This window comes from Catellatospora chokoriensis, from assembly GCF_011297315.1.
GTDB lineage: Bacteria > Actinomycetota > Actinomycetes > Mycobacteriales > Micromonosporaceae > Catellatospora > Catellatospora citrea.
Window position 1 is genome coordinate 1 of sequence record NZ_JAAOTI010000003.1, and the last position, 56,305, is coordinate 56,305.

53 protein-coding genes (1 of these 53 cut by a window edge) are annotated in these 56,305 nt (G+C 71.8%); 26 read left to right on the forward strand and 27 right to left on the reverse strand.

Annotated elements, in window-relative coordinates; all coding sequences use genetic code 11:
* Nucleotides 1-120 precede the first annotated feature (120 nt).
* Entirely contained in the window at nt 121-1,200 is a 1,080-nt protein-coding gene (locus HAV39_RS04990) for a calcium:cation antiporter (protein WP_191838003.1), read from the reverse strand.
* A gap of 99 nt (nt 1,201-1,299) precedes the next feature.
* Here HAV39_RS04990 and HAV39_RS04995 point away from each other — a divergent pair, with 99 nt between their 5' ends.
* Nucleotides 1,300-2,373 carry a hypothetical protein gene (locus HAV39_RS04995; RefSeq protein WP_203736417.1) on the forward strand — a complete coding sequence of 358 codons (1,074 nt, stop codon included), beginning with the start codon at nt 1,300-1,302 and terminating at the stop codon, nt 2,371-2,373.
* A 17-nt stretch (nt 2,374-2,390) separates the two neighbouring features.
* Here the strand turns inward: HAV39_RS04995 and HAV39_RS05000 are convergent, their stop codons facing one another.
* Together HAV39_RS05000 and HAV39_RS05005 are read right to left on the reverse strand one after the other, a co-directional pair.
* On the reverse strand, nt 2,391-3,479 hold the full coding sequence (locus tag HAV39_RS05000; protein ID WP_191838004.1) for a winged helix DNA-binding domain-containing protein: 1,089 nt from the start codon (nt 3,477-3,479) through the stop codon (nt 2,391-2,393).
* A gap of 10 nt (nt 3,480-3,489) precedes the next feature.
* Complete coding sequence (locus HAV39_RS05005; protein WP_191838005.1) at nt 3,490-4,194, reverse strand: MOSC domain-containing protein; 705 nt, start codon at nt 4,192-4,194, stop codon at nt 3,490-3,492.
* A gap of 55 nt (nt 4,195-4,249) precedes the next feature.
* Between HAV39_RS05005 and HAV39_RS05010 the strand changes: the two genes are divergently transcribed.
* The 3 genes from HAV39_RS05010 to HAV39_RS05020 all read left to right on the forward strand — a co-directional run bounded on the left by HAV39_RS05010 (nt 4,250) and on the right by HAV39_RS05020 (nt 6,446).
* Complete coding sequence (locus HAV39_RS05010; protein WP_239120764.1) at nt 4,250-5,347, forward strand: M20 family metallopeptidase; 1,098 nt, start codon at nt 4,250-4,252, stop codon at nt 5,345-5,347.
* A gap of 110 nt (nt 5,348-5,457) precedes the next feature.
* Complete coding sequence (locus tag HAV39_RS05015; protein WP_191838007.1) at nt 5,458-6,174, forward strand: SDR family NAD(P)-dependent oxidoreductase; 717 nt, start codon at nt 5,458-5,460, stop codon at nt 6,172-6,174.
* Between the two features lie 65 nt (nt 6,175-6,239).
* Nucleotides 6,240-6,446, forward strand: coding sequence for an RNA-binding S4 domain-containing protein (locus tag HAV39_RS05020; protein ID WP_280528736.1), 207 nt, complete (start codon nt 6,240-6,242; stop codon nt 6,444-6,446).
* Between the two features lie 17 nt (nt 6,447-6,463).
* On the opposite strand, the gene HAV39_RS05025 is transcribed toward HAV39_RS05020, so the two are convergent.
* Entirely contained in the window at nt 6,464-7,180 is a 717-nt protein-coding gene (locus HAV39_RS05025) for a DUF4184 family protein (RefSeq protein ID WP_191838009.1), read from the reverse strand.
* A gap of 82 nt (nt 7,181-7,262) precedes the next feature.
* Between HAV39_RS05025 and HAV39_RS05030 the strand changes: the two genes are divergently transcribed.
* Nucleotides 7,263-8,171, forward strand: coding sequence for a GNAT family N-acetyltransferase (locus tag HAV39_RS05030; protein WP_191838010.1), 909 nt, complete (start codon nt 7,263-7,265; stop codon nt 8,169-8,171).
* 104 nt (nt 8,172-8,275) lie between these two features.
* Here the strand turns inward: HAV39_RS05030 and HAV39_RS05035 are convergent, their stop codons facing one another.
* The 6 genes from HAV39_RS05035 to HAV39_RS05060 all read right to left on the reverse strand — a co-directional run bounded on the left by HAV39_RS05035 (nt 8,276) and on the right by HAV39_RS05060 (nt 12,192).
* Nucleotides 8,276-9,043 (reverse strand): DUF899 domain-containing protein, encoded by a 768-nt coding sequence (locus HAV39_RS05035; RefSeq protein ID WP_191838011.1) that lies wholly within the window; start codon nt 9,041-9,043, stop codon nt 8,276-8,278.
* A 21-nt stretch (nt 9,044-9,064) separates the two neighbouring features.
* Entirely contained in the window at nt 9,065-9,739 is a 675-nt protein-coding gene (locus HAV39_RS05040) for a DUF2182 domain-containing protein (RefSeq protein ID WP_191838012.1), read from the reverse strand.
* 17 nt (nt 9,740-9,756) lie between these two features.
* The gene (locus HAV39_RS05045; protein ID WP_191838013.1) at nt 9,757-10,137 is read right to left on the reverse strand and encodes an ArsR/SmtB family transcription factor; all 381 of its coding nucleotides are present in this window, start codon (nt 10,135-10,137) and stop codon (nt 9,757-9,759) included.
* Nucleotides 10,134-10,580, reverse strand: a complete 447-nt coding sequence (locus HAV39_RS05050; protein WP_191838014.1) for an SRPBCC family protein — start codon at nt 10,578-10,580, stop codon at nt 10,134-10,136. The genes HAV39_RS05045 and HAV39_RS05050 overlap by 4 nt, the downstream gene beginning before the upstream one ends.
* A gap of 118 nt (nt 10,581-10,698) precedes the next feature.
* On the reverse strand, nt 10,699-11,412 hold the full coding sequence (locus HAV39_RS05055) for an NRDE family protein (RefSeq protein ID WP_191838015.1): 714 nt from the start codon (nt 11,410-11,412) through the stop codon (nt 10,699-10,701).
* Nucleotides 11,413-11,541: 129 nt separating this feature from the next.
* Nucleotides 11,542-12,192 (reverse strand): dienelactone hydrolase family protein, encoded by a 651-nt coding sequence (locus HAV39_RS05060; RefSeq protein ID WP_203736418.1) that lies wholly within the window; start codon nt 12,190-12,192, stop codon nt 11,542-11,544.
* Between the two features lie 167 nt (nt 12,193-12,359).
* Here HAV39_RS05060 and HAV39_RS05065 point away from each other — a divergent pair, with 167 nt between their 5' ends.
* On the forward strand, nt 12,360-14,660 hold the full coding sequence (locus HAV39_RS05065; protein ID WP_191838017.1) for a glycogen debranching protein: 2,301 nt from the start codon (nt 12,360-12,362) through the stop codon (nt 14,658-14,660).
* 39 nt (nt 14,661-14,699) lie between these two features.
* Here the strand turns inward: HAV39_RS05065 and HAV39_RS05070 are convergent, their stop codons facing one another.
* Nucleotides 14,700-15,653, reverse strand: a complete 954-nt coding sequence (locus tag HAV39_RS05070; protein ID WP_239120765.1) for an endonuclease/exonuclease/phosphatase family protein — start codon at nt 15,651-15,653, stop codon at nt 14,700-14,702.
* 264 nt (nt 15,654-15,917) lie between these two features.
* Between HAV39_RS05070 and HAV39_RS05075 the strand changes: the two genes are divergently transcribed.
* The 8 genes from HAV39_RS05075 (at nt 15,918) to HAV39_RS05110 (ending at nt 24,509) form a co-directional block, all read left to right on the forward strand.
* Nucleotides 15,918-16,919, forward strand: a complete 1,002-nt coding sequence (locus HAV39_RS05075) for an MFS transporter (RefSeq protein ID WP_191838018.1) — start codon at nt 15,918-15,920, stop codon at nt 16,917-16,919.
* A gap of 1 nt (nt 16,920) precedes the next feature.
* Nucleotides 16,921-19,206, forward strand: coding sequence for a molybdopterin oxidoreductase family protein (locus HAV39_RS05080; protein WP_191838019.1), 2,286 nt, complete (start codon nt 16,921-16,923; stop codon nt 19,204-19,206).
* Nucleotides 19,203-19,856: a 4Fe-4S dicluster domain-containing protein gene (locus tag HAV39_RS05085; RefSeq protein ID WP_120322191.1), complete on the forward strand. Its 654-nt coding sequence runs from the start codon at nt 19,203-19,205 to the stop codon at nt 19,854-19,856. The genes HAV39_RS05080 and HAV39_RS05085 overlap by 4 nt, the downstream gene beginning before the upstream one ends.
* Entirely contained in the window at nt 19,853-20,371 is a 519-nt protein-coding gene (locus HAV39_RS05090) for a QcrA and Rieske domain-containing protein (RefSeq protein ID WP_191838020.1), read from the forward strand. The genes HAV39_RS05085 and HAV39_RS05090 overlap by 4 nt, the downstream gene beginning before the upstream one ends.
* Nucleotides 20,368-20,670 carry a DUF6755 family protein gene (locus HAV39_RS05095; protein WP_191838021.1) on the forward strand — a complete coding sequence of 101 codons (303 nt, stop codon included), beginning with the start codon at nt 20,368-20,370 and terminating at the stop codon, nt 20,668-20,670. Before HAV39_RS05090 ends, HAV39_RS05095 begins: the two co-directional genes overlap by 4 nt.
* Nucleotides 20,667-21,902: an MFS transporter gene (locus HAV39_RS05100; RefSeq protein WP_191838022.1), complete on the forward strand. Its 1,236-nt coding sequence runs from the start codon at nt 20,667-20,669 to the stop codon at nt 21,900-21,902. Before HAV39_RS05095 ends, HAV39_RS05100 begins: the two co-directional genes overlap by 4 nt.
* Nucleotides 21,903-22,054: 152 nt before the next feature.
* Complete coding sequence (locus tag HAV39_RS05105; RefSeq protein ID WP_191838023.1) at nt 22,055-22,417, forward strand: SCP2 sterol-binding domain-containing protein; 363 nt, start codon at nt 22,055-22,057, stop codon at nt 22,415-22,417.
* Nucleotides 22,410-24,509 carry an amylo-alpha-1,6-glucosidase gene (locus HAV39_RS05110; RefSeq protein WP_191838024.1) on the forward strand — a complete coding sequence of 700 codons (2,100 nt, stop codon included), beginning with the start codon at nt 22,410-22,412 and terminating at the stop codon, nt 24,507-24,509. The genes HAV39_RS05105 and HAV39_RS05110 overlap by 8 nt, the downstream gene beginning before the upstream one ends.
* Nucleotides 24,510-24,533: 24 nt before the next feature.
* Here the strand turns inward: HAV39_RS05110 and HAV39_RS05115 are convergent, their stop codons facing one another.
* The 4 genes from HAV39_RS05115 to HAV39_RS05130 all read right to left on the reverse strand — a co-directional run bounded on the left by HAV39_RS05115 (nt 24,534) and on the right by HAV39_RS05130 (nt 31,063).
* Complete coding sequence (locus tag HAV39_RS05115; RefSeq protein WP_191838025.1) at nt 24,534-26,321, reverse strand: copper resistance CopC/CopD family protein; 1,788 nt, start codon at nt 26,319-26,321, stop codon at nt 24,534-24,536.
* Entirely contained in the window at nt 26,321-27,046 is a 726-nt protein-coding gene (locus tag HAV39_RS05120; RefSeq protein ID WP_191838026.1) for a YcnI family copper-binding membrane protein, read from the reverse strand. The genes HAV39_RS05115 and HAV39_RS05120 overlap by 1 nt, the downstream gene beginning before the upstream one ends.
* 138 nt (nt 27,047-27,184) lie before the next feature.
* A complete protein-coding gene (locus HAV39_RS05125) occupies nt 27,185-28,591 on the reverse strand; it encodes a multicopper oxidase domain-containing protein (RefSeq protein ID WP_191838027.1) in 1,407 nt (468 codons plus the stop codon).
* Nucleotides 28,592-28,747: 156 nt separating this feature from the next.
* On the reverse strand, nt 28,748-31,063 hold the full coding sequence (locus HAV39_RS05130) for a copper oxidase (RefSeq protein WP_203736419.1): 2,316 nt from the start codon (nt 31,061-31,063) through the stop codon (nt 28,748-28,750).
* 576 nt (nt 31,064-31,639) lie between these two features.
* On the opposite strand from HAV39_RS05130, the gene HAV39_RS05135 reads away from it, so the two are divergent.
* The 3 genes from HAV39_RS05135 to HAV39_RS05145 are packed head-to-tail and all read left to right on the forward strand — an operon-like array spanning nt 31,640 to nt 35,264.
* Nucleotides 31,640-32,053: a DUF6325 family protein gene (locus HAV39_RS05135; protein WP_191838028.1), complete on the forward strand. Its 414-nt coding sequence runs from the start codon at nt 31,640-31,642 to the stop codon at nt 32,051-32,053.
* Between the two features lie 31 nt (nt 32,054-32,084).
* Nucleotides 32,085-32,438, forward strand: a complete 354-nt coding sequence (locus HAV39_RS05140) for an SHOCT domain-containing protein (RefSeq protein ID WP_191838029.1) — start codon at nt 32,085-32,087, stop codon at nt 32,436-32,438.
* Between the two features lie 54 nt (nt 32,439-32,492).
* Entirely contained in the window at nt 32,493-35,264 is a 2,772-nt protein-coding gene (locus HAV39_RS05145) for a cation-translocating P-type ATPase (RefSeq protein ID WP_239120766.1), read from the forward strand.
* Here the strand turns inward: HAV39_RS05145 and HAV39_RS05150 are convergent.
* The 3 genes from HAV39_RS05150 to HAV39_RS05160 all read right to left on the reverse strand — a co-directional run bounded on the left by HAV39_RS05150 (nt 35,173) and on the right by HAV39_RS05160 (nt 37,602).
* Nucleotides 35,173-36,369, reverse strand: a complete 1,197-nt coding sequence (locus HAV39_RS05150) for a cation:proton antiporter domain-containing protein (protein ID WP_191838030.1) — start codon at nt 36,367-36,369, stop codon at nt 35,173-35,175. The genes HAV39_RS05145 and HAV39_RS05150 overlap by 92 nt on opposite strands.
* A 157-nt stretch (nt 36,370-36,526) precedes the next feature.
* Nucleotides 36,527-37,156 carry a DUF899 domain-containing protein gene (locus HAV39_RS05155; protein ID WP_191838031.1) on the reverse strand — a complete coding sequence of 210 codons (630 nt, stop codon included), beginning with the start codon at nt 37,154-37,156 and terminating at the stop codon, nt 36,527-36,529.
* 47 nt (nt 37,157-37,203) lie between these two features.
* Nucleotides 37,204-37,602: a nuclear transport factor 2 family protein gene (locus HAV39_RS05160; protein ID WP_191838032.1), complete on the reverse strand. Its 399-nt coding sequence runs from the start codon at nt 37,600-37,602 to the stop codon at nt 37,204-37,206.
* 98 nt (nt 37,603-37,700) lie between these two features.
* Between HAV39_RS05160 and HAV39_RS05165 the strand changes: the two genes are divergently transcribed.
* Nucleotides 37,701-38,270 carry a TetR/AcrR family transcriptional regulator gene (locus HAV39_RS05165; protein WP_191838033.1) on the forward strand — a complete coding sequence of 190 codons (570 nt, stop codon included), beginning with the start codon at nt 37,701-37,703 and terminating at the stop codon, nt 38,268-38,270.
* 83 nt (nt 38,271-38,353) lie between these two features.
* Here HAV39_RS05165 and HAV39_RS05170 read toward each other — a convergent pair whose 3' ends face one another.
* From HAV39_RS05170 to HAV39_RS05185, 4 genes are all read right to left on the reverse strand, one after another.
* Nucleotides 38,354-38,818, reverse strand: a complete 465-nt coding sequence (locus HAV39_RS05170) for a universal stress protein (RefSeq protein WP_191838034.1) — start codon at nt 38,816-38,818, stop codon at nt 38,354-38,356.
* 49 nt (nt 38,819-38,867) lie between these two features.
* A complete protein-coding gene (locus HAV39_RS05175) occupies nt 38,868-39,140 on the reverse strand; it encodes a DUF1876 domain-containing protein (RefSeq protein WP_120322181.1) in 273 nt (90 codons plus the stop codon).
* Nucleotides 39,137-39,793, reverse strand: coding sequence for a phosphoribosyltransferase (locus tag HAV39_RS05180; protein WP_191838035.1), 657 nt, complete (start codon nt 39,791-39,793; stop codon nt 39,137-39,139). The genes HAV39_RS05175 and HAV39_RS05180 overlap by 4 nt, the downstream gene beginning before the upstream one ends.
* 62 nt (nt 39,794-39,855) lie before the next feature.
* Nucleotides 39,856-41,547, reverse strand: coding sequence for a SulP family inorganic anion transporter (locus tag HAV39_RS05185; protein ID WP_191838036.1), 1,692 nt, complete (start codon nt 41,545-41,547; stop codon nt 39,856-39,858).
* 101 nt (nt 41,548-41,648) lie between these two features.
* Between HAV39_RS05185 and HAV39_RS05190 the strand changes: the two genes are divergently transcribed.
* On the forward strand, nt 41,649-42,293 hold the full coding sequence (locus HAV39_RS05190; protein ID WP_191838037.1) for a hypothetical protein: 645 nt from the start codon (nt 41,649-41,651) through the stop codon (nt 42,291-42,293).
* Nucleotides 42,294-42,424: 131 nt separating this feature from the next.
* Here HAV39_RS05190 and HAV39_RS05195 read toward each other — a convergent pair whose 3' ends face one another.
* The gene (locus HAV39_RS05195) at nt 42,425-43,348 is read right to left on the reverse strand and encodes a universal stress protein (protein WP_239120767.1); all 924 of its coding nucleotides are present in this window, start codon (nt 43,346-43,348) and stop codon (nt 42,425-42,427) included.
* On the reverse strand, nt 43,345-45,750 hold the full coding sequence (locus tag HAV39_RS05200; RefSeq protein WP_191838038.1) for a phosphoketolase family protein: 2,406 nt from the start codon (nt 45,748-45,750) through the stop codon (nt 43,345-43,347). Before HAV39_RS05200 ends, HAV39_RS05195 begins: the two co-directional genes overlap by 4 nt.
* Nucleotides 45,751-45,939: 189 nt before the next feature.
* Here HAV39_RS05200 and HAV39_RS05205 point away from each other — a divergent pair, with 189 nt between their 5' ends.
* From HAV39_RS05205 to HAV39_RS05230, 6 genes are all read left to right on the forward strand, one after another.
* Nucleotides 45,940-46,464, forward strand: coding sequence for a (2Fe-2S)-binding protein (locus tag HAV39_RS05205; protein ID WP_373311812.1), 525 nt, complete (start codon nt 45,940-45,942; stop codon nt 46,462-46,464).
* On the forward strand, nt 46,451-47,446 hold the full coding sequence (locus HAV39_RS05210) for an FAD binding domain-containing protein (protein WP_191838040.1): 996 nt from the start codon (nt 46,451-46,453) through the stop codon (nt 47,444-47,446). The genes HAV39_RS05205 and HAV39_RS05210 overlap by 14 nt, the downstream gene beginning before the upstream one ends.
* A complete protein-coding gene (locus HAV39_RS05215) occupies nt 47,443-49,674 on the forward strand; it encodes a xanthine dehydrogenase family protein molybdopterin-binding subunit (protein ID WP_191838041.1) in 2,232 nt (743 codons plus the stop codon). Before HAV39_RS05210 ends, HAV39_RS05215 begins: the two co-directional genes overlap by 4 nt.
* 14 nt (nt 49,675-49,688) lie before the next feature.
* Nucleotides 49,689-50,270, forward strand: coding sequence for an antibiotic biosynthesis monooxygenase (locus tag HAV39_RS05220; RefSeq protein WP_191838042.1), 582 nt, complete (start codon nt 49,689-49,691; stop codon nt 50,268-50,270).
* Nucleotides 50,271-50,435: 165 nt separating this feature from the next.
* Nucleotides 50,436-51,383 (forward strand): TolB family protein, encoded by a 948-nt coding sequence (locus HAV39_RS05225; RefSeq protein ID WP_191838043.1) that lies wholly within the window; start codon nt 50,436-50,438, stop codon nt 51,381-51,383.
* A gap of 107 nt (nt 51,384-51,490) precedes the next feature.
* Nucleotides 51,491-51,727, forward strand: coding sequence for a hypothetical protein (locus HAV39_RS05230; protein ID WP_191838044.1), 237 nt, complete (start codon nt 51,491-51,493; stop codon nt 51,725-51,727).
* Between the two features lie 95 nt (nt 51,728-51,822).
* Here HAV39_RS05230 and HAV39_RS05235 read toward each other — a convergent pair whose 3' ends face one another.
* Nucleotides 51,823-53,013, reverse strand: coding sequence for an FAD-dependent monooxygenase (locus HAV39_RS05235; RefSeq protein WP_191838045.1), 1,191 nt, complete (start codon nt 53,011-53,013; stop codon nt 51,823-51,825).
* A gap of 170 nt (nt 53,014-53,183) precedes the next feature.
* Between HAV39_RS05235 and HAV39_RS05240 the strand changes: the two genes are divergently transcribed.
* Nucleotides 53,184-54,095 (forward strand): GntR family transcriptional regulator, encoded by a 912-nt coding sequence (locus tag HAV39_RS05240; protein ID WP_191838046.1) that lies wholly within the window; start codon nt 53,184-53,186, stop codon nt 54,093-54,095.
* A 76-nt stretch (nt 54,096-54,171) separates the two neighbouring features.
* On the opposite strand, the gene HAV39_RS05245 is transcribed toward HAV39_RS05240, so the two are convergent.
* Nucleotides 54,172-55,722, reverse strand: coding sequence for an alkaline phosphatase family protein (locus tag HAV39_RS05245; protein WP_308440897.1), 1,551 nt, complete (start codon nt 55,720-55,722; stop codon nt 54,172-54,174).
* 142 nt (nt 55,723-55,864) lie between these two features.
* Nucleotides 55,865-56,305: the 3' portion of a trimeric intracellular cation channel family protein gene (locus HAV39_RS05250; RefSeq protein WP_191838048.1), read on the reverse strand. Its footprint extends 261 nt past the window's final position; 441 of the gene's 702 nt are visible here — the last part of the coding sequence; the start codon falls outside the window, past its right edge; it ends in the stop codon at nt 55,865-55,867.

Below are 56,305 nucleotides of genomic sequence, written 5' to 3' on the forward strand. Positions count from 1 at the left end.
TGGTGCCCAACCGCCCGGGCACCCCCACCCCCACCCGCGTGGCGGCGATCTTGCGTGGACTGTGGGTACGACACACTCGAATGCCGCGAAACGGCGACAGTTCGCGCAAGATCGTCGTGATCAGGGGACGAAGGAGAGGAAGAGGAAGACGCCGAAGATGGTCAGGTGGACCATGCCCTGCATCAGGGTGGCCCGGCCGGGGGCGACGGTCAGGGTGGTGACCACGACGGTGATCACGAGCAGCACGATGTCCTTGGGGTCGAGGCCGAGGACGAGGGTGTTCTGCAGCCAGATCGAGGCGATGGCGATCGCCGGGATGGTGAGGCCGATGCTGGCCACGGCCGAGCCCAGGGCCAGGTTGAAGCTGGTCTGGATCTGGTTGCGGGAGGCCGCGCGGACCGCCGCGGCGGTCTCCGGCAGCAGCACCAGCAGGGCGATCACGACGCCGACCACGGCCCGGGGCGCGCCCGCCACCGCCACCACGTGCTCGATCGCCGGCGACTCGACCTTCGCCAGGCCCACCACGGCGACCAGGCAGAGCAGCAGCATGACCAGGCTGACCGCGGCCGCCTTCCGGCCCGGCTCGTGGCCGTGGTCGTCGTCGCCGGTCTCCAGCGGCAGGAAGTAGTGGCGGTGCCGGATCGTCTGCACGAAGACGAACGCCGCATACAGCACCAGCGAGGCGATACCGGCGAAGGCTAGCTGCGGTCCGGAGTAGGTCGGCCCGGGACTGCTGGTGGTGAACGACGGCAGCACCAGCGCGAGGGCGGCGACAGTGCTGAGCGTGGCCAGGGTGGCCGTGACACCTTCGACGTGGAACTCGACCTCGCGGTGACGCAGGCCGCCGACCAGCAGGCAGAGTCCCACCACGCCGTTGCACACGATCATGAACGCCGCGAAGACCGTGTCCCGGGCGAGTGTGGAGGGGCCTTCCGGACCGGAGGTCATCAGCATGATGATCAGGCCGACCTCGATGGCGGTGACCGCGACCGCCAGGATCAGCGCGCCGAACGGTTCGCCGACGTGGTGCGCGACGACCTCCGCGTGGTGCACGGCGACCACGACGGCGGCGACCAGCGCGATCCCGACGATCACCAGGCCCACGCCGCCGACCTTGTGCCCCCAGGCCGCCACGAGCACGATCACGCACAGGGGCGGGATCAGCGCCCACCACGACAGCGCGCGTGCGGCTTTGAGCATGTACCGAGGTTACGCGGACAAACCTCACCTATCGGCCATAATCCCTGCAACGAGGCAGTGGGGTGTGCCCGTACCGCATGGTGGCACTAGATTCTGCGCGTGCGCTCACGATCTCTGGCCGCGGTGCCGCGGCGACTTGCCGCGCTGACCGCCGTCCTCGGGCTCGCCGCCTGCGGCAGCACCACGCCGAACGCGGTGGGACCGGCCGAGCCGGGCTTCGTGACACCCGCCGGCACGACCGCGCCCTCGGTTTCCGCGACCGCGACCGCGAGCCCCAAGCCCACGGCGTCGCCCTCGGCCACCGCCGGCCCGTGCGGGGTGTTCCCCGCGAACAGCGTGTGGCGCGCCGACGTGTCCAAACTGCCCGTGCACCGCTCGTCGGGCGCGCTCGTGAACAGCATCGGCGCGGCCGCGCACATGCATCCCGACTTCGGCGCGGGTCTGTGGGAGGGCGCGCCGATCGGCATTCCCGTCACGACGGTCAAGCCCGGCCAGAAGACCGTCAAGGTCACCTTCGAGTACGCGGGCGAGAGCGACAAGGGCCCGTACCCCGTGCCCGCCGACGCCAAGGTCGAGGGCGGGCGCAGCAGCGACGGCGACCGCCACGTCATCCTGTACGACGCCGCCGGCTGCAAGGTGTACGAGCTGTACGCGGCGTACCCGGCCGGCGCGGGCTGGCGGGCCGGCTCCGGCGCGATCTACGACCTGCGCTCGAACAAGCTGCGCCCGGCGGGCTGGACCTCGGCCGACGCGGCCGGGCTGTCCATCTTCGCCGGGCTGGTCCGCTACGACGAGGTCGCCGCCGGGCGCATCACGCACGCGCTGCGCATCACCGTGCCGCGCTCGCGCAACACCTACGTGTGGCCCGCGCGCCACGCCGCCTCGGACAGCGCCGACGCGAACCTGCCGCCGATGGGCCTGCGCCTGCGGCTGAAGGCGGGCGTCGACACCTCGAAGATGCCCAAGCAGGCCCGGATCATCGCCGAGGCGATGAAGAAGTACGGCGTGATCGTCGCCGACAACGGCTCCCCCTGGTACCTGTCGGGCGCACCCGACGACCGCTGGTCCAACGACGCGCTGCGCGCGCTGAAGAACCTGCAGGGCTCGAACTTCGAGGCCGTCGACACGGCCGGGCTGATGGTCGACAAGAACTCCGGCGCCGTCCGCGGCTGACCGGGGCACGCGGCGGCTCAGAGCAGGGACGTGGTGACCCTGGCGGGCAGGCCGAGGAAGCGGCCGTGGTGGTCGGCGGCGGCCCGCACCGCCGCGGCCCGGTCGGCGTCGAGCGGGGCGTAGACCAGCACCTCGACCGCGACCTCGGTCCGGCCGACCGTGCGCTTCCAGTGCCCGGCGACCTGGCTGTCGATGATGAGCACGCCGTTGTAGACGGGCCGGTCCAGGCGCTGCCCGCCACCGACGCCGGCGACGTTGAGCAGGTGCTTGCTCTCGGTGTAGCCCACGATGTACTCGTCGTAGCCCTGCAGCAGGTGCGCCACCGGACCGTCCGAGGTGTGCGGCTGCGCCGGCTCCCCGGCGAACCAGTAGGTCAGCCCGCCCGCGTCCAGGCTGTGCAGCTGCCCGCGGACCATGTCCAGGCCGCGGCGGATCTCGGCCTGGGTGAGGCTGGACCACCAGCGGAAGTCCTTCACGGTGGCCGGCCCGTGGCTGGTGAAGTAGCGCAGCGTCAGCTCGGCGAGCGCCTCGTCGGGGTCGAGCTTCCGCGCCTGCGGCGCGCGGTCGGCCAGCAGCGCGTACGTGTGCTGCTTTCCCTTCATCGCGCCGCTGCAGATCAGTCCGTTGAGCTCGGCGTTCATCAGGATGTACGCCATCCGGAAGCCCTCGGTGCCGATGCCCGCCGCCTGGCACAGGGCGGTCAGCTCCTTGCGGGTGAGCTGCGTGCCGGCCAGCGCCTCGACCAGCAGCGCGTCGCAGCGTGCCCGCAGCTGCTCGTCGAGGCCGAGCTGGCGGTAGTAGTAGGCGTTGAGCTGGTGCACCCGCGGGCCGGTCAGCGCCAGCACCCAGGCGATGTCGTCCGGCGTGACGAAATGCCACGTCGGCCGCAGGACGTGGGTGCGCAGCAGCGCGCCGTCGGCGAAGTCGCGGTGCACCCGGTCCTCGTGGGCGGCGGTGATGCGCTCGCCGAGCGACCAGGTCGCCGGGCCGTAGTCCTGGGACTGCACCGCGCCCAGCCGGCCGACCACGTCCTGGGGGGTGGCGTCGGCGGTGGCGTGCAGGCCGAGGTTGCGCATGCGCCACGAGGCCAGCTGAAGTGCGTCCATCGCCGCGATGCTAGCCGCGCAGTACGACAGGATCGCCGAACCGGACCGTGCCCGGGCGCTCGACCTGGGCGAGCACCCCGAGCGTCAGCTCGTCCGCGGTGGCGACGGCGCGCAGGACCCGGCCGTCGTGCGGCAGGTCCTCCTGCGCGTTGTTGACCATCACGCAGCGGGTCATCCGGCGGGTCACCCGCAGCACCACCTCGTCGCCGACGTGCAGGGTACGGCCCGGCCAGCCGTCCTCGAGCCGCGCGGGCGGGCCGGACACGTCGAGCAGCAGGTTGGCGCGGAAGCGCCGCGGGTCGACCGGCCCGCCGAGCAGCCCGCCCAGGTGCCGCAGCGAGGCGGTGGTCAGCACGTGCAGCGGGCCCTCGTCGAAGTGCGACACGTCCTCCTCGGCGGTCAGCGTCACCGGCTCGCCGACGTGCCGGCTCAGCGCCGCGTGCACCGCCGGGTCGTCGCCGCGCAGCCGCTGTCCGGACGGAAAGCGCAGCACCGGCACCGCGCCGTCGTAGCGCGCCGCGAGCTGGAACAGCCCGTCCATCTGCCGGAACCTGCGGGTGCTCTTGCCGCTGCCGAACCGGCCGTCCGCGCCGCGCACCGCCCACCGGCGGTCCCCGGCGAGCCCGCGCGGCTGCACCACCGCCTCGGTGAGCATCTCGCCGAGCAGCGACTTGACCGGGAACCGGCGCAGCTCCCCGATCGTGCCGACCATCATGATCCGATCACGTCAGCAGTATGCCCGGCGCGGTGGCGTGCGGCAGGATGGCGTGGTGGAGCTGGAGCCCTTTCTGCGTACGGCCGAAGAGCTGCTCGCCGTGCCGTCGACCGCCGACCGTCCCGACCAGCTGCACCGCGCGCTGGACCTCGTCCTCGACGCGGTCGGGCCGGGCTTCGCCGTGGAGCGGTTCGAGTCCGCGGGCAAGCCGAGCGCGCTGCTCTACCGCGACACCGGCGCGGGCCGCCCGGCGTTCCGGGTGATCCTCAACGGGCACCTGGACGTGGTGCCCGCCGCGCCGGAGCAGTTCACGCCGCGCCGCGAGGGCGACCGCCTGTACGCGCGCGGCGCGCAGGACATGAAGATCTCGGCGCTGGTGATGGCGCACGTGTTCGCCGAGCTGGCCCCGATTCTGCCGTACCCGCTGGCGTTGCAGCTGGTCACCGACGAGGAGATCGGCGGGCGCAACGGCACGCTGCACCAGCTGGAGCAGGGCGTCACGGGGCAGTTCGTGGTCATCGGCGAGTTCAGCGGGCTGGAGATCGTCACCGACTCGAAGGGCATCCTGCAGGCGCGGCTGACCGCGACCGGCCGGGCCGCGCACAGCGCGTACCCGTGGCAGGGCGACAACGCGCTGCTGCGGCTGACGAGGGCAGTCCAAGCGCTGCACGCGGCATATCCGCTGCCGACCGCCGAGGCGTGGGCGACGACCGTGAACCTGGCCCGCCTGGACACCCCGAACACGGCGTTCAATCAGGTCCCGGCGCTGGCGGAGGCCTGGCTGGACATCCGCTTCCCGCCCGGCGAGCCCGGCTTCGACGGGCGCACCGCCGAGCAGATCGCCGCGCACCTGCGCGACATCTGCGGGCCGGGCGTCGCGGTGGCGGTCGAGCACGCCGACGCCCCGCACCACGCCGACCGGGACCGGCCCGAGGTGCGGGCCCTGCAGCAGGCGGCGCAGGCGCAGGGCTACCCGGCCGGTTTCCTGCGCAAGCACGGCGCGGCCGACGGGCGCTTCTACTCCCAGCGCGGCGTCGACGCGGTGATCTTCGGCATCGGCGGGGCGGGCCTGCACGGCCCCGACGAGTACGCCGACCTGACCTCGATCGAGCCGTACCACCGGGCGCTGCGCGCCTTCCTCAGCGCGATCTGACGGCTGACCGGTGACGCCGGCGGCCTGACGCGGCACCACGTCGGACGGCGTGCCGTGGGACGGCAACGGGGTGCCCCGGGGCCGATCGCGGCGCTGGTTAGGGTGGCCGGATGCAGAAGGTGGCGTTGGTGACCGGCTCGGCGTCGGGCATCGGGGCGGCGACCGCGCGGCGGCTGGCGGGCGACGGGATGACCGTGGTGGTCCATTCCCGATCGAGCCGCGCGGCCGGGACCGCGCTGGCCGCCGAGCTCGGCGGGACCTACCTGCAGGCCGACCTGGCCGACGACGACGCCGCGGCCGGATTGGTCCCGCGGGTGCTGGCCGAGCACGGCCGGCTGGACGTGCTGGTGAACAACGCGGGCATCAGCTGGCCGGTCCCGCACGCCGAGCTGGACGCGCTGACCGCCGCCGACTGGCGCCGGCTGCTCGACGTCAACCTGATCGCGCCCTGGCTGCTGTGCACGGCGGCACTGCCCGCGCTCCGCGAGTCCCACGGCTGCGTGGTGAACGTGACCAGCCACGCTGGCGTCCGCCCGAAGGGCAGCTCGATCGCGTACGCCGCCGGCAAGGCGGCCCTCAACCACGTGACCAGGCTGCTGGCCGCGGCACTCGGCCCCGACGTGCGCGTCAACGCCGTCGCCCCCGGGCTGGTCGACACGCCGCTCACCGCCGACTGGGCCGACGCGCACGCGCTGTGGAACACGGCCAGCCCCATGCGCCGCCCGGCCCAGCCGTCGGACGTCGCCGACCTCATCGCCGCCGTCATCGGCAACTCCTACCTGACCGGCGAGGTCATCCTCCTGGACGGCGGCCTGAACCTGCGCTGACGACCCGCCCACACCGACGCCGTCCGATGAACATCGACGGACCGGCCCTGAGGGAGGATGGCACGGTGACCGACGTACCGATCCGTGATGACATGATCCGCCTGGGCCAGTTCCTGAAGCTCGCCTCCGTGATCGAGACCGGTGGTGAGGCGAAGCTGCGCATCACCGCCGGTGAGGTGACCGTGAACGGCGAGGTGGAGGTGCGCCGCGGCCGCCAGCTGCACCGCGGCGACGTGGTCGTCATCGACGGCGAGAGCCTGCGCGTCGCCTGAGCCCGTCCGCGCGGCGGTCAGTCGCTCGCCGGTGCCGGATCGACCGCGCTCGGCCGCACCGGTATGAGGGCGGTCGCCGCGGCGGCGGCGCCGAGACCGAGCGCGACGCCGAGCAGCAGGCGCGCGCCCGTGGTGTGCGGCAGGAACGCCCCAGGCAGCTGTGCCGCGGTCACCGCGCAGGCCGTGGTGACCGCGCCGGCGACGGTCCAGAACAGTCCGGGGCGTGCCGGCCGGTCCGGTGGTGCGCCGTGCCACGCCCGCAGCAGCCGGTGGCGGCCGACGTGCACGGCGAGTGCCAGCGCCGCCAGCACGCCGCCTGCGGAGGACGCGTAATCCAGCACGGGCACGGGCCCGGTGAGCTCGTCCCAGACCAGGTGGCTCGCGGCGGCGAGCAGCGCGGACCCGGTGCTGACCACGAGCGCGGGCCGCGTCGTGCCGAGCACGCCGTAGTCGCGCAGCGCCAGGGCCGCGGGCCGGGCGGGCAGGTGCGCGGCGACCACGGCCGCCGCCCGGCGCACCAGCAGCGCGCCGACCAGCGTCACCGGCAGGCAGAACAGCACCACGCCGGGCCACTGGTGCGACAGCGGGAACACGGGCAGGCCCGAGCCGTCCAGGGCGTACGCGAGATCGGGCGAGGCCGCCCCGACGGTCAGCGCCACGCCGTCGAACCAGCGGGGACGCCACAGTTTCAGCGGCAGTGGCAATGCGGCGTGCGAGGGGAACGTCAGCGGCACCGCCGCAGGCTAGCCCGTCGCGGGCCGCGGCATCGCCCGCAAACCATTTGATGATCATCACGGAGCGGGACAGGATGGCCGGATGAGAATTCGCACCGCCCGACCCGAAGACGCCGCGGCCGTGGTCGCCCTGCGTGCCGAGGTGTATCCGTACCTGGTGCGCGGGGTCGCGTCGACGCGGCAGATGATCGCCGAGCCGCCGGCCGGCGACTGGACCGCGTTCGTGGTCGAAGACGGCGGGCAGCTCGTCGGCTGGACCTCGGCGTTCCGGAACATCACCACGTCCGAGGCCGACTTCGGCGAGATCTCGCTGCTGCACGTGCACCCGGCCCACCGCCGGCAGGGCGCGGGCAAGCTGCTGTTCGACGCTGCCGCCGGGCACCTGTCCGCGCTCGGCGTGCGGCGAGTGCGCGCCTGGGTGCAGGGGGAGTCGCTGGACTTCGCCCGCGGCCGCGGCTTCACGCCGAGCCGCGAGCTGCGCTACTCGATGCTGGAGACCCGGCTCGCGCCGCCCGCCCCGGACGCGCCGCCCGGTGTCACCGTGGTGCCGCTGTCCGGGCTGGACGAGCACGTGCTCTACACGGCGTACGTCGCGGCCAGCTCCGACGAGCCCGGCGACGTGCCCTCCGACGCGCTCTCCTTCGACACCTGGCGCTACGAGGTGTGGGACAACCTCGGCCTGGACAAGGACGCCAGCGTCGCCGCCCTCGACGGCGGGCAGATCGTGGCGTTCACTCTGGTCAAGCGGGATGGGGAGCGGATGTGGTCGGACATGACCGCGACGCTGCCCGAGCACCGCGGCCGCGGCCTGGCCCGGCTGGCCAAGACGGTGGCGCTGCACCGGGCCGCCGCCGGTGGCGTGACGGCCGCGTACACCTCCAACGACGAGTCGAACGCGCCGATGCTCGCCGTGAACGCCCGCCTGGGCTACCGCCCGGTAACCGTCCAGTGGTCCTGCCTGGGCACGCTGCCCGAGCAGGCCGCCGCGTAGGGGCCGACTGCCGTCCACGTATGACGCGGTCGAGCCGGTGACATCGCACCGGCACGACCGCGTCCCCCCGTCGGCCGCCCGTTCACCCGGCGACCTGCGTCATCTCACTGCTGGTCGTACTCGTCGTGGCGGCGCCACCAGAAGCCCTGCTCGTTGCGCCCGAGCGGGGCGCGGTCGAGCCACTGGTACATGCCCCAGACGGCGTCGACGCCACGCTCGTAGGTCGAGTACGTGTGGTAGACGACGCCGTCGTCGAGCACGAACGCGCTCATGCCCGGCCCCTGCTGCCGGTACGTCGGCCAGTCCGTGCCGACCGACGCCGAGATCTGCGTCATCATCGGATGCAGGTCGGTCGCGCCGATCGGGGTCACCTCCATCGCACGGAAGTTGTACTCGACCGTGCCCGTCCGCCACTCCTGCTCGGTGTGCGTGACGTGGTAGTCGTGGTTGAAGTCGCCGCCGTTCGACGACGCCCACGGGAAGCCCCACCCCATGCGCTTCTTGTAGGCCTGCAGTTTCGGCAGCGGGGCCTGGGACACCGCGCACAGGGTCACGTCGTGATTGGCGAGGTGCACGACCGAGCCGTCGAAGCCGTCGGCGATCGCCGAGCAGGACGGGCAGCCCGCCTCGTACTCGGGACCGAACATGAAGTGGTACACGAGCAGCTGCGAGCGCCCCGCGAACAGGTCGGCCAGCGAGGCGTCGCCGTCGTCGGTCGCGAAGCGGTAGTCCTTGTCGACGCGTACCCACGGCAGGTTCTGCCGCTGCCGCGCCACCTCGTCGCTGCGGTGGGTCAGCTCCTTCTCCGCGGCCAGCAGCTCCAGCCGGGCCGCGAGCCACTCCTGCCTGGTGCCTGTCCTGTGATCGATCATCGTTGCTCACCTCTTCTGTCGTCAGTGGTGCGAGTGGTGGTGGCCACCGCCGTCCAGGGGAGACGGCGGCGGGTGAAGACCAGGCACGACCTCGGGCGCGGTCAGGAGCACCAGGCCGAGCGCCACGACCGCCAGTGCCAGCGGCACGTCGACGGCGGCCCGCGCGGGCAGCAGCTTCTGCGCCAGGCACAGCGCCGTGATCACGCACATCCAGCCGATGTTCATGAGCCCGACCGCGACCAGCACGAGCATCAGGCCGATGCTCGACCCGACACAGTGCAGCCCGTACCCGAACCCGGAGTGCCCGCTCTCGCCGCACCGCCGCCGGAAGTGCCGCTTGACCGGCGTCAGCTCATAGCCGCCCGCCGCGATCACGAGCACGCCCGCGGCGGCCGGCCCGTGCGGCCGGTACAGCGCGAAGACGGCCACCCCGACGAGCGTCCAGACGCCGAGGTACGCGGCGACGAACAGCGCCGCCATGCCCGCTCCGGCACGGGCCCGGCGCACGACCGCCGGGACGGTGCCAGGCAGCATCATCGCCGCGATCATCGACGCCCACCCGGCGACGAAGATCGCGAACGGGCCGAGCGGGGTCGCCGGGCCCATGTCCATGCCGTCCATGAGCCAGATCATCAGGACCCAGCCGGCGACGGCGAGCCCGAGCGTCGCCGCCGTCACCGCGTGCCGGAGTCGCATCGTGCCCCTCCCCCCGTTCAGGCTCCGCCGGGTTCGACCTTTCCTGCGGCCGCTTCCCGCTCCGCCGCTTCGGCGAGGCGTTTGATGGTCGCCAGGCGGCGATCCCAGTCGGAGGCGAGCGCGGCCATCCACCGCGCCGTCGTGTTCAGCGCCGCGGGCCGCACCGCGTACCGCACCTCGCGCCCGGCTCGGTGCCCGCTGACCAGCCCGGCGGCGTCCAGCACGGCGAGGTGCTTGACCACCGCCTGCCGCGATACCGGTAGGCGCTCGGCGAGCGCCGTCGCGGTCGTCTCGCCCAGTTCGGCGAGCAGGTCGAGCAGCTGCCGCCGGGTCGGGTCGGCAAGGGCCGCCAGCACGGCGTCGACCGGCGAGGCGTCGCCGTGGTGCTCGTCTGTCACACGGAGGATTCTTCCGCCCGTGCCTTGAGCGCCTCCAGCTCCAGCGGCCACCCGCCGGAGTTGTCCCGGAACGCCCCGCTGCGCCGCTCCTCGGGCGCGGCCAGCGCCACGAAGCCGCTCTCCACCACGCGCAGGCGCGTCCTCGCACCCTCCGCGGTCAGCGTGAACTCGACCAGGGTGCTGTTGTCGTCGCGCAGCTCCTCGCCCGGGAAGGCGCTGGCCCAGCGGTAGGCGAGGTAGTGCGGCGGGTCGACCTTCTCCACCCGGACCGGGAAGTCGCCGTGATGGGGGTTCTTCGCGATCATCGACTCCCCCGCCACGGCCACGGTGCCGGGCAGGCTCGCCTTGTCGGCCACCCAGAACCCGGGCTGGGCGACCAGCGACCAGACCCGCTCCAGGGACGCCTCGATCAGGGTCTCGCGTTCGATCCGGTCCTCACTCATGAGCAGACTCCTTCAGCGCCGTCGACTTGATGTGCAACTCCAGAGTTGCACATCAGTTGTCGAGGCGCAACCCACGAGTTGCACATTGTCGCGACCAGCGGCGTGTCTCGGGACGGGCCTAGACGACCCGGGTGAGCGCCACCGGGCCGGGCTCGTCCGGCACGGACGCGAAGTCGTAGCGGACCAGGTCGGGGCCGATCGCGAGCAGGGTGACCGAGCTGGAGCCGTAGCGCAGGTCGTCGCCGAAGGTGTGCCGCAGGATCAGCGCCCGCGGGTCCTCACGGTCGATCCCCTCCCCCGCGGCCAGGGCCGGCCAGGCGCCCCAGCCGGCGGCCGGGTGCGGCCGCGGCACGGCCCGCAGCGCCGCGAGCAGGTGCGCGGCGCGCGGCTCGGCGGGATCGTCACCGCTGTTGACGATCACCGTGTATCCCTGCGGCAGAGCCGTCTCGGTGCGCGTCTCGCCGTCCCAGCCGACCATCACCGCCCCGCCGAGATCAGCGGCGATCAGGTAGAACGGGTCGAAGGCCCCCAGGTCGTCGGGCACGGGCAGCCCGGCTGCGGCGAGCAGCGGCAGGTCGCCGCGTGACCGGCGGCCGTGCTCCGGCGCGAGCCGTCCGCGCCCGTTGAGCACGAACCCGGCCCGGCGGGCGGCCGGATCCACGGCCAGCCAGGTGCCCCCGGCGACCAGGTCGATCCCGCCGAGCACCCCGGGATGGCGCGGCCAGTGCTCGGCCGGCGGCTCCCACGGGCGCACCAGCAGCTCGTCGCGTACGGCCAGCACCAGTAGCGGCACCGGCGACGACGGCTCGAAACTGACGGCGACCGTACACATGATCGGCACTATATGCCGGTGCGCCTGGCCCTGGGCGCCAGCTGCGTCACCGCCGTCGAGGCCAAGCTCGGGGAGGTCGCCGCGGACCTCGGGCAGGTGGCGCGACCTGTCCGCATCCACGGACTTCGCTCAGCGTACGTAGCGGACGAGCCAGTCGCGGGCCAGGACGGCGGCCTGCTGGAGGGTTCCGGGCTCCTGGAACAGGTGGGTCGCGCCGGGGACGATCTCCACGGCGTGCTCGCAGGTCAGCTGGGCGGCGGCCTGCTCGTTGAGCTCCAGCACGATGCGGTCGAGGCCGCCGACGATGAGCAGCGTCGGGGCGCGCACCTCGGCGAGGTGACCGCCGGCCAGGTCGGGGCGGCCGCCGCGGGAGACCACGGCGGCGACGTCGGCGTTTCCGTTCGACGCGGCCCAGAGCGCGGCGGCCGCGCCGGTGCTGGCCCCGAACAGGCCGACCGGCAGACCTTGCGCGGCGGGCCGGGCCCGCAGCCAGGCGAGCACCTCGCTCAGCCGACCGGCGAGCAGCCCGATGTCGAACACGTTGCCCCGGTCGTTCTCCTCGGCCTCGTTGAGCAGGTCGAACAGGAGCGTGCCGAGGCCCGCGTCGCGCAGGAAGCGGGCGACGTACTGGTTGCGGGGGCTGTGCCGGCTGCTGCCGCTGCCGTGGACGAACACGACGATGCCGGCGGCCTGCGGGGGTATGGCCAGGTGGGCCGAGAGTGCGGCTCCGTTCACGGGGATGACGACCTCGGCCGCTGTTCCGTTGTCTCCGGACGTCATGTCGTCCACCTCTCCATCCTTGCTCGCCCGGCGGCCCGCCGCTCGCGTTGGGGGCAGTTGGCGCATCTTTACGCGCCTGAAACTTCCACGTAACCTAGGTCACACTTTGCAAGAAGTTTCACTCGCCGCTCCCCCGGCCACCACCCCCTGTTCCGGGAAGGAAGACCATGCGTCGCCTATGGAGGTCCGTGCTCGCCGCCGCGCTGGTGGCAGCCGGGTTGTCCCTCGTCTCCCCCACCGCGCCCGCCCAGGCCGGGATCGACACGCTGACCCTCGGCGGTCGCTACTCCGGCAGCAATGTGAACTTCCGGGTGTACTCGTCCGGGGCCACCCGCATCGCGGTCTACGTCTACTCCGCCGCCACCGGCGCCCAGGAGAAGGCGTCCTACCTGCTCACCAAGGGCACCGGGGATGTCTGGGCGACCACCGTCAGCGTGGCGACACTGCAGGCCGCAGGCGTGACCGGCACCGTCTACTACGGCTACCGGGCCTGGGGTCCGAACTGGCCCTACAGCGCGAGCTGGACGAAGGGGTCGACGGCCGGGTTCGTGGCCGACGTGGACGCCGCGGGCAACCGGTTCAACCCGAACAAGCTCCTGCTGGACCCGTACGCCCGCGAGATGAGCCACGACACCGCGCTGCCCGACGGCGTGGCGAGCGACTACGCATCGGGACCGGCCAAGCGGGCCGTCGACACCGGCACGATCGCGCCCAAGGGCATCGTGCTGGCCGCCGACAGCACGAGCTTCGGCACCAAGCCGACCCGGGCCTTCAAGGACGACATCGTGTACGAGGTGCACCTGCGCGGCCTGACCAAGGCCGACCCCTCGATCGCGGCCGCCGACCGGGGCACCTACAAGGCGGCCGGGCAGAAGGCGGCGTACCTGGCCGCGCTCGGGGTCACGGCGGTGGAGTTCCTGCCGCTGCAGGAGACCCAGAACGACGCCAACGACGTCAACCCGAGCAGCACCACGGGCGACAACTACTGGGGCTACATGACCGAGAACTACTTCGCCCCCGACCGGCGCTACGCCGCCGACAAGACGCCGGGCGGGCCGACGAAGGAGTTCAAGGCCATGGTGAAGGCGTTCCACGACGCCGGGATCAAGGTGCTCGTCGACGTCGTCTACAACCACACCGCCGAGGGCGGCGCGATCGGCGACAAGTTCACGTACAACATCTTCTCCTGGCGCGGGCTGGACAACCCGACGTACTACTCGCTGACCTCCGACATGCAGGGGTCGATGGACAACACGGGGCTGGGGCACAACTACAACACCCGCAACCCGACGGCCCAGAACCTGATCGTGGACTCGATCGCCTACTGGAAGAACACGCTCGGGGTCGACGGCTACCGGTTCGACCTGGCGTCGGTGCTGGGCAACACCTGCCAGCACGGGTGCTTCAGCTACAGCCGCACCGACGCGAACACCGCGCTCAACCGGCTGACCGCCGAGATGCCGGCCCGGCCGGCGGGCGGCGGCTCCGGCGTCGACTGGATCGCCGAGCCGTGGGCCATCGGCACGGGCACCTACCAGGTGGGCAACTTCCCGGCGGCCTGGTCGGAGTGGAACGGCATCTACCGGGACACGCTGCGCCGCGACCAGAACAAGCTGGGCGTCGACGCGGTCACCCCGAGCGACCTGGCCACCCGCTTCGCCGGGTCGTCCGACCTGTACGGCGACGACGGCCGCAGGCCGTGGCACTCGGTGAACTTCATGGTCGCCCACGACGGGTTCACGCAGAAGGACCTGTACTCGTGCAACGGCAAGAACAACGGCCAGGCGTGGCCGTACGGGCCGTCGGACGGCGGCAGTGACGACAACATCTCCTGGGACCAGGGCGGCGTCGCGGCCGACCAGCGCAAGGCGGCCCGCAACGCGTTCGCGTTCCTGATGCTGTCGGGCGGCACGCCGATGATGACCGGCGGCGACGAGACGCTGCGGTCGATCAACTGCAACAACAACCCGTACAACGTCGACTCGTCGGCGAACTGGCTGGACTGGTCCTTGACCACGGACGAGACCAACTTCCAGACGTACACGTCGCGCCTGGCCGCATTCCGCAAGGCGCACCCGGCGCTGCGGCCGGTGAACTTCTACACCGCGGCCGACGGCAACGGCAACGGCCTGGGGCAGCTGGAGTGGTTCACCCCGGCCGGGGTCGCGCCGGACGGGGCCTACTGGGGCAACGCGAACAACCACGCCCTCGCGTGGCGCATCGACGGCACTGAGTTCGGCGACAGCGCGAGCGCGCTGTACACCGCGTACAACGGCTGGTCCGGGGACGTGGTGTTCACGCTGCCCGCCCCGCCGGCCGGAAAGCAGTGGCACCGGGTCACCGACACGGCCGCCTGGGCGGAGGGCGCCAGCCAGGTCGCCGCACCGGGCGCCGAGGCGGTCATCGGCGGGACGGGCACGGCGTACACGCTGCGCGCCCGGGCCGTGCTCCTGCTCATCGCGAAGTGAGCTGAGCGCCGGTCCCGCCCGCAGGGGCGGGACCGGCGCTCAGCCGGCCGGGAAGGCGAACGACGCCGTCACCGCCCGGTGGTCGGTGCCCGGCGCCCGCCGCACCCCCGCGTCAGTGGCGGTGAGCCCCCGGTAGAGGACCTGGTCGGGGCGCAGCACGGGCAGCGTGGACGGCCAGGTGAGGCCGAATCCCCAGCCCGCGTCGGCCTGGGCGTCGTGCAGCAGCGCGGACAGCGGGGCGAAGGCCCGGTCCTCGGCCGAGGTGTTCAGGTCGCCGAGCACCAGCACGCGGCTCGCGTCGTCGCCGCGCACGGCGTCGGCCAGCGCCCGGATGTTGCGGTCGCGGCTCGCGGTCTCGTTGATGCGCGCCGAGCGCAGATGCGCCACGTACACCGCGACGTCGCCCTGCGGCGTCTCGACCACCGCCCGCAGCCCGCGGATCCAGCTCGTCTCGCTGTCGAGGCTGCTCACCCGCGTGATCGGGTGCTTGCTGAGCAAGCCGACCGTGCCCTTGATCGCGTGGTGCGGGTAGGACTCGCGCAGCCGCTCGGCGGCCGTCGCGGCGACGCCCTCGATGGCCTCCTGTATCGCGATCAGGTCGGGCGCGTCGGCGGCGAGCGCCTCGACGGTGGCCGCCGGGTCGGGGTTGTCCGCGTAGAGGTTCTGCGAGACGACCCGCAGTTCGGCCGGCCCGTCCTGGGGCGGCAGCAGCGCGCCGCCGAACTGCGCCGCCCAGACGGCAGCCGGCAGCGCGACCGTGAGCAGCGCCGCCCGTGAGCGGGCCGCGAGCGCGGCGAGCGCCAGCACGGGCACGGCGAGGCCGAACAAGGGTGCGACCGAGTCCAGCAGGCTGCCCGCGCTGTAGACGTTGGGCACCAGGCGGTGCCCGGCCAGCACCGCCGCCAGCGCGAGCGCGGCTAGGACGACGAGGGCGGCGCGCCATCGCGGTCGGGTGCGGGTGCCGGGTGCCGGCTTCGCCAGTTGAGTCGTCACTGTGCGTACGCTACCGGCGGGACGCTCGGATTCCCGTTCCCCGTCGGAAGTCTGCCGTGTGACAAGAATCCACGCCTGATTAACGGTGCCTTAACACTGCTCCCGGTATGAAGATGGCCGGACACCGCCGTCCCCGCGTGAGCCTGCGCGATCGATGCGAGCACCGCCAGGCGGTCACTTAACGTGATCATTCGCGCGGGATCTGTACCAGTAAGTCCGATAAACCCCATACAGCGGATATGCCGATTACATAGCATCGGCTGCATGAGGCCCGTGATCGTCGGCATCGTCACCGCTCTGGTGCTCTGCGCGGCGATCCACCTGGGCAGCAGAGGACTGCGCAACTTCGACTCAGCGCTGGCCCCGTACGCCATCGCCAGCGTTTTCCTCGCCTTCGGCATCGCCTACCGCTACACGGTGTGGATCTCCTCCCCCGGCGCCCGGCGGCTGTTCCGCAAGGGCTGGGGCGCCGCGCTGTCCTGGCAGAACCTGCGCCGCACACCGACGGCGCTGCCCCGCATGATCGCCACCTACCTCGGCTTCCAGAAGTTCCTCGGCGCGCGCTCGCGCGCTCGCTGGACCGCCCACCAGCTGATCTTCTGGGGCTGCCTGCTGGCCGCGGCGATCACCTTCCCGCTGACCTGGGGCTGGTTCACCTTCACCGCGAACACCGGGGCCGGGCCGGAGTACACCATGAACATCTGGGGCTTCGGGGTGGTGAAGTTCGACGCCCTGTCGCTGCTCGGCTGGCTGCTGTTCCACGGCCTCGACGTCGCCGCGGTGCTCGTCGTCGCGGGCGCGACGTACTTCCTGATCCGGCGCATGCGCGACCGGGAGGCGAGCACCGGCCAGCGGTTCGGCTACGACCTGGTGCCGCTGCTCGCACTGATCATCATCTCGGTGACCGGGCTGCTGCTGACGTTCTCCAGCGTCGCGCTGCACGGCGGCGGCTACGAGTTCCTGGCCGTGCTGCACATGGCAGCGGTCGTGCTGACCCTGCTGTATCTGCCGTTCGGCAAGTTCTTCCACATCGCCCAGCGCCCGGCCGCGGTCGGCATGCAGCTGTTCAAGTACACCGAGCACGGCGAGGTCCGGCACTGCCGCAACTGCGGCGAGCCGATCGACACCACGGCGTACGTGGACAACCTGCGCGCCACCATGCGCGACCTGAAGCTGGACTTCGATCAACTCGCCGAGGTGTGCCCACGGTGCAAGCGGCTGCGGCGCGGGCAGGCCTACCGCACGACCGTGAAGCCGGGGTTCTGACTTGACCGTCCCCCTCGACCCGGACATCACCCCACCCGGCACGGGCCGTTTCCGGGACGCGGGCGGGCTGCCCGCCGACCGCTGGCGGGCCATCCGGGGCGAGGAGACGCTCGTCGCGACGCACTGCTGCTTCTGCGGCGTGCAGTGCGGCATGTACCTGCGGGTCCACGACGGCAAGGTGTTCGGCGTCGAACCGCGCGACCACGACATCAACCGGATGCGGCTGTGCCCGAAGGGCCTCAACGCCTACCAGCAGGTCAACCACCCGGACCGGCTCACCGCGCCGCTGTTGCGCAAGAGCCGGGCCGACGACCTGCGGCCGGTCTCCTGGGAGCAGGCGCTCGACGTGACCGCCGAGCACATCCAGCGCATCCAGGCCGAGCACGGCCGCGACGCGTTCGGCATGCTGGGCGGGGCGAGCCTGTTCACCGAGAAGACGTACCTGGTGGGCAAGTTCGCGCGGGTGGCGCTGCGCACCCGGCACGTGGACTACAACGGCCGGCTGTGCATGGTCAGCGCGGCCGGGGCGAACAAGCTGTCGTTCGGCATCGACCGGGCCGCGAACCCGTTCGCGGACTGCCTGCTCAGCGACTGCCTGCTGATCGCGGGCTCCAACGTGGGCGAGTGCTTCCCGGTGATGACGCAGTACCTGTGGGGGGCGCGGGACCGGGGCGCGAAGCTGATCGTGGTCGATCCGCGGGAGACCAGCATCGCCCGCACCGCCGACCTCCACGTCGCGCTGCGGCCGGGCACCGACGCCGCGTTCTTCAACGCCGTGCTGCACGTGATCGTCACCGAAGGCCTGACCGACGAGGTGTTCCTCGCCGGGCACACGACCGGCTGGGACGAGGTGCGGGCCGCAGCGGCCGAGTGCCCGCCGGAGCGGGCCGCCGAGATCTGCGGCATCCCCGCCGAGCAGGTCACGCAGGTGGCGCGGATGTTCGCGACCGCGAACCGGGCGATGGCCTGGCACGCGCGCGGCATCGAGCACCACACCCAGGGCGTGGAGAACTGCCTCACCGTGATCAACCTGTGTGTGGCCACCGGCAATCTCGGCAAGCCGGGCGCGGGCTACGGCACCATCACCGGGCAGGGCAACGGGCAGGGCGGGCGCGAGCACGGCCAGAAGTCGGACATGCTGCCGGGCGGGCGGTCCATCAGCGACCCCGTACACCGGATGCAGGTCGCCAACATCTGGGGCATCGACGTCGAGGACCTGCCGCACGCGGGCACCTCGATGATGGAGATGGTGCACCAGATGCGCCGCGGCGAGATCCGCGGGCTGTTCGGCATGTGCAACAACCCGTTCGTCTCGCTGCCGAACTACGCCGTGGTCAAGGAGGGCTACGACAAGCTCGACTTCCACGCCCAGTGCGACTTCTTCCTGTCCGAGACCGCCGCCAACGCGCACCTGGTGCTGCCGGTGACCAGCTGGGCCGAGGACGACGGGGTGATGGCCAACGCCGAGGCCCGGGTGGTGCGCCACCGCAAGGCCCAGGAGCCGCTGCCGGGCGTACGCACCGACACGTGGGTGCTGTGCGAGCTGGCCAGGCGGCTCGGCGTCGGGGACAAGTTCGACTACACCGGGTCCGAGCAGGTGTTCGAGGAGCTGCGGATCGCCTCGCGCGGCACGGTCAACGACTACTACGGCATCACGTACGCGCGGCTCGACGAGACCGGTGGCATCGCCTGGCCCTGCCCGAGCCTCGACCATCCGGGCACGCCGCGGCTGTTCGAGGACGGGCGCACCTACCACGCCGACGGCAAGGTCCACATGCAGGCGGTGCGCTGGCATCCGCCCGCCGACCCGTACGACGACGAGTTCCCGATCACGCTGACCACGGGCCGGACCGTGGCGCACTTCCTGTCGGGCAACCAGACCCGGCGGCTGGGCGGGCTGGTCGAGCAGACCCCGCGGCCGTGGGTCGAGGTGCACCCGTCGCACGGCTTCAGCAACGGCGACGCGGTCACCGTGGTCACCCGGCGCGGCGCGGCGACATTCCCGGCGCTGGTCACGGAGGCGATCCGGCCCGACACGGTGTTCGTGCCGTACCACTGGCCGTATCCGGTGGCGGCCAACGAGCTGACCATCGACGCCCTCGACCCGCGCTCGAAGATCCCGGAGTACAAGGTGTGCGCCTGCCGGATCGAGGCGGCCACCGCGGTCACGCCGGTGCCCGCCCCGCCGATGCCGCCCGGGCGGGAGCCCTACGCCGACACCCAGCGCTCGCGCGGCGAGCCGCTGCCACCGACCTCATCGCAGGGAAGGGGCACGTCGCAGCCATGATGGGACGCACCATCGTGATCGACCCGGGCCGCTGCATCGGCTGCCAGGCGTGTGTGTCGGCATGCCGGGAGTGCGACTCGCACCGCGGCAAGTCGATGATCCATCTGGACTACCTGGACCAGGGCGGCAGCGTCGCGTCCAGCCCGACGGTGTGCATGCACTGCGAGGACCCGGTCGCGCCGTGCGCGCAGGTGTGCCCGGCCGAGGCCATCCTGGTCACCCCGGACGGGGTGGTGCACGACGCGGACAAGAGCCGGTGCATCGGCTGCGGGAACTGTGTCAACGCCTGCCCGATGGGCGTGCCGAAGATCGACCTGGCGGCGAAGCTCCAGTTCAAGTGCAACCTGTGCTACGACCGGACGTCGTACGGGCTGGCCCCGATGTGCGCCACCGTCTGCCCGACGGGCTCCATCTTCTACGGCACCCTGGAGGAGCTGCGCACCGAGCGCCCCGGCGTCGAGGTGGCCAGCACGTTCGACTTCGACGGGTCGATCATCTCGACCGGGGTGGCGATGGTGGTGCCCCGGGGACGGCCCGTCGACGAGCCGCTGCCCGGCGGGGCGGGCGAGCACGCCCGCGTCACCGGCAGCCCGCAGCCGGCCGGTCACCTGGAGCCGTCGGCGGACAACGTGCTCGGGGAACCGCTATGAGTATCGACGAGCGTACCGAGCAGGACGTCGCGGCGCTGCGGGAGCGCATCGCGGCGGACTCGCTGACCAGCCGCCGCGACTACCTGCGCCTGGCGGTCACCATGTCGGGCGGGCTGGCGGCGGGCGGCGTCGCCGTCGCGGCGGGCGTCTTCCACCGGCACGGCTCGGGCACCGCACCGCCGAAGCTGGTCGCCGAGCAGCTGCCGCCGGGCCAGTCGGTGGCGTTCGCCTACCCGGGCGCGGAGGACCGCGCCGTCGCGCTGCGGATGGCCGACGGGACGCTGGTCGCGTACTCGTCGATCTGCACGCATCTGGCCTGCGGGGTGCTCTGGCGCGCCGACCGCGGCGAGCAGGGCGAGCTGTACTGCCCGTGCCACGAGGGCGTGTTCGATCCGCGGACCGGCGCGGTGACCGCCGGTCCCCCACCGCGGCCGCTGCCCAGGGTGCTGCTGGAGGAGCGCGCCGACGGCATCTGGGCCGTGGGCACCCTGGAATCCGGCGAGGAGCAGCCATGACCGACGCGCGGTATCCGCATATCAAACCCACCAGCGGGTACGGCGACCCGCGTGTGCGCTCGACCGGGCCCGGACCGGGCGCCGGTGGCGAGACCGATCCCGAACGCTCCTCGATGCTGTCCGGGCGGCTGGCGCTGGTGCTGTCCATCCTGGTCGGGCAGCTCTGGGCGATCGGGGTCGGGCTCAACGCGTGGATGCAGGGCCAGACGGCGGTCGCCTGGTGGGCGGCCGCGTTCGGGGTGGCCTCGTTCGGCGTCGCGCTGTGGGCGTGGCGGCTGGGCGAACGGCGCGACCGGTGAGCGCCGCGGCGGCCGAACGCGTGCCGCGCGGGGCGTACGTGAACCTGATCCTCGCCGCGCTGGGTTTCCTGCTCACCGCGTGGGCGTGGGGCCTGATCTCGCCGCTGTCGGCGTTCTACAAGCAGCACCTCGGGCTGTCGTCGGTGCAGCAGTCCGTCCTGGTCGCGGTGCCGGTGCTGGTCGGCTCACTGGGCCGGATCCCGGTCGGCGCGCTCACCGACGTGCTCGGCGCACGGGTCATGCTCCCCGCGATCGCGTTCCTGACCATCATCCCCGTGCTGCTGCTGACCGTGGCCGGGGACTCGTACCCGGCGATGCTGGCCGTCGGTTTCCTGCTCGGCATCGGCGGCACGCCGTTCGCGGCGGCGATCCCGCACGGCAACGGCTGGTTCCCGCCGAGCAGACGCGGGGTGGCGCTCGGGGTCATCGGCATGGGCATGGGCGGCACCGCGATCGCCGCACTGCTGACCAAGCCGATGCGCGAGATCGGGCCCAACGCGCAGTTCTACCTGTGCGCGGCGGTGCTCGCGGTGTACGGCGTGGTGGCCTGGCTGGTGCTGCGCGAGCCGCCCGGCCGCACCGTGCCCGCCGAGCCGTTCGCGCACCGCTTCACCGAGGCCGCCCGCCAGCCGATGACCTGGCCGCTGTCGGCGCTGTACGCGGTCACCTTCGGCGGGTACGTGTCGTTCGCCGTCTACCTGGTCACCTACCTGCAGAGCCAGTACGGCCTGGAGCAGGGCGACGCCTCGCTCAAGGCCGCCGGGTTCACGCTGGTCGCGGTGGTCTTCCGGCCGCCCGGCGGCTGGCTGGCCGACCGGGTCGGCGGCGCGAAGGTGCTGTCGTTGTGCCTGGCCGTGCTGGCGGTGATGGCCGTCTGGCAGTCGTTCGCCCCGCCGCTGTACCCGTGGGCGACGATCACGTTCCTGATCATGGCGGCGATGCTGGGCGCCGGCGCGGGCGCGGTGTTCTCGTTGCTGGCCCAGGTGGTGCCGCGGCCGAAGGTGGGCGCGGTGACCGGCATCGTCGGCGCGATGGGCGGGCTCGGCGGGTTCGTGCCGCCGCTGGTCATGGGCGCCGTCTACGGGGCCACCGGCCACTACACCATCGGCCTGCTGCTGCTGGCCCTGGTGGCGCTGGCCGCTCTGGCCTACACCTGGACCCAGCGCAACCGGCGGCCACCCGTGGACGCGGCGGTGAAGGCACCGGCCCGGCCCGACTTGAAAACGCGATAAAAGCACTCGAAAAGTGCATCCCGGGTACGCTCAGAGCACATACTCGACGGGTCCGCGCGGCACCGACGCGACCGAATCGGACCGTGACGGCCGCCGCCTCATCGCCGCTCCGCCGCGCCTGGGGACCCGCCCCTCGCAAGGAGATGGTGCGCATGCCCACGGCGACCGACCAGTTCTTCGCCGATCTCGCCCAGCGCGGCGAGGAACCGCTGCTGCGAGGCAGCTCCGGCAGCATCCGGTTCGACATCGGCGCGAAAGGCCATGTCCAGCGCTGGTTCGTCACGATCGACCACGGCACGTTCGCCGTGTCGCGGCGCAACCAGAAGGCCGAGTGCTCCATCGAGGCCGACACCGACGTGTTCGAGAACATCGTCACCGGCAAGGACAACGCGTTCGCGGCACTGCTGCGCGGCGCGATCGAGGCCGACGGCGACCCGGAGTTGCTGCTGCTGTTCCAGCGCGTCTTCAGCGGCCCGTCGCGCACCACGCACCCGACGGCGGCCGGCCGTGGCTGAACAGGTGCGCATCCTCAACGGCAACACTTTCGTCGTCAGCGACGAGCGGGGCGACATCGAGGCGTCCCGCACCGACCCGTCCGGGCTGTTCGCCTGGGACACCCGGTTTCTGTCGACCTGGGTGCTCACCGTCGACGGCCAGCGGCTGGGCACTCTGTCGGTCGACGACCTGCAGTACTTCGAGACCAGGTTCTTCCTCGCCCCCGGCGGCGGCACCGTCTACATCGACGCACAGCTGTCCGTCATGCGGCAGCGCACCGTCACCGAGGGCTTCCGGGAGCGGCTGGCGGTGCTCAACCACGGCGAGAAGGCCGTGGAGCTGACCGTGCACATGGCGGCGGACAGCGACTTCGCCGACCTGTTCGACGTCAAGAACGACGAGAGCAAGAAGGGCGAGCTGTACCACAGCGTCGAGCGTGACCGGCTGGTCTACGGCTACCGGCGCGACACGTTCCACCGCGCCACGGAGATCACCTCGGAACCGCGCGCGAAGATGGACAAGAACGGCCTCACCTACAAGATCCGGGTCGAGCCCCAGTCGCACTGGACCTGCGAGCTACGCGTCACGCCGATCCTGATCGGCCGCAACGGCAAGCGCACCCGGCTCGGCGGCCCCAAGGCCGCCGAGGACATGGGCGACGACCTGGACCGCTGGCTGGAGAGCGCGCCGAAGCTGGAGTGCGAGTGGGGGCCGCTGCGGCGCACCTACCGACGCAGCCTGATCGACCTGGCGGCGCTGCGCTTCTCCCCGCTGACCTCGGGCGGGCGCAGCCTGCCCGCGGCCGGCCTGCCCTGGTTCATGACCATGTTCGGCCGCGACAGCATCTTCACCAGCCTGCAGGCCCTGCCGTTCGCGCCTGAGCTCGCCGCCACCACGCTGCGGGAACTGGCGGCCCGCCAGGGCACCCGGTTCGACGACTTCCGCGACGAGGATCCGGGCCGGATCCTGCACGAGATGCGCTACGGCGAGTCGGCGGCGTTCCTGGAGCAGCCGCACAGCCCGTACTACGGCAACGCCGACGCCACCGCGCTGTTCGTGGTGCTGCTCGACGAGTACGAGCGGTGGACCGGGGACAAGGCCCTGGTGCGCGACCTGGAACTGGAGGCCCGCGCCGCGCTGCGCTGGGTCGACGAGTACGCCGACCTGCTCGGCAACGGCTACGTCTGGTACCAGCGCCGCAACGAGAAGTCGGGGCTGGAGAACCAGTGCTGGAAGGACTCCTGGGACTCCATCTCCTACCGTGACGGCAGCCTGCCCGGGTTCCCGCGCGCCACCTGCGAGCTGCAGGGCTACGCCTACGACGCGCGGATGCGCGGCGCGCGCCTGGCCCGCCTGATCTGGAAGGACCCCGACTACGCGAACAAGCTGGAGAAGCAGGCCGCCGACCTCAAGCGCCGGTTCAACCGCGACTACTGGGTCGCCGACGGCGAGTACTACGCCCTCGCCCTCGACGCCGAGGGCAGGCAGGTCGACGTGCTGACCTCCAACATCGGGCACCTGCTGTGGAGCGGCATCGTCCCGCAGTCGCGGGCCCGCGCGATCGCCCGCCACCTGCTGGGGCCGCGCCTGTTCTCCGGGTGGGGCGTGCGCACCCTGGCGCTGGGCGAGAAGCGGTACAACCCGATCGGCTACCACGTCGGCACGGTGTGGCCGTTCGACTGCTCGTTCATCGCCTGGGGCCTGCGCCGGTACGGCTTCAAGAAGGAGGCGGCGCAGGTCGCGGCCGGCATCCTCGACGCGGCCGAGTACTTCGACGGCCGGCTGCCGGAGGCGTTCGGCGGCTACCCGCGCGAGGCGACCAAGTATCCGGTGCAGTACCCGACGGCGTGCAGCCCGCAGGCCTGGTCGACGGGTGCTCCCCTGCTGCTGCTGCGGACCATGCTGGGGCTGCAGCCGCTGGAGGACAGCCTGGTCGTCGACGCGGCGCTGCCCGTGGGCATCGGCCAGATCGAGCTGCTGGGCATCCCGGGCCGCTGGGGCCGGGTCGACGCGTTCGGCCGCGGCCTGCTGCACACCGACCGCCAGGGCCGGGGGCGTCCCGAACTCGGCACCGGCGCGAAGCGGCGGGTGAGCCAGCGCGCGACGACGTGACCCGGCCGCGTCCCGGCGGGACGGTCAGGGCGAGGCGGCTCCCACCTGCACCGGGACGTGCACGACGGTCTGGTCCACATCGGATGTCCGCACCGTCACCGCGAAGTCCCAGCGGCCCGGCAGCGGCAGCGTGACGAGCGCCGCGTAGTGGCCGAGTCGGCCCGAGCCCAGATCCACCGGCATCGGGCCGACCGGCGGCTCGGCCAGGGCGAGCGCGACGCGCGCCTCCGGCACGTCCAGCGGCCGGCCTGCCCCGTCGAGGACCGACAGGTGCAGCACGGCACGCCCCACCCGTGCCGGCTGCACCTCCAGGAGGACCGAGCCGCTCACCGTGCCCGCACGGAACGGCACCGGCCCCGTAGGCGGAGCCGATTCGGAAGGTGACGAGCGGCCGGTCGATGCGGCCTGCCCAGCCGCAAGCGCGGGTGCGGCCGGCTCGGTCGCCACGAGGATGCTCGACAGGCCAAGCACCGCGATCGCCACCGCGGTCTCGGCGACCGTCTGCCGGCGGAACCGGAAGATCTGCTCCGCGTCCGGTCCGCGCTTGGCGCCGTGCGCCGCAGGGTCGACGCGCTCGGCCGAGAAGTGGCGGCGCACCCAGGACCTGGCCACGGCGCCGAACACCACGAGCAGCACCACCAGGCCCGCCTTCGCCAGCAGCAGGTGGCCGTAGGTCGTGCCGCCGAGCGCGGACACCGACCGCACCTGCCGCCATCCGGCGTAGAGACCGGTCAACACCAGCAGCCCCACGCATCCGAGCGCGATCCGCGAGAAGGCCGGAACGGCGGTGCGCAGGGCGGTGACGTCGCGCGCCGGGAGCAGCGCACCGGCGAGCATCGCGAGTCCGCCGAACCACACGGTCATGGCGACCAGATGGACGACGTCCATCGAGACCGCCAGCCAGGCATCCGCCCCGACGCTGCCGTGGGTGGCGGTGCTCCACGTGGCCGCCAGCGCCGTGTCCGCGATGAGCACGCCGGCAACGGCCAGCCGACGTCCGCGGGGTTCGCCGGTCCGGGCCCACCTGACCAGCACCGCCAGCGCAGGCGCGAGCAGCCCGACCACGGCGAGCCGCGCGGCCAGCACCGTGCCCGCCTTGGTCTGCAGGGTCCGCCGCAGCAGGTCCGCATCCATCGCCGCGTCGAGCCCGACGCCCCGCGCGGACGCCGCATAGCACAGCAGGGACAGCATCGTGCTGCCCACCAGCGCCACCCACCCGCCCCACAGCATGCGCCGAACGCGGCGGTACCGGGCACCGGCCGGCCACAGCCATGCCATGAACAGGGCGGCACCGCACAGCAGGGCCAGGGCGGCGAAACCGGACCACCTGGCGACCAGGTACACCACATCCGCAGCCGCCCGACCGGACCCGCCGCCGACCACCAGTGGGGCCGCGGTAGGTCCGCCGTCGCCGACCGTGAAGGCGAAGGCGCCTTCGATGGGATGGGTGTCGGCGGACAGCGCCTGCCAGGCAACGGTGTACACGCCCGACGCGAGTGGACCGGGAACGCCGACGACGATCGTCGTCGGGTCGTCGAGCTGCCGGCCGGGCGACTCCGTCGCCACGGCCGTGCCCGACCCGTCGAGCAGGCGGATCTCGCCCAGGCCCACCGTGACCGGCTCGCTGAACTGCAGCAGCACCTGGTCGGGCGACGCTGCCAGCACGGCCCCGCCGGCGGGGGTCGTGGCGACCAGTTCCGCATGTGCCCACGCGGGAACCGGCCACAACACGAAACCGGCGCCGAGGAGCACGACCGCAAGGGCCACGGCGAGCCGCTGAGCCCGGGCACGTGTCGGCAACGTCGCCATCATCAGGACCGTCCTGCTCGGGATCCGGCGGCGGCCGGCACTGCCGTCCTTTGCCCGTTCACGGCCCGCGCCGGAACGTCAGTTCCGCCGTGGCCGTCGCGGGCCGTGAACGGCTTCCGGCGCCGCAGTGAGGCGACGGCGAGCAGCAGTGCCGTGAGCGCGACACCGAGGCCTGTCCAGCCCAGCACCCGACCGGCGGGATCGGAGTTCACCGCGGTCGGCGCCGCGGACCCTGCGACGGCCACCACGGGGGCCGGATGTTCCGGTCGCGGTGCTCCGTCCGCGGCGGGCGGGTCGAGCCAGCGTACGATCTCCCCGTCCGAGTACGTCTGCAGCGCCTTGAACAGCAGGGTCGTCGACGTCTTCGGCATGGGTCCGACGGAGACGTCGAACAGTTGGAACTCTCCCGGACCGATGGCGCCGTCCTGCCAGACGATCGAGGTGACGGGCTGGGCTGCGGCGTGCTCCCCGACCGCGGGAGTGGCGGTGGCGGCCTGCTGCCGGTTGACGGTGATGGTCCAGCCCGGCATAGGCCGCACCGACACCCCCGTGAGCGGGTGGTCGGCGGGGAACACCACTTCCAGCCGGGTCGTCGACGCGGTCGGGCGTTCGTTGGGGACCTTGAAGGAGAAGGTGCCGTAACCGCCGCCGGCGACAGCCGACGGGGTCACAGTCACGTGGGCGGCGGCCGGTGAACCGTGCAGCAGCACGACTGCAGCGGCCGACAACGCCACGACGGTGGCCTTGGCGAGAATGCGGGACGCGGAACTGGATCGCGACGGCAATGGAATCACACTCCGGAGTCAGGTCTTGGACGACGTCTGGGCCGTGGCCGTGCCGGCCCGGAAGCCGGCACGGCCACGGTGTCAGGGAGTGACGTCGAGGGTGGTGGCCAGGCCGGTCATCCCGGTCGGGCCTTCGGCGTGGGAGAAGATGTGGCAGTGGAGCAGCCAGGTTCCCGTGGTCTTGGGCTGGGTGACGATGTCGTAGGTCTGGCCGACCGCCACGGTGAGCGTGTCGACGGTGTACGGCGTGGCCAGCTTGTTGCCGTCCTGGGCGACCACCTGGAAGGTCATGCCGTGCAGATGCATCGGGTGCAGCATCTCCGGCCCGGTGCCGACGAGCCGGATGTGCACGCGCTGGTTGACCTTCGCGGTGAGCGGCACGGTGGCCGGGTATGACTTGCCGTTGAGCGTGAAGCCGTTGGCGCCGTCACCGATCTCCAGCGTGTAGTGCTTGTCCGCGGCGATGTCGCCGAGCGTGGGGGTGACGAGCAGTGCCCCGTACAGGCCCTTGCCGACCTGGGCTCCTCCCATGTGGGTGTGGTACCAGTGGGTGCCGGTACTGACCGCCGTCCACTGGTAGGTGTAGACGTCGCCCGGCATGATCGGCGGCTGGGTGAGGTGCGGCACCCCGTCCTGGTCGTTGGGCAGTTGCATCCCGTGCCAGTGCACTCCGCTGTGCTCGGGCAGGTTGTTCTGGACGACGACGCGAACCTTGTCGCCCTCGTTGACCTTGATGGTGGGCCCCGGAACGATGCCGTTGAAGGCGAAGGCCGGTCTGACGTCTCCCGGCTTGACCTCCCAGGACACCGGGGCCATGCACAGCAGGAAGACCTTCGTGCCGTCGGCCGCCGTCGTGAACGTCGCGAGCCTGGTGCCGTCGTTCTGCGCTGCCCCGACGGTCGGGTTCGCGCACGGCAGCGGCCCGCTGGGTGACGGAGACGGAGCGCCGCTGGGCGAGGCCGATGCCGCCGGGGAGGCGGGCGGCGACGCCGACGGTGACGGCGATGACGCCGGCGGCGACGGTGACGGCGAGGCCGCCGCGCTCGGCGTCGGGCTCGGGCTCGACGGTGTCGCCGTGACGATGACGGTCCCGGTCATGAACGGGTGCAGCGTGCAGTGGTAGTTGAACGTGCCGGTGGTGGTGAAGGTGAAGCTGAAACTGCCACCGGGGGCGATGTTGCCCGAGATGAAGGCGCCGCCGTCGGCGGCGACGGTGTGGCTTGTGCCGTCGGTCTCCTGATTGACCCAGGTGACCGTGTCGCCGACCGTCACGGTGAGGGTCGACGGGCTGAAGGCGATGTTCTTCGCGGTGACGGTGTGGTTGGCGGCGTACGCCGTGGTGGCGGCGACGACCACCAGGCTCGCAACGGCGACGGCGAACGCCGTCGCCGCAGCCAGTACGGCCCGGCGCGCACGTGGCGGCGTGCGATCGAGCGCGAGGCGCAGTCTGCTGGGCAGCCAGCGGTCGAGGGGGTGGGGATCAGACATGAGCGGACTCCACTGGGGTCAGTGATGCGCGCCGATCCGGTGCTTTCGCACCAGGTGTAGCCTGGGCTGGGGCGAGAACCCCGGACCGGGGGAGGGACCGCGTGCGATGCGGTCCCTCCCCCGCCGGGTTCGCCGGCAGGCGAACGGGCAGGAGCATCAGCAGGCTTCGGGGTTGATGGGGTTGAGCTGACGACAGGTCAGCAGGCCTGCCACCTCGGCGGGAGCATTCTGGACCCAGCCGTTGTAGACGATCGGATAGGCGAACACGCCCTGGCCCCCCATGCCGTTGTAGGCGACCACCTGGTCGTCCTTGGCGGTGCCGGGTGCCTGGTCGAGGACGAACTTGCCCACGATCGCGGCATCGGCCGGATTGCCGTCCCCGTTGGGGTCGGCGTCGACGACGGCCACGCTGTTGGCGAACTTGCTGGAGACGTAGGCGTAGTAGCCGCCGCCCTGCTTGGCGCCGAAGTTGATGCCGTGGCAGCCCGAGTCGCACGGCAGGTACTTGACGACCTTGTCCGTGTCCGGGTCGATGACCGCGATGTTGCTGGTGAGGGTGTTGGCGACCAGGACGGCCTGGCCGTCCGGGCTGGTCGGCAGCTGGATCGGCAGACCACCGAACGCTCCCGAGCTTGACCCGCTGACCGGGTCGTACGTGGACCACAGGTCGATGATCTTGTTGTTGACCAGTGTTCCGGCGTCGCTGCGGCACGCGTTCGCGTCCAGCGAGACGCACGAGACGCTCTGGCCCAGGAAGTTGGCCACGTACGCCTTCGAGCTGTCGGGCATCATGCTGGTGGCGATCGGCAGCTGGCCGGTGGTCCCCTTGGTCAGGTTCCCGCTGGTCTGCGTCAGGTCCTGGAAGAGCGCCGCGTCGTTGTTGTTGACATTTGGCGTGATCATCTTGCGTCCGTCCGCGCTCATCCAGTGCGCGTGCGGATGCGCCGGCTTCTCCCCGGCGTACTGGGTCATCAGCCGCCGGTCGATGCCGGTGGCACCAGGCGCGGCCTCGACCACCTGGTTGCCGCCGTTGATCGCTATGTGCAGCTGGTCGGTGTCGACCCTGGTCATCACGTGTGACGGGTCCGGACCGACCTGCAGTGTTCGGACGAGCGCGCCGGTGCGCCGGTCGAACACGGTCAGCCGGTCGGAGAACCACTCCGTCTGGTAGATGAAGTTGCCGTTGCGATCCGACCACATGTTGTGCGGATTGTTCATGTTGATCTGCGGCAGGGCCACGGTCCGCGCGACCGTCCAGTTCTGGACGTCGATCTTCGTGGCGACGCCGGGTTTGGTCTTGCCCGCGGTCATCGCCATCTGCGCGTCGATCCACACTTCGCCCACGCCCGGTACGGCCGGCCGTTGCGTCAGCGCGGGCAGGTCGACACCCTCGGTGAACAGCGACTGATAATAGGCGTCCAGGCTCGGGATGAGCACCGGAGTCTCCGCCGCGTCGTACATCAGGATCGGCGCGGGCGGGTAGACGGGGTCCCAGTGGTTGGAGACCGTGTTGCTGAAGGTCTGCCAGTTGCCGGGCGAGGTGATCCGGAAGAACTTCTGGACCAGCTGCTGGATGATGTTGGCGTTGCTCGGCACGACCAGGTTGCCGCCCCGGGCGTTGACGACGAGCTTCTTGCCGAAGTCGAGCCCGGGTGTCAGCGGGTCGTCGACGACCACCGCGCCCAGCATGTAGGGGTGCACCTTGCACGCCCACGCGTAGAGGCCGGGCTCGGTGAGCTGCTGGCTCACGTCACCGGCGAACGCGCTCGCCTGGTCGATCGGCTGGGAGCCGTACGGATAGATCAGGCTCGTCACGGTGTGCGTCGACGCCGCGTCCGGTGCGCCCACGTGGAACTGGGCGATCGGCGACAGGCTCAGGTTCGGCGACGACAACGACTGCAGGGCGGCCAGCTGATTCATCAGGTCCACGCCGACGGGCAGCGTGCTCAGATCGACCGGGACACCTGCCGGTGCGTTCTGCAGTTGCGCGACCAGGGTGTTGATGTCCTGCTTGGCCTTCTGCACGTTCGGGTTGAGGAAGCCGAGCAGGCCGCCGGACAGGTTCACCGCGTCGGTGAGCTTGTCCAGATTGACCAGCGGGTTGCTGCCGCCGGGCAGGATGCCGAGCACGGTGCCGAGCGGGAGGTTCTGCAGCAGGGCGGGCGCACCGGTGTTGTTGAGGAGCGCGTTCACGTCCAGCGGCAGCGAGCTCAGCCCGGTCCGCGGCAGGACCGCGACACCGAGCGACTTGGTGCCGAACAGGGTGAGGCCGGTGTCGTACCAGGCGCCGTTGTTGTCGGTGAGTTTGAACTGGACCGGCAGCGGGCCGGCGCCGGCACCCGACGCCACCGACGGCACCGGACTGAAGCCGAGAAAGGCCAGGGTCACGGCCACGGCGGTGCCGATGGCGAGCCGGCGTCTGCGTACGCGCCGTATCCGGCGGCGGTCGGGCGGGGGGTCTTCGACGAGCATGTCTACTCCCGGGATGGGGGACGCGCCGGCACGAGGCCGAGGCGGGCTCCGTATATCGGAACCCATGAATACGAAAGCCACGCCGCATTAACATGGATGCGCTCCCACGAAAAGTCCCCGTTACGACGTGCGCCCAACATCACGGGACGCTGTCGAGGCATCTGGAAACAAAGCTTCGCAATTCTCACAAGACACTGGCGACGCTTTGCAAGAAAGCGGCTCGACGCGGTGGCTACCAGCGGAGCAACACTCTCGGTCGAACCTATTACGGCGCAGGCGTCAAGGTATCAACCTTATGGCTCGTGCAAATTGCACCGACGTTCGGAAATGCAAATTGCATGTTTCCGAACCCGCGGCTCGCGCCTTCGCCCGACTGCCATGCGCGGCACCCCGCCCACCGGCACGTCGACACCCCGGTCCGGAACGCGTGGAAGCGGACGAGGAACGCGCGCCGCCTCGTTTTCAGTTCCTGCTCCGCTGCGCATCGGCCATGCCTACGATGCAGGCACGGGGGCACGCAAGCAGGCAGATCGCCGGAAAGGCGCATAAATGACTAAAACGCATGAAATAGATACGATGGGGCCGGTCGACTACCTGGTGATCGAGTTCCCCGGCAATCACATGACCGGCGAGGGCATCCCGCTGCTGCTGGACCTGGTGGACCGCGGCATCGTCCGGATCCTCGACCTCGCGTTCATCCGCAAGGACACCGACGGCAGCATCGTCGCGGTGGCGGTCGAGGACATGGACGCAGAAGGGGCTCGCGAGTTCGCCGTCTTCCAGGGCGCCTCATCGGGCCTGCTCGACCGCGACGACCTGCGGGAAGCCGCCAACGCGATCGAGCCGGGCAACTCCGCGGGCATCCTCGTCTACGAGAACGTCTGGGCCGCGCCGCTGGCCATCGCGTGGCGCCGGGGTGGCGCGCAGATGGTCGCGAGCGGCCGGATCCCGGTGCAGGAGCTTCTGGCCGCAGCGGAAGCGAGCGCGTGACCGCGCGTCAGAGAAACGGGAGGTGTTGACCGTGGGACTGCTTCGAGGAGTGGCGCGCACGGCGGTGGTGGCCGGCACGGCGACGGCGGTGTCCAACCGCGTGTCGCGGCGGCAGGGCGGCCGGTGGGCGGCCCAGGAGGAGGAGCAGGCGGCACAGCAGCAGGCGTACGCCGACCAGGCCGCGTACCAGCAGCAGCTGGCGCAGCAACAGCTGGCGCAGCAGCAGGCGTATCAGCAGCAGGCTGCGGTACAGCCGCAGGCACCGGCCGCGGACCCGATGGCGGCGAAGCTCACGCAGCTGAAGACGCTCGCCGACCTCAAGGCCTCGGGCGTGCTGACCGACGCCGAGTTCGAGCAGCAGAAGGCCGCGATCCTGGCCGGCTGACCGGATGCACGCGCCGGATCCGGCGGGTACACCGATGCGAGAGAGCGAGTCACCGTGACCGGTGATCAGAACAGCGTGCCCGCGGCAGACCGGTGGTATGCCAAGACGGTGCCGGAGGTCGCGGAGTCGTTCGGGGTCGCCGTGGACCGCGGGCTCACCGCCGCGCAGGCGGCGCAGCGCATCGGCGAGCACGGCCCGAACCGGCTGACCGGCGCGAAGAAGGAGTCGGCGGTCGCGGCGTTCCTGCGCCAGTACCGCGATTTCATGCAGCTCGTGCTGCTCGCCGCGGCGGTGGTCAACCAGCTGGTGACCCGCGAGTGGGGCACCACGCTGGTGCTGGCCGGGCTGACCGTGTTCAACGCGGTGGTCGGGCTGCGCCAGGAGGCCAAGGCCGAGGAGAGCGTGCGGGCGCTGGCCCAGATGCTCAAGACGGTGGCCCGGGTGCGCCGCGACGGCCAGGCCGTCGAGGTCGACGCCGAGCAGCTGGTGCCCGGCGACGTCGTGCTCATGGAAGCGGGCAACCGGGTGCCCGCCGACGGGCGGATCGCCGTCGCGGCCACGCTGGAGATCGAGGAGGCGGCGCTGACCGGGGAGAGCCTGCCGGTCGGCAAGAGCCCCGAGCCGGTCGCCGGGCAGGACGTGCCGCTGGGCGACCGGACCGGCATGGCGTACATGAACACCTCGGTCACCCGCGGCCGCGGCGAGATGATCGTGACCGCCACCGGGATGGGCACCGAGATCGGCCACATCGCCCACCTGCTGGCAGGCACCGAGCAGGACAAGACGCCGCTGCAGAAGCAACTCGACAGCCTCTCGAAGATCATCGCAACCATCGCGGGCATCGCCCTGGCCCTGGTCGTGCTCATCGGCCTGGCCCGCGGCGAGTCCTTCGACACCCTGTTCATCACCGGCGTCGCGCTGGCCGTCGCCGCGATCCCCACCGGCCTGCCCGCGGTCGTCACCGCGCTGCTGTCCATCGGCACCCGCGAGATCGCCCGCCGCAACGCCATCGTCAAACGGCTGCCCGCCGTGGAGACGCTCGGCTCGACCTCGGTGATCTGCTCCGACAAGACCGGCACCCTCACCCTCAACAAGATGACCGCGCGCGAGCTGGTCATTCCCGGACAGAACCGGTTCACCGTCACCGGCGAGGGCTACCGGACCGAGGGCGAAATCAAACATGTCGGCGGTGAGCGCTTCGACCTAGATCCGTACCTGCTGCCCATGGCGCTGTGCGCGGACGCCGTGCTCGACGGCGAGAACCTGATCGGCGACCCGACCGAGGGCGCCCTGATCGTGCTCGCCGCCAAGGGCGGGCTCGACCTCGACGAGACCCGCCGCGCCTACCCCCGCATCGCCGAGGTGCCGTTCGACTCCGACTACAAGTTCATGGCCACCTTCCACCGGATGACCGGCGAGGACGGCGCGCCGGTGGTCCGCTGCTACGTCAAGGGCGCGCCGGACGTGCTGATCGCCCGTGCCACGTCGTACCGCGGCCCGGACGGCTCCGTCGTGGCGGTCACCGACGCCAACCGGCACCTGGCCGGCGAGGCCAACGACCGCATCGCGGCGGCCGGCGAGCGGGTCATGGTGGTCGCCCGGCGCGACCTCGACCCGGCGTCGTTCGACCCGTCGGGCGACCTCATCGGGCTGGTCCGCGACCTCACACTGCTGGCCATGGTCGGCATCGTGGACCCGCCGCGGCCCGAGGCGAAGGCCGCCATCGCCGAGTGCCGCAGCGCCGGCATCCGGGTCCGGATGATCACGGGTGACCATGCGACGACCGCCGCGGCCATCGCCAAGGAGCTGGGCATCGAGGGCCGGGCCGTCACCGGCACCGAGTTCGCGGCGATGGGCGACGAGGAGCTGCTGGCGCAGCTGCCGCAGCTCGGGGTGATCGCCCGGGTCGCGCCGGAGGACAAGCTGCGGCTGGTCCGGCTGCTCAAGGCCAGCGGCAACGTGGTGTCGATGACCGGGGACGGCGTCAACGACGCCCCGGCGCTCAAGGCCGCCGACATCGGCGTGGCCATGGGCATCACCGGCACGGAGGTCTCCAAGGAGGCCGCGGTCATGATCCTGACCGACGACAACTTCGCCACCATCGTCAAGGCCGTCGAGTACGGACGCGGCCTGTACGACAACCTGCTCAAGTACCTGCGGTTCCAGATGTCGACGCTGGTCGCCTACATCGCGATCTTCATCGGTGCGGGCCTGCTGAACATCGCCGCGGGCACGCCCCTGAACCCGCTGCAGATCCTGTGGATCAACATGGTCATCGACATCCCGATCGCGATCGCGCTGGGCTTCGACGAGCCGTCCTCGGGACTGATGCGACGGCCGCCCCGCCCGGTGGGAACACCCGTGCTGTCCACGACCGACTGGGTACGGCTGTGCGTGCAGGGCGCGGTGATGACGGTCGGGTCGCTGTGGGCATACCAGATCGGGCACGCGCACGGCGGGCCGGTCGCCGGCGCCACCATGCTGCTGACCACACTGTCCCTGTTCCACCTGGTGGCCGGGCTGCTGTCACGCGACCAGCACGGCACCGTCTTCGACCGGGCGGCCATCCCCGGGCGGGCCCAACTGCGCCGCTACGGCATCGCGCTGCTGGGGATCATCGCGATCACCCTGCTCGATCCGCTCGAGCGCATCTTCGGCACCACCGGCCTCAGCCTGCGCCTGTGGTGCACCGCCATCGCGATCGCGCTGATCCTGCTGGTCGTCGAGGAGCTCGTCAAGGCCGTGCTCCGGGCCCGCTCCACCGCTCCGCGATCGGCGTCGCCGACAGCCCGTGAGCCAGCACGCTCAGCAGCACCGTCGCCATGATGAGGCTGACCACCAGTTGTGCGGAAAGCCCGGTGAGCTGCTGCACGCCGATCAGCGCGAAGATCACGCTAGGCAGCCCGCGTGGGCCCAGCCAGGACAGCAGCCACACCTCGCGCGGGTAGCGGCGCAGCCCGACCAGGCTCAGCCCGACCGGCAGCATGCGCACGACCGTGAGGCTCAGCACCGCGTACAGCAGGACACGCCAGTTCGCGAGGTCGGCCATGGTGTGCGGGATCAGCGAGCCGAATGCGAACCAGACCCCCGCCGACAGCAGCGCGACGACGTCGTGCGAGGTCTGCAGGTGCCGCTCGGGCAGGTCCCGGTCGACCGCCCGGACGGCCAGGCCCGCCACGAAGGCCGCGACGATGCCGTTGCCGTGCAGCACATGGGTCACCTCGAAGACCAGCACCCCGACCGCCAGGTAGGCCAGCCGCTCCGAGCGGGCCGCGCTCCAGCCGCGGCGGCGTGCCCAGCCCAGCAGCAGACCCGCGCCCGCCCCCGCGGCCACGCCGACGGCCAGGGCGATCACCAGCTCGGTGATCGTGTGGCCGAGCACCAGTCCGGGGCTGCGCTCCGTGCCCACGGCCGCGGCCGCCGCGGCGAAGAACACCACCAGCGGGGCGGCCAGGCCGTCGTTGAGGCCGCTCTCGACGGTCACCGCGGTCCGCAGATCGTGCGGGATGCGCTCGTCTCGCACGAGCACCGACGCCAGGCTCGCGTCCGTCGCGGTCAGCGCCGCCGCGATCAGCGCGATGACCCATACGCTCGCCTGCGGGAACAGTGCCATGCCGGTCACCCAACCGGCCAGCACGGTCAGCGGGAAACCGATCAGCAGCAGGCGCAGCGGCAACCGGCCCGCCGACCACAGCCGGCGCAGGCTGATCTCGGTGGCGTCGGTGAACAGGATCAGGGCGAGGGTCAGCTGCAGCAACTGCTGCACGACCGAGGAGGACACGTCCACATCGACCAGCGGATCGTCGCCGCCCGCCAGCAGCAGGCCGGCCAGCAGCAATGCGATCGGGACGGTGACGCTGTAGCGCGCCGCGCGGGCGGACACCGCCGCCCAGGCGATCAGCACCACCGCCAGGCCGATCAGCCCGTACACGCACACCACGCGGGCGGAGCGACCGATTTGCCCTGGAACGTCACCGAGTCATTGTGTCATCGACGCGGGCATCGCACGGCGACGTCGACGCCGAGCCGAGCACTGCCTGCGCGCCGCCCACGGCACGGTGCCGTGGGCGGCGCGCAGGCGGAGGCGGTCAGCCGTAGGTCGGGTGCTGCGGCCACCCGTCCGGGGAGTCCTCCCAGTCCTGCATGCGGCCGTACGGGGCCAGGTCCATGATGCTGTTGGCGAAGACCAGCCGGTCCACACCGCGCGAGGTGGTGTTGTAGGTGCGGTAGACGTCGTCGCCCTCGCGCAGGAACACGCTGAGCATGAAGCCGCCGCCCGCGTCGCAGTCGGCGGAGAACGAGGTGCCGTGCGAGGACACGAACGGCAGCGTCCAGCCGCGCTCGGCCTTGTATGCCTCGATCTGCGCGAGCGGCATGTCGGACACGGTCATCCAGGTGATGCCGCGGCCGGCCAGCAGGGGCAGCGCGTGCACCGGCACGTTGTCGGTGAACCAGGTGCAACCGGGGCAGTAGTGCTTCGGCCCGCGGTCCATGAACTGGTAGACCACCAGCTCACCGCGGCCGTCGAACAGATCGAGCAGGCTCTTGGGGCCGTCGGGCGTGTCGAACTCGTACGGCTTGTCGAACTTCGTCATCGGCAGGCGGCGGCGCCGGGCGGCCAGCGCGTCCTGCGCGCGGGTCAGTTCCTTCTCGGCCTTGAGCAGGTCGTCACGCGCCTGCTGCCACTGCTCCGCGCTCACGATCTCCGGTTTGTCCATACCGTCCATCCTGCCCCGCGAGTCCGACAGATCTGCTTCGACGCGACTCAGGACCGACCGAGCAGGCGGCCGATCGCGCGATGGTCGTGAAAGTCCCGGCTGCGCGTGATCAGGCCGTCGCGGATCCGGAATGTCTGGATGTTGGCGACGTCAGCCGTCTCCCCGCTCGCCCCGTTGGTGAGCCGGTAACCGTACTCGGCGACCAGCACCTGCGGATCGGCGGTCTCGTGCAGCACCACGTCGCGGACCGTGAAGCGCAACGGCAGCCGCTCGGCCCGGGCCAGGTGAGCGGCGATCTGGTCGCGTCCTTCCAGCCGCACCGGGGCCGGCAGCGCGAACGGCATCTCGACGACGGCATCGTCGGCGTACTGATCGATCAACTCGGCCCACCGGCTCTCGTCGATGAGCCGGACGCGCTGCTCGAACAGTTCTCGGGGGGTGTGCATGGCGAGCTCCCGTCTGCCAGGGCATAATCGGAGTGATCACTCCGGTAGCGGCGTCTCGCACTATACGGACTGATCACTCCGTTTGTCGAGGGAGCCTGATGGTCGACGAGAAGCCGCTGCGGGCAGACGCACGCCGCAACCGCGCCCGCGTGCTCGACGCCGCGTCGGCGGCGTTCGCCGAGCACGGCACCGGGGCGAGCACCGAGCAGATCGCCCGCGCCGCGGGCGTGGGCCCCGGCACGGTGTTCCGGCACTTCCCCACCAAGGAGGACCTGCTGGCCGCGGTCTACCTGGCCCGGCTGGAACACCTGGAGGCACAGGCGCGGGAGCTGGCGAGCGCGCGGGAGCCGACAGCGGCGCTGCGCGGGTTCTTCCGCGGCGCCGTCGAGGGATCGTCGGCCAAGAACGCGCTCGCCGAAGCTCTCGCCGGCGCGGGCGTCAGCCCGGCGGAGGCGGCCTCGCGCATCGGCGGCCGCCTGCGCGCCGCACTCGGGGTGCTGCTGGAACGGGCGCAGCGCGACGGCGGGGTCCGCCCGGACCTGACCGTGACGGACGTGATGAGCCTGCTGATCGGAGCGTCCCGCGCGACAGAGCCACTCGCCGCCGACGGGCCGGCCCGCGAGCGAGTGGTCTCCGTCATCCTCGACGGCCTCAGCCCTCGCCACTGACCGGCGATCGGTGGACCCGCCGCCATCGGTTCAACCGCTCCGCCCGGGGCACGGCCGTCCGGACGGCCACGGTGCCGGCGGGGTCAGCTCGCCGGGTCAGGCACCGCCAGCTCGGCGGCGTGCGGCAGTTCGTGGCCGACCGGCACGACCACGACCGGGCAGTTGGCCTTGCCGATGCACTCCTCGCTGACCGAGCCGAGCACGGTGTGCATCAGCCGGCTGGTCCCGTGACTGCCCAGCACCAGCAGGTCGGCGTCGGCGGCCGCGGCGGCGAGCACGTCGGCGGCCCGGCCCTCGACCACCTCGCCCGCGATCGCGACCCCCTCCCGCTGGAAGGTCGGCAGCGCGCCCAGTTCCCGGTCGAGCATGGCGCTGGTGATGTCGCGGGCTGCCGAACCGATGACGTCGTCGTCGGTTTCGTCCCAGCGCCAGGCGGCGACGGCCTGCACGGTGCCGCCGCGGCCGGCTGCCTCGTGCACCGCCCAGCGCAGCGCGCGCCGCCCGCCCTCGGAACCGTCGACTCCGACCACGATCCGGAAGTTCGTCATGCCGCGCCCCCTACCCCTCGACCGGACGGCGCTAACGCGCCACGACGTGTCAGTGTGTGAGCCGTACCTTCTCCCTGGTCGCCCGCTGGATGTCCCCGGCCGCGACGACCAGCAGCCGGTGGCCGAGGTCGGAGAGCGCCCGCGCCACCGCCAGCTCGTCGCCGATCTCGGGAACGTCCTGGTCGTCCGGGTTGAGCTTGGCGCGGCCGACGCCGATCAGCCGGTCGCCGATCTCGTCGTCCTGCAGCCGGGCCTCGGCGTAGGTGCGGCCTTCGTCCTCGCCGACGAACACCTCGATGTTCCAGCGCTTGATCGCGGTCATTGCGGGTGCCTCCCCTCCAGGATGTGCGCGGAGCCCTCCAGCAGCGCCACGACCTCCTCGTCCGAGGTCTGCCGGAAGTCGGCGTAGCGCTCACCGACCGCCATGAACAGCTCCGGGGTCTCCAGGCAGACCACCTCGTCGGCGACCGAGCGCAGTTCGGCGGCCGTGTCCGGGGCGGCCACCGGCACCGCGAGCACCACCCGGGACGCGCCCCGGGCGCGGGCGATCTCGCAGGCGGCACGCGCGGTGGCGCCGGTGGCGACGCCGTCGTCGACGATCACGACCGTGCGCTCGGCGAGCGGCTCGGCATCACGGCCGTGCCGGAAGCGCTGGACCCGGCGCTCCAGCTCGACCCGTTCGGCTTGCTCCACGCGGTCCAGCGCAGCCGGCGTGATCCTGGCGGCGTCCAGCACGCTCGGGTTGAGCACCCGGACCCCCTCCTCGCCGATCGCGCCCATGGCCACCTCGGGCTGGAACGGGACACCGAGCTTGCGGACCACCAGCACGTCGAGCGGGGCGTTCAGGGCGCGGGCCACCTCGACCGCGACGACGACGCCGCCGCGGGGCAGCCCGAGCACGACGACGTCGGCGTCGTGGAGCCAGGTCAGGCGCTGCGCCAGGCGGTGCCCGGCGTCCGTGCGGTTCTGGAACATGGCGGCACCCTCCCCCACCATGGTCGTCCCGTTGGACCCGCCGTGACCAGGACTTCCGCGACTCAGACGGAGGTTTGCGGATGTTCGGCGCGGTACGCGGCGACGGCGGTGGGCAGGGTGTGGAAGATCCGGTCGCGGCCGACCGCCTCCGCCAGCCCGAATGCCACCATTTCGTCCATCAGTTCCTGTTTGACGTGGGCCATGCCGAAGACGATGTCGCGCTGGGCCAGCTCGTTTCGCAGCTCCTCGACCGCTTCCATCGCGGTGATGTCGACCTCGACGATCGCCTCGGCGTTGAGCACGAACCACTTCACGTCCGGCGCCTCGCCGACCGCGGCCAGGGCGCGCCTGCGCAGGTCCTGGGCGTTGGCGAAGAACAGCGGCGAGTCGTACCGGTAGATCATCAGGCCCGGCACGGTACGTGCCTGCGGGTAGTCCTCGATGTCGTGCATACCGGCCACGCCGGGCACGATGCCGAGCACCGCGTCGTGCGGCCGGGCGACCCGGGCCAGCATCTCGGCGACCGACAGCGCCACCGCCGCCAGCACGCCGTAGAGGATGTCGAACAGCAGCACCCCGGCGAACGCGGCCAGCGCCAGCAGCAGCTCGCTGCGCCGGAACGCGGCCAGCTTGCGGAAGCCGGGCAGGTCGATCAGGCGCAGCGCGGCGTACACGATGATCGCGCCCAGCGCCGCGGTCGGGAACGCCGACAGCACCGGGCTGGCGAACAGCAGCGTGCAGACGACCAGCACCAGCGCAGTCAGCGAGTAGACCTGACTGCGCGCGCCCGCCGCGTCGGCCAGCGCGGTGCGGCTGCCGCTGCTGCTGACGGGGAAGCCGCGCAGCACCCCCGAGCCCAGGTTCGCCACGCCGAGCGCGAGCAGCTCCTGGTCGGCGTCGACCTCCTGGCGGTGCCGCGCGGCGAACGCGCGGGCGGTGAGCATGTTGTCGGTGTAGCCCACCAGCATCACGCCCACCGCGGGCAGCAGCAGGTCCGCGAAGTCGGTCAGGTCCGGCAGCGCGAACGGCGGCAGCCCCGACGGGATCTTGCCGATGGTGGCGATGCCGTAGTCCTGCAGCCCGAACAGCGCCGTCGCGGCCGTGGCCAGCAGCACGGCCAGCAGCGGGCCGGGCAGCTTCGGGAACTGCCGCTGCACCAGGTAGAGGAAGGCCAGCACCAGCGCGCCGAGCACGACCGTGCCCAGGTGGATCTGGCCCATGCCCTTGATGAACGTCCAGACCTCGCCGAGCAGGGTGCCGCCGTCGACCGGCACGCCGGTCAGCCGCTCCAGCTGACCGATGATCATGATGATGGCGACACCGGCCATGTAGCCGACGAGGATCGGCTTGGACAGCAGGTCGGCCACGAAACCGAGCCGGATCGCCCAGCAGATCAGGCACAGCAGGCCGACGATGACGGCCAGCCCGGCCGCCAGCGCGGCGTACCGACCGGGGTCACCCGCGGCCAGCGGCGCGATGACGGTCGCCGTCATCAGGGCGGTGGTCGACTCCGGGCCGACCGACAGCTGCCGCGACGAGCCGAGCAGGGCGTACAGCGCCAGCGCGGGCAGCGCCGCCCAGAGCCCCGCCACCGGCGGCAGCCCGGCCAGGCCCGAGTACGCCATCACCTGCGGGATCAGGTACGCCGCGACCGTCGCTCCGGCGAGCACGTCCCCGCGCAGCCAGGTGCGGTCGTAGGAGCGCAGCGTCACGACACCGGGCGCCTGCGGGATCCATCGTGGTCTGTCGGCCATGAACACTTCTACCGCACGGGGCAGCGCCGCGAAACCCCGTGCTCCTCGCCCCGCCGTGATCGGCTACGGTCGGGCGGTTCCGATGACGACGGAGGTGCACCGTGGGCGGCCGGTCCTACATGCTCGCGACCCGGATGCCGATGTCGCGGGAAGGCTTCGACGCGTGGCTGCACACGCCACTACCAGGCCGCGACGTGATCACGAACCCGGATGAGATGTGGCTGGGCTGGGCCACCGCAGACATGGCGCCCGACTGGGAGCTGACCGCGATCGCCGGCTCGCCCGCCGCCGTCGCGACGTACCGGGCGAGCCGGACCCGGACCCCGCTGGAACTGCTCGCCGCACGGGCTGCCGGCGGTTTCACGCTCGCCCGGCACCACGACGGCGCGCTGGAGATCTACCTGTACGACTACCACGCCGACACCCACGGCACGCTGACGAACCTGCTGATGCTGGCCGGGGCGGGCCGGTTCGCCGACGGCAACGCCGAGACACCGGTCCTGTACTGGGGCGGCGACGTCCACCCCGGCCTGCCGATCGACGACCGATCGGTGCTGTCGGTGCTGCTGGTGGGGCGCACGGCGGCCCGGTTCACGGCCAGGTACCCGTTCCCGGCGCTGACGCAGCGGCTGCTGCCGGTCGAGGAGGCGTTCCTCGGCGCCGTCGTGGACCCGGAGGGCGACGAGCCCGGCTGGGACTCCTCCGAGGTGCTGGATCCGTCGATCGGAGTGCATGCGGTTCGCTGATCACCCCGCCGCAGCGGCCAGCGCGGGCCGATCGCACACCAAGGTCCACGGACTTGCCAGGCACATGGGCGAATGGCGGGTCAAGATACGCACAGGTGCCAGGCAATTCGGATGATCGAGGGCGCGGCGCGTCAGCCGCTGGCGCGGGGCACGACCAGGACCGGGCAGTACGCGTGGTGCAGCACCTGGTGGCTGACCGAGCCGAGCAGCAGCCCGGTCAGGCCGCCGCGCCCGTGCGCGCCGACGACCACGAGCTGGGCCTGCTTGCTCAGCTCGATCAGCACCTTCGCGGGGCGGCCGCGCACCAGGTGCTCGCGGGTGCGCACGTCGGGGTGGTCCTTGCGGACCTGGGCCAGCGCCTGCTCCAGCAGGTGGCCCTCCTCCTCGGCGACGGTCGCGCTGTCGTGCTTGTGGTCGTGGTGCTCGCCGTGGGCGTGCCCGCCGGCGCGGGTCCAGCTGTGCACCGCGGTCAGCTCCGCCTTGCGCATCTCGGCCTCGGCGAACGCGGCCTCGATCGTGGGCACGGAGTCCGGCGAGCCGTCCGCGCCGACGACCACGGCGCCGGTCGAGCGCTCCTCGCCGCGTACGACGAGGACCGGGGTGCGACCGTGCGCGGTGCACTGCACGGCCACCGAGCCGACCAGCAGGCCGGTGAACCCGCCGAGGCCGCGGTCGCCGATGACGAGCAGGTCGGCGTCGCGGGCGGCCCGCAACAGCACCGGCGACGGGGCGCCGGTCATCAGGTCGGTGAGCACGGACACGGACGGGTCGGTCTCCCGGGCCACCGCCACTGCCTCGGCGAGGGTCCGTTCGGCGTCGTGGCGCAGCCCGCCCTCCCCCGGACCCGCCTCGGACGGCCCCATCGTGACGTGCATCAGCGGCCAGATGAAGGCGTGCACGATGCGCAGCGGCAGGTGCCGCCAGGCCGCCTCCCTGGTGGCGATACGGACGGCGGCCAGCGACGACGCCGACCCGTCGGCCCCCACCACGACGGGGCGGGCGCCACCGCCCTCGGTGTTCATGGCCGGTCCCGCGCCGGCGTCCAGACTGTTCATACCCCGCCCCGCCCCGGCCAGGTCCAGTCCGTGATGTCCGGGGCGTCCTGGCCGTAGGCGCGGGTGTAGTCGCGGGCGCGTTGGCGTGAGTCGGTCATGTACTGGCGCAGCGCCGCCGCGGTCACGCCGAGCCCCGGCACCCGGTCGATCACGTCGATGACGAGCCGGAACCGGTCCAGGTCGTTGAGCATCACCATGTCGAACGGCGTGGTCGTGGTGCCTTCCTCCTTGTACCCGCGCACGTGCATGTTGCCGTGGTTGGCGCGCTTGTAGGTGAGCCGGTGGATGAGGCTCGGGTAGCCGTGGTAGGCGAAGATGACCGGCCGGTCGGTGGTGAAGATGGCGTTGAACTGCGGGTCGGGCAGGCCGTGCGGGTGCTCGGTGTCGGGCTGCAGCCGCATCAGGTCGACCACGTTGACCACGCGCACCCGCAACGCGGGCAGGTAGCGCTGGAGGAGGTCGACCGCGGCCATGGTCTCCAGCGTCGGCACGTCGCCCGCGCACGCCATCACCACGTCCGGCACCCCGCCGGCGTCGTTGCCGGCCCACGCCCAGATGCCCAGGCCGCGGCGGCAGTGCAGGGCCGCGTCGGTCATGTTCAGCCAGGACGGCTGCGGCTGCTTGCCGGCCACCACGACGTTGACGTAGTCACGGCTGCGCAGGCAGTGGTCCATCGTGGACAGCAGGGTGTTCGCGTCCGGCGGCAGGTAGATCCGGGTGATCTCGGCCTTCTTGTTGACCATGTGGTCGATGAAGCCCGGGTCCTGGTGCGAGAAGCCGTTGTGGTCCTGCCGCCACACGTGGCTGGACAGCAGGTAGGTCAGCGACGCGACGGGCCGCCGCCACTCGATGCCCCGGGTCACCTTCAGCCACTTGGCGTGCTGGTTGACCATCGAGTCGATCACGTGGATGAAGGCCTCGTAGCTGGTCAGCAGGCCGTGCCGGCCGGTCAGCAGGTAGCCCTCCAGCAGTCCCTCGCACAGGTGCTCCGACAGCACCTCGATCACCCGGCCGGTCGGCGCGAGATGGTCGTCCCCGGCGAAGATCCGCGCGTCGAACTCGCGGTCGGTCACCTCGAACACCGCGCCGAGCCGGTTGGAGTTCACCTCGTCGGGCCCGAACAGCCGGAACCGGTCGGGGTTGGAGCGGATCACGTCGCGCAGCCAGACGCCCAGCACCCGGGTCGCCTCGGCCTGCGGGCTGCCGGGCTGGGGCACGTCGACGGCGTACCCGCGGATGTCGGGCAGGACCAGGTCGCGCAGCAGCAGGCCGCCGTTGGTGTGCGGGTTCGCGCTCATCCGCCGGGAGCCGCGGGGCGCGAGCGGGGCAAGGAAGCCCATGGGCGCGCCGGTGGCGTCGAACAGCTCCTCCGGGCGGTACGAGCGCATCCACTGCTCCAGCTCCGCCAGGTGTTCGGGGTTGTCCCGGACGCCGGACAGCGGCACCTGGTGCGCCCGGAACGTGCCCTCGATCGGCACGCCGTCGACGACCTTCGGGCCGGTCCAGCCCTTCGGCGTACGCAGCACGATCATCGGCCAGCGCGGGCGTTCGCCGTCGGCGCCCTGGCGGGCGTGCGACTGGATCGCGGCGATCTCGTCCAGCGCCAGGTCGAGGGCGTACGCCAGCTCGTGGTGCACCCGCACCGGGTCGCTGCCCGACACCAGGATCGGGTGGTACCCGTATCCGTGCAGCATCGACATCAGGTCGGCCTCGGGGATGCGGGCCAGCACCGTCGGGTTGGCGATCTTGTAGCCGTTGAGGTGCAGGATCGGCAGCACCGCGCCGTCGGTGACCGGGTTGATGAACGTGTTCGCCAGCCAGCTGCAGGCCAGCGGCCCGGTCTCGGCCTCCCCGTCGCCGATCACGCAGGCCACCAGCAGGCCGGGGTTGTCCAGCGCCGCGCCGTACGCGTGCATCAGCGAGTAGCCCAGCTCGCCGCCCTCGTGGATGGAGCCCGGCACCTCGGCCGCCACGTGGCTGGGGATGCCGCCCGGGAACGAGAACTGCCGGAACAGCCGCGCCATGCCGAACTCGCTGCGGTCCACGCTCGGATACAGCTCGCTGTAGGTGCCCTCCAGCCAGGTGTTCGCCACGATCGCCGGGCCGCCGTGACCGGGGCCGCAGATGAAGATCGCGTTGAGGTCCCGGTTGGTGATCGTCCGGTTCAGGTGCGCCCACAGCATGTTCAGTCCCGGGCTGGTCCCCCAATGGCCCAGCAGCCGCGGTTTGATGTGCTCGGCCCGCAGCGGCTCGCGCAGCAGCGGGTTGGCCATCAGGTAGATCTGACCCACGGTCAGGTAGTTTGCCGCCCGCCACCAGGCGTCGAGCCTGCTCAGATCGTCATCGCGCAGGTGCGTCACACCGGCGGTGTGCCCGGCGCCCGGTCGCTCTGTCACCGTCATGTGCCGATCCTCGCCCGCCGGAGCCTCTCATGCAGGCAGAATGTCCGCTTTCCTGGCGCGTCTTCGCAGGTCGCCGGGTTCCCGGGCCCCGGCAAGGGGCGCGCCGAACTATCGCTGTTCGCCCTGATATGACCGTTCAGCTGCTATAGCGTGACCTGAAGCGCGGGAACGGGAAGAGGAGGAGCGATGGTGGCTTCCCAGTTGCCGGACGCCGTGCAGGGACCGGGTCCGGTCGACGTGGTGCTCAACGTCAACGGGGCCACCCACGTGGTACGCCTCGAACCCCGGGTCAGCCTGCTGGACTGCCTGCGCGACCACATGAACCTCACCGGCACGAAGAAGGGCTGCAACCAGGGCGCCTGCGGCGCGTGCACGGTGTGGGTCGACAAGCGGCGCGTGGTGGCCTGCCTGACCCTGGCCATCGCCTGCGAGGGCCGCGAGATCACCACCATCGAGGGCATGGCCGAGAACGGCAGCCTGCATCCGATGCAGAAGGCGTTCCTGTCCGAGGACGCGTTCCAGTGCGGCTACTGCACCCCGGGGCAGATCATGTCGGCGGTCGCGCTGCTGGCCGAGGGGCACGCCGGCTCCGACGCCGAGATCGGCGAGTGGATGAGCGGCAACATCTGCCGCTGTGCGGCGTACCCGAACATCCGCACCGCGATCCGCGACGTGCGCGACGGCGTGGGAGGAGTCCGCCATGCGGCCGGTTAGCTACTCCCGCGTCAGCGACGTGGCCACCGCCATCGCCACCGTCGCCGCCGATCCGACCAGCGCGTACCTGGCCGGCGGCACCACGAAGATCGACATGCTGCGCATCTACGCCGAGCCGTCGCAGCGCCTGGTCGACATCAACTCCCTGCCCATCGACCACATCGAGGTGCAGCCCGACGGCGCGGTGCGCATCGGCGGCCTGGCCCGGATGAACGACGTCGCGCTGGCCCCGGTCGTCGTCGAGCGCTTCCCGATGCTGTCCGAGGCGCTGCTGCTGGGCGCGTCCGCGCAGCTGCGCAACATGGCCTCGATGGGCGGCAACATGCTGCAGCGGGTGCGCTGCTCGTACTTCCGCGACGCGCACGCGAGCTGCAACAAGCGCGAGCCGGGCACCGGGTGCGGCGCGATCGCCGGGGTCAACCGGGGGCACGCGGTGCTGGGCACCAGCCCGCACTGCATCGCCACGCACCCGTCGGACGCGGCGGTGGCGCTGGTCGCGCTCGACGCGATGGTCCACGTGCAGAACTCCGGCGGCCACCACGCCATCGCGATCGACGACTTCTTCCTGCTGCCCGGCGACACCCCGGAGCGCGAGCACCCGCTCAACCACGGCGACCTGATCACCGCGATCGAGGTTCCGGCGCTGCCCGCGGCCCGCAACTCGCTCTACCTGAAGGTGCGCGACCGGGAGTCGTACGAGTTCGCGCTCGCCTCGGCGGCCTGCGCGCTGACGGTCACCGACGGCGTGATCGCGGAGGTGCGGCTGGCGCTGGGCGGCGTGGCCACCAAGCCGTGGCGGGCCCGCAAGGCCGAGCACGTGCTGCGCGGCGCACCCGCCACGCGGGAGACGTTCGCGCGAGCCGCCGAGGCGGAGCTGGCCGACGCCGTGGCGCAGCCGATGAACGCCTTCAAGATCGAGCTGACGCAGCGCACGATCATCCGGGCGCTGGAGACCCTCACCGCGCGAGGAGCGGCGTCATGACCACCGCGATCGGACGTCCACTGGACCGGGTCGACGGGCACGCGAAGGTCACCGGCGCGGGCCGCTACTCGGCCGAGATCGCGCTGCCCGGGCTGGCGCACGCCGTGCTGGTCACCTCGCGCATCCCCAGCGGCCGGGTGGAGCTGATCGACACGTACGACGCCGAGCAGGCCCAGGGCGTGCTGGCCGTGCTGCACCACCTGAACCTGCCCAAGGGCGGTTCGGTGCCGCCGCTGCTGCCGTCGCTGTTCGGGGCGGCGGCCTCCGGGCAGACGTTCTTCCCGATGCAGGACGAGGTGATCCACTACGCCGGGCAGCACCTGGCCATGGTCGTCGCCGAGACCCTGGACCAGGCCGAGCACGCGGCCCGGCTGGTGCGCATCACCTACCGGGAGACGGCGTCGATCACCACCGTGGAGCAGGGGCGCGACCGGGCGTACGAGGCGGAGAAGATCTTCGCGGGGTTCATCCCGGGCCGGATCGCCCGCGGGGACGTGGCGGCGGCGCTGGACCGCGCACCGGTCACGGTCGAGAACACCTACTACTGCGCGGCCAACCACCACAACCCGATCGAGTGCTCGGCGACCACCGCGGTCTGGGAGGGCGACCGGCTCACCCTCTACGACGCCACCCAGGGCCCCAACGCCACCCTGCACACCGTCGCCGAACTGCTCAACGTGATGCCGTCGCACATCCGGGTGGTCACCAACTACGTCGGCGGCAGCTTCGGCTGCAAGGCCATGATCTGGGACCATCCCGCGCTGGCCGCGCTCGCCGCGCGGGCCGTGCACCGGCCGGTGCGGCTCGCGCTGACCCGCGAGCAGATGTTCAGCTCCGTCGGGCACCGCGAGGAGCAGGAGCAGCGGCTCACGCTGGGCGCCGACCGCGACGGCAGGCTGACCGCGATCCGCCACCACAAGCTGTCCCCCACCTCGCACTTCGACGACTGGGCCGAGCCGTCGCTGGGCGTGGCCTCGCAGATCTACGCCTGCCCGAACTACGAGGGCGTCTACAGCCTGATCAAGGCCAACACCATGACGCCGACGTTCACCCGCTGCCCCGGTGAGGCTTCGGGCATGTTCGTCATGGAGACGGCCATGGACGAGCTCGCCGAGAAACTCGACCTCGACCCGCTGGAGCTGCGGCTGCGCAACTACGCCGAGACCGAGCCGATGACCGGGCACCCGTGGTCCAGCAAGGGCCTGCGCGACTGCTACCGGCGCGGCGCGGAACTGGCCCGCTGGTCCGAACGCGACCCGCGGCCGGGCACGCGACGTGACGGGAACTGGCTGCTCGGCTGGGGCATGGCCAGCTCCGGCTACCCGGTGACCCCGCCCGGCAACCCGCAGCGCGCCCGCGCCCGCATCTTCGCCGACGGCAGCGCCGTGGTGCAGTCCAGCTTCTCCGACATCGGCACCGGCGCCGCGACCGCGATGACCCAGGTCGCCGCCGACGGCCTGGGCGTGCCGCTGGAGCGGATGCGCGTCCAGTACGGCGACAGCGACCTGCCCAACACCGCCGCCGCCGTCGGCTCCGCCGGGGCCGGCATGGTCAGCGCCGCCGTACACATCGCCGCGACCGCGCTGCGCGACCAGCTGATCGCCCAGGCCGTCGCCGACGAGCACTCGCCGCTGCACGGCGCCGATCCGCGGCAGGTCGCCGTCAGCGACGGCCGGATGGCGCTGCGCGACCGCCCCGCCACCGGCGAGACGTACGCGGAGCTGCTGCAGCGCGCGTTCATGGCCGACGCGGAGGCGCTGGGCACCTGGAACCCGCCCGGCGTGGACACCCCGTACGGCACGATGACGTTCGGCGCGCAGTTCGCGCAGGTGGCCGTCGACCCCGACCTCGGCCTGTGCCGGGTGCGGCAGCTGATCGGGGTGTTCGACCCGGGCCGGGTGCTCAACCGCAAGACCGCGCACAGCCAGCTGATGGGCGGCATGCTGTGGGGCATGAGCCACGCCCTGCTGGAGGGCACGATCATGGGCCCCGACGGCCGCTGGGCCAACGCCAGCCTCGGCGAGTACCTGGTCCCCGTCAACGCCGACGCACCCGACGTCGTCATCGAGACGATCGAGACCACGGACACCGTGGTGAACCCGCTGGGTGTCAAGGGCGTCGGCGAGGTCGGCATGGTCGGCACCGCCGCGGCGATCGCCAACGCGATCTGGCACGCCACCGGCCGCCGTCACCACCGGCTGCCCATCACCATCGAGTCCCTGCTGTAGCCCGGGGGCCGCCGGTGACCGAACCCGCTCCCGTGCCCGACGACGAACCCGTCTCGGTGCTGTTCACCTGGGCGGTCACGCCCGGCCGGGAAGCCGACTTCGAACGCTGGCTCGAGGAGGTCAACGCGGCGTCCGCGCGTTTCCCCGGCCACCAGGGCGTGACCTGGCTACGCCCGCAGGACGCACCGAAGGGCGCGGAGCCGCGCTACCACTGCGTGCTGCGCTTCCGCAACGGCCGCGACCTGAGCCGGTGGCTGACCTCGCCGGAGCGTGAGGTGGTCGTACGCCATCTGGCCGGCATCGCCGTCGAAGCCGAGCCGCGGGAGACCACCACCGGCATGGAGACCTGGTTCAGCCTGCCCGGCCGCCCGGTGCTGCCGCCGCCGCGCTGGAAGATGGCGATCGTGTCGTTCCTCGGGGTCTACCCGTGCGTGCTGGTGTTCCAGCTGCTGGGTGCGGAACATCTCAGCGAGCTGCCGCTGCCGATGGTGCTGCGCGCCGCGATCCTGCCCCTGGTGCTGGCCCCGATCCTGACCTACCTGGTCATGCCCTGGCTGAGCCGGGCCCTGCGCGGCTTCCTCTACGACCGCCGCTGACCCGGCCGCCCGGCCGGAGGCGCACATGGACGGTCTGCGCGGTCGCGCCGGTTGCGCTTGTCCTGTCCCGCGACACGGGGCCGGTCATGCCACACCTGGATGGCGGAGCCGTCGTCCCATCGGGATCACGGGGCGCGGGAGCGCCGTCACCACGGAGGCGAGCGCATGGGCGGACGACTGCGGCATTCCCGACGCAAGGCGATCATCGGCGGACTGCTCTCGGCGGCCGCGGTCGCCACCGCGCTGTCGGGTTGCGTCTCCCAGCGACCCGGCGTGCCGACGCCGTCGGCCGCGCCGTCGCCGTCGCTGTCCACGATCGACGAGACGCCGCAGCAGCTCGCGGGGGGCTGGCAGGTCGTCGCGGCGGGCAGCCGGGTCCTCGACCGGTCCCGCAACGCCTACGTGCGGATGAACATGCCGCCCGGCGCCATCCTCGACCCGACCGGGCGGCGGCACGTCACCGGTGGCGAGCAGCTGGACATCGTCGAGCTCGTCGGCGACAAGGTGATCACGGAGAAGCGGCGCATCACCCTCGGTTTCGGCCTCGGACTCGATCCCTGGTCGCCGGACGGCAGCCGCGTCGTCGGCACGATCGACCGCAAGGAGCCCCACGCGATGGGCTTCGCGGTGACCGATGTGGCGACGGGGAAGACCACCGAGCACTGGTTCAGCCAGGGGTACAACTGCAGCATGTGCTCCTTCGTCTTCACCCGGGACGGCAAGGAGGTCGCCCTGCCGATCGCGGACCGCTCCCAGGGCGAGGCCGCCGAGCTCGTGCAGAGCCTGCAGCTGTTCGACGCCCAGACGGGCAGGCCGACCAGGGAGCTGCTGGTCAAGGCCATGCCGCAGAGCCCGTTCGCCTGGTCGCCGGACGGACGCCAGGTCGTCGCGCTGACCGACCAGCGCAAGCAGGAGGACGTCCAGCTGATCGACACCACCACCGGCGAGGCGAAGCCGTTCCCGTACCTCGCGGTCTGGGCGACGGCCGACGCGCTGCTGGCCAAGTTCGACGACGGGGTGCTGACGCTGCGTCCCGACGGGACCGTCGTCGCCGACGCGAGCCTGTCCGACTCGATGAGCGGACCGCTCGTCCTCGGACCGCCCGCCGCCTGACGGGCCGCGCCCATCGGCACCACGCTGAGTTTCGCCTTCCGCACGGAAACAGGCCGTTTCGGACCGGCGGGACGGGGTAGGTGCGATCCGATGGAGAGGAGCGCGAGATGAGCTGGGCCGACAGGCCGAACGGAAACGACATGGCACGGCGGGCCGGCACGGCCGGACCGGCCCGCGGCGATTTCGACCGTGACTTCGCCGCGCTGCGCCTGCGGGGCCGGCACCTCATCGCGGAGATCGTCCGGCTGTCCCGCCAGCTGACGGACCTGCAGCAGGCGATCGGGTCCCGCCGGGGAGCACCCGGCGGACCGCGGGGCAGCGTCTCGGGTGGAGAGCCGCGCTGATCCGGGCCGGGGGCCGTGTCCTCACCGCACGCCGTCGTCCCGGGAGCCGCCTGCGCGGCTTCCGGGACGACGGTTCTCGGTAGGGACGTCGGTTCTCAGTAGGACTGAAGCGTGATCGCGTCGGCCTTGCCGGCCTGGATCTGCAGCAGGCGGGAGAACGGGCGGCGGGTCATCACCCGGGTGCTGAGGTCGCGCAGCCGGATCGCGCCCGCCGACATCGGCAGCATGCCGTTGACCCCGCCAGGCGGCAGCTTCTGGCACTGCGTGACGTATCCGCGCAGCTGCTCCTCGTACGCGGCGTACGCGATCGTGTGGTCGCCGCCGGCCGCGGCCAGCTCACCGGCGAGCACGTACGCGCCGACCAGGGACAGGCTCGTGCCCAGGCCGCTGATGGGCGAGGCGCAGTAGCCCGCGTCGCCGAGCAGCGCGACCCGGCCGCTGGTCCAGTGCGGCATGTGGACCTGGCCGACGACGTCGAAGTAGAAGTCGGGGGCGTCCCACATCGCGTCGAGCATGGCCGGCACTCGCCAGCCGTCACCGGCGTACACCTGCGCCAGCAGGCGCTTCTGCGCCTCGACGTCGCGCGGGTCGACCACGCGGCCCTCGGCGCGGAAGGTCAGCATCGCCTTGGCGGTGCGGTCGTTCTCCGGCCGGATGCCGGCGCAGCGGCCGCCGGGCACGCCGTGCATGAGGAACCAGTGCGGGTCGAGGTCGGCCTGTGCGGGCATGGTGAAGTACGCCGTGTACGCGCCGAGCTGCTTGATGAACCGCTCCTCCGGGCCGAAGGCCAGCGCGCGCACCCCCGAGTGCACCCCGTCCGCGCCGACGACCAGGTCGTAGACCTCGGTGCGGCCGCCGCGGAACTCGACCTTCACGCCGTCCGCGCCGTCGGTCAGCGCGGTTATCCGGTCGCCGAAGCGGTATTCGACGTCGCCGCGGGTGAGGTCGTAGAGGATGTCGGCGAGGTCCCCGCGCAGGATTTCGTACTCGGCGACGAGGCCCTCGCCGCCCGCCAGCGTCGCGGGCATCTCCGAGGTGCGCCGGCCGCTCGCGTCGACCCAGGCGAAGCCCTCCTCGTGCACCCGGTCGCGGGTGATCTGGGGCATGATGCCCATCCGCGCGCAGACGTCCTTGGCGACACCGCGGATGTCGACGGCGTGCCCGCCGGGCCGGATGCCGGGCGCGCGTTCCACCACGGTCACCGCGAAGCCGTGCCGGTGCAGCCAGTACGCCAGGGCCGGTCCGGCGATGCTGGCACCCGAGATGAGTACGGTGTTCTTCTTCATCGGTCTCTCCCCAGTCTGTGTGTACGCTGTACTGCGTCACTGACAACACCGTAGAGAGGCAACACTTTGAGCTGCAACAAGGCTTTACGTGTACTAGTACGCCACCTAGTACACCGAGCGAGGTGGGCGCGGTGAACGTGCAGCAGGAAGACTCTGGTGTACTAGTACGCGTGAGTACCGAGCCCCCGTTCCGGCAGATCGTCGGGCAGATCCGCGCGCAGATCGACGGCGGGCAGCTGCGCCCCGGCGACCGGGTGCCCTCGGCCCGGCAGATCACCGCCGAGTGGGGCGTGGCGCTCGCCACCGCGACGAAGGTGCTGGCCGCACTGCGCGCCGAAGGACTGGTCGAGGCGGTGCGCGGGGTCGGCACCGTGGTGACCGACCGCGACGGGCCCGCCGACCCCGTCCGGCGCGAGCGCCGACCCCGCCCGGCCGCCGCCGAGCCGACCCGCGAGCAGCTGGTACGCCACGCGTTGATGCTCGCCGACGCCGAGGGGCTGGAGGCGGTGTCCATGCGCCGCCTGGCCACCGAGTTCGGGCTGGCCACGATGAGCCTCTACCGCTTCGTACGCGGCAAGGACGACCTGGTCCGGCTGATGATCGATGCCGCGTTCGCGGAGGCGCCCCTGCCCGCCGTGCCACCCAAGGGGGTGCACGCCCAGCTGACGCTGGTCAGCCGTCAGCTGTGGGGCATCTTCCGGCGACACCACTGGCTCGCCCCGGCGATGTCGATCACCCGGCCGGAGTTCGCGCCGCACGGCATCAAGTACACCGAGTTCGCGCTCGCCGCGCTGGCCCCGCTCGGGCTGTCCGTGACCGAGATGATGCACCTCCACCTGTCCGTCTTCGCCTTCGTGCGCGGACTGGCCATGGGCTTCGCCACCGAGGCGCAGGCCGCCCAGCACACCGGCATGTCCAGTGACGAGTGGATGGAGCGCCAGGGCCAGGCGTTCGACGACCTGCTCGGCTCCGGCCGCTTCCCGATGGTCGCCCGGATCGCCGCGATCCCCGACTTCGAACTCGGCCTCGACGCCGTCTTCGACTACGGCCTCCCCCGCTTCCTGGACGGCATCCTGCCGTGAAAGGACGGCCAGGTGCCGACCCGTCACCACGGCGGTCGGTGGACCAGGAGCACGGTGGCGTCGCCGAGGCGGTCTCCTACCGGGGAGTCAGGCCCGGCCAGATCCTGGCTTGCCGGTCTGCCATGTAGGCGCGGGCCTCCCGGCCGGTGGCGGTCCTGGGGTCGATGTCGGGAACGTGGCCGGTGTTCATGGTGTCGAGGGCGATGGCGGTCCCGAGCAGGTACTCGCCGAGCGGCGGGAGCGGCTGGTCCAGCGCGACCAGCGGGTCGTGCAGCGGTGGCACCGGCCGGGCGGTGACCTCGGGCCAGTCCTCCTGGGCGCGGGGCGTGGCGCGGGTGAGGATCGGGGCGATGTCGGCGGCGGTGGCGTCGCGGGCGGTGAGCGGCGGGCCGAGGGAGAAGCGTTCGCGCAGGGTACGGATCAGCGAGGTGTTCCGGTACTCGGCGGTCACGACGGTGCGCGGGTCGAGGTAGGCGGAGACGGCCAGCGTCGGGACGCGGATGCCGGAGCGGTCGAAGCGGAAGCCCATCTGCCCGGCCGCGGCGACGTCCGGCGGCACGACCCTGGGCGGTGGCACGTGGTCGTAGGTCCCGCCGTGCTCGTCGAAGGAGACCAGGAGCAGGGTGTTGGCGAAGTTCGACCCGGTGGGGCTGGCGGAGGCGCGGACCGCCGAGTAGACGCGGGCCAGCAGTTCCTCGCCGCCCAGGATCGACGAGGGCGGGTCGGCCGAGAAGCCGGGCATGATCGCGTTGTAGGCCGGGTGGTAGTCGTTGTGCGCGTGCAGCAGGTTCGGTTCGAGGAAGGAGTAGGCGGGCAGCCTGCCCTGCTCGGCGTCCGCGAAGAAGTCGTCGAGCGTGGAGAACCGGGACGCGAAGTGCGGGGACAGCCTCGGCGTGTGGATCATTCCGGTGAGCGAGAACGGCATTCCAGGGTCGACGTATACGCGCCACGGCAGACCTGCGGCGTCCAGGCGGTTGAAGATCGTCTCGGCGTCGTTGTGCCGGGGGAAGCTCTCGTACGGGGCGTTGACCACCAGGCCGGAGGCGGTTCCCGCGTGGTAGAACGACCGGTTCGTGAACGTCTGCGAGGGCACCTCGCAGAACCAGTGGTCGAAGACGGCGAACCCGCGGGCGATGGCCGAGATGACCGGGACCTGCTGCGGTGTGTAGCACGACATGATCTGGGCGTACTCGTCGTACTCGGGCAGGCGGCCGGTTTCGCTGCGGAACGTGTTCACGTAGTCCTGGACGAAACCGTCCATGGTGGGCTCACGGGCCGGGTCGTCGGGGGCGTTGAACGGCGGTCGCATCTGCTCGGCGGGCAGGAAGCGGTTGCCTTCCGGAGCCACGGTGCCGAACAGCTGGGTGTTGGTGTGCGGATGCTCCTCGCCCGCGTCGGGATTGGGCGCGTCCATCGAGGTGGCCACGTGGACCGGCACCACGCCGCGCTCGGCGCCCGGCGCGTAGCTCGGGATCGGGTTGGCCAGGTCCCGGCCGGCCACACCTTCGAACGAGGCGACCTCCCCCGGTTCGTACAGGTATCCGAGCAGGTTGTCGAAGGAGCGGTTCTCGAACATGACCACAACCACGTGATCGAACAATGCGTCCCCGCGCTGCCCCACCATCATGCCCTCCGCGCACGGCGCCAGCGGCGGCGTGGCCGTCCACGCCTCGCGAGCCGCCCACGCGCCAACCACGGGGGTGCCGCACCGAACCCATCGAGCCTATCCAGATCACTTCGCGAGCGCAGGATTTCCGTGGTTCAGCCGATCAGTCCGGCCCGGATCCGAACTCCTTGGGCGGACGCTCGCTCTCTGTCGCCCGGAGTTCGGGCGGCTCCCACGGCTCCGGCTCCTCCCACCCGCGCAGCATCGCCGCGTAGCGGAAGACGAACGCCGCCACGAACGCGATCAGCGTCGCCGGCCAGACGCCGAGCCGGAACCCGGCGGCGCACACCAGGTAGGCCACCGCCGCGAGGATCGTGGTGCCGACATACCACTCGCTGCGGATGAACAGCTTCGGGGTGACCCGGCAGGTGAGGTCGACGAGGTAGCGGCCCGCGGTGGCGCTGACCACGCCGATCAGCACCGCGGCGAGGTAGGGCAGCCCGGCGTCCAGCGCCTCGGCCGCGCCGATGATCGCGTACCAGGGCAGCGCGAGCGACGTCGCGAACTGGAACAGCCCGCTCCGCAGCGCCTGGCCGGACCGGTA

What these genes read in the sequence shown, in the direction of transcription:
- HAV39_RS04990 (WP_191838003.1), bottom strand. Translation starts at nt 1,200, where the DNA reads ATGCTCAAAGCCGCACGCGCGCTGTCGTGGTGGGCGCTGATCCCGCCC.
- HAV39_RS05000 (WP_191838004.1), bottom strand. Translation starts at nt 3,479, where the DNA reads ATGGACGCACTTCAGCTGGCCTCGTGGCGCATGCGCAACCTCGGCCTG.
- HAV39_RS05005 (WP_191838005.1), bottom strand. Translation starts at nt 4,194, where the DNA reads ATGATGGTCGGCACGATCGGGGAGCTGCGCCGGTTCCCGGTCAAGTCG.
- HAV39_RS05015 (WP_191838007.1), top strand. Translation starts at nt 5,458, where the DNA reads ATGCAGAAGGTGGCGTTGGTGACCGGCTCGGCGTCGGGCATCGGGGCG.
- HAV39_RS05030 (WP_191838010.1), top strand. Translation starts at nt 7,263, where the DNA reads ATGAGAATTCGCACCGCCCGACCCGAAGACGCCGCGGCCGTGGTCGCC.
- HAV39_RS05035 (WP_191838011.1), bottom strand. Translation starts at nt 9,043, where the DNA reads ATGATCGATCACAGGACAGGCACCAGGCAGGAGTGGCTCGCGGCCCGG.
- HAV39_RS05040 (WP_191838012.1), bottom strand. Translation starts at nt 9,739, where the DNA reads ATGCGACTCCGGCACGCGGTGACGGCGGCGACGCTCGGGCTCGCCGTC.
- HAV39_RS05050 (WP_191838014.1), bottom strand. Translation starts at nt 10,580, where the DNA reads ATGAGTGAGGACCGGATCGAACGCGAGACCCTGATCGAGGCGTCCCTG.
- HAV39_RS05055 (WP_191838015.1), bottom strand. Translation starts at nt 11,412, where the DNA reads ATGTGTACGGTCGCCGTCAGTTTCGAGCCGTCGTCGCCGGTGCCGCTA.
- HAV39_RS05060 (WP_203736418.1), bottom strand. Translation starts at nt 12,192, where the DNA reads ATGACGTCCGGAGACAACGGAACAGCGGCCGAGGTCGTCATCCCCGTG.
- HAV39_RS05065 (WP_191838017.1), top strand. Translation starts at nt 12,360, where the DNA reads ATGCGTCGCCTATGGAGGTCCGTGCTCGCCGCCGCGCTGGTGGCAGCC.
- HAV39_RS05075 (WP_191838018.1), top strand. Translation starts at nt 15,918, where the DNA reads ATGAGGCCCGTGATCGTCGGCATCGTCACCGCTCTGGTGCTCTGCGCG.
- HAV39_RS05085 (WP_120322191.1), top strand. Translation starts at nt 19,203, where the DNA reads ATGATGGGACGCACCATCGTGATCGACCCGGGCCGCTGCATCGGCTGC.
- HAV39_RS05090 (WP_191838020.1), top strand. Translation starts at nt 19,853, where the DNA reads ATGAGTATCGACGAGCGTACCGAGCAGGACGTCGCGGCGCTGCGGGAG.
- HAV39_RS05095 (WP_191838021.1), top strand. Translation starts at nt 20,368, where the DNA reads ATGACCGACGCGCGGTATCCGCATATCAAACCCACCAGCGGGTACGGC.
- HAV39_RS05105 (WP_191838023.1), top strand. Translation starts at nt 22,055, where the DNA reads ATGCCCACGGCGACCGACCAGTTCTTCGCCGATCTCGCCCAGCGCGGC.
- HAV39_RS05115 (WP_191838025.1), bottom strand. Translation starts at nt 26,321, where the DNA reads ATGATGGCGACGTTGCCGACACGTGCCCGGGCTCAGCGGCTCGCCGTG.
- HAV39_RS05125 (WP_191838027.1), bottom strand. Translation starts at nt 28,591, where the DNA reads ATGTCTGATCCCCACCCCCTCGACCGCTGGCTGCCCAGCAGACTGCGC.
- HAV39_RS05130 (WP_203736419.1), bottom strand. Translation starts at nt 31,063, where the DNA reads ATGCTCGTCGAAGACCCCCCGCCCGACCGCCGCCGGATACGGCGCGTA.
- HAV39_RS05135 (WP_191838028.1), top strand. Translation starts at nt 31,640, where the DNA reads ATGGGGCCGGTCGACTACCTGGTGATCGAGTTCCCCGGCAATCACATG.
- HAV39_RS05155 (WP_191838031.1), bottom strand. Translation starts at nt 37,156, where the DNA reads ATGGACAAACCGGAGATCGTGAGCGCGGAGCAGTGGCAGCAGGCGCGT.
- HAV39_RS05160 (WP_191838032.1), bottom strand. Translation starts at nt 37,602, where the DNA reads ATGCACACCCCCCGAGAACTGTTCGAGCAGCGCGTCCGGCTCATCGAC.
- HAV39_RS05165 (WP_191838033.1), top strand. Translation starts at nt 37,701, where the DNA reads ATGGTCGACGAGAAGCCGCTGCGGGCAGACGCACGCCGCAACCGCGCC.
- HAV39_RS05170 (WP_191838034.1), bottom strand. Translation starts at nt 38,818, where the DNA reads ATGACGAACTTCCGGATCGTGGTCGGAGTCGACGGTTCCGAGGGCGGG.
- HAV39_RS05175 (WP_120322181.1), bottom strand. Translation starts at nt 39,140, where the DNA reads ATGACCGCGATCAAGCGCTGGAACATCGAGGTGTTCGTCGGCGAGGAC.
- HAV39_RS05180 (WP_191838035.1), bottom strand. Translation starts at nt 39,793, where the DNA reads ATGTTCCAGAACCGCACGGACGCCGGGCACCGCCTGGCGCAGCGCCTG.
- HAV39_RS05185 (WP_191838036.1), bottom strand. Translation starts at nt 41,547, where the DNA reads ATGGCCGACAGACCACGATGGATCCCGCAGGCGCCCGGTGTCGTGACG.
- HAV39_RS05195 (WP_239120767.1), bottom strand. Translation starts at nt 43,348, where the DNA reads ATGAACAGTCTGGACGCCGGCGCGGGACCGGCCATGAACACCGAGGGC.
- HAV39_RS05200 (WP_191838038.1), bottom strand. Translation starts at nt 45,750, where the DNA reads ATGACGGTGACAGAGCGACCGGGCGCCGGGCACACCGCCGGTGTGACG.
- HAV39_RS05210 (WP_191838040.1), top strand. Translation starts at nt 46,451, where the DNA reads ATGCGGCCGGTTAGCTACTCCCGCGTCAGCGACGTGGCCACCGCCATC.
- HAV39_RS05215 (WP_191838041.1), top strand. Translation starts at nt 47,443, where the DNA reads ATGACCACCGCGATCGGACGTCCACTGGACCGGGTCGACGGGCACGCG.
- HAV39_RS05225 (WP_191838043.1), top strand. Translation starts at nt 50,436, where the DNA reads ATGGGCGGACGACTGCGGCATTCCCGACGCAAGGCGATCATCGGCGGA.
- HAV39_RS05230 (WP_191838044.1), top strand. Translation starts at nt 51,491, where the DNA reads ATGAGCTGGGCCGACAGGCCGAACGGAAACGACATGGCACGGCGGGCC.
- HAV39_RS05235 (WP_191838045.1), bottom strand. Translation starts at nt 53,013, where the DNA reads ATGAAGAAGAACACCGTACTCATCTCGGGTGCCAGCATCGCCGGACCG.
- HAV39_RS05245 (WP_308440897.1), bottom strand. Translation starts at nt 55,722, where the DNA reads ATGATGGTGGGGCAGCGCGGGGACGCATTGTTCGATCACGTGGTTGTG.